The organism is Herbaspirillum sp. (assembly GCF_035644555.1).
Lineage (GTDB): Bacteria > Pseudomonadota > Gammaproteobacteria > Burkholderiales > Burkholderiaceae_D > Herbaspirillum.
Genome location: NZ_DASQOH010000012.1, coordinates 1 through 56259, shown reverse-complemented (window position 1 = coordinate 56259; position 56259 = coordinate 1). Strand labels below are relative to the sequence as shown.

At 62.0% G+C, this 56259-nt stretch carries 60 protein-coding genes and 1 tRNA gene (1 of these 61 only partly in view); 16 read left to right on the top strand and 45 right to left on the bottom strand.

The window, feature by feature from the left end:
• From VE092_RS04165 to VE092_RS04115, 11 genes are all read right to left on the bottom strand, one after another.
• Positions 1-10, bottom strand: the 5' end (the start) of a protein-coding gene (locus VE092_RS04165) for a PPK2 family polyphosphate kinase (protein ID WP_324874099.1). The gene continues 803 nt to the left of window position 1, outside the view; only the first 10 of its 813 coding nucleotides appear in the window; its start codon is at positions 8-10; its stop codon lies off the left edge, out of view.
• A gap of 58 nt (positions 11-68) precedes the next feature.
• Entirely contained in the window at positions 69-530 is a 462-nt protein-coding gene (locus VE092_RS04160; RefSeq protein ID WP_324874097.1) for a CoA-binding protein, read from the bottom strand.
• A gap of 302 nt (positions 531-832) precedes the next feature.
• The gene (locus VE092_RS04155) at positions 833-1255 is read right to left on the bottom strand and encodes a F0F1 ATP synthase subunit epsilon (protein WP_006461340.1); all 423 of its coding nucleotides are present in this window, start codon (positions 1253-1255) and stop codon (positions 833-835) included.
• A 116-nt stretch (positions 1256-1371) separates the two neighbouring features.
• Positions 1372-2772, bottom strand: a complete 1401-nt coding sequence (atpD, locus tag VE092_RS04150) for a F0F1 ATP synthase subunit beta (RefSeq protein ID WP_006461339.1) — start codon at positions 2770-2772, stop codon at positions 1372-1374.
• A 57-nt stretch (positions 2773-2829) separates the two neighbouring features.
• A complete protein-coding gene (gene atpG, locus VE092_RS04145; protein ID WP_006461338.1) occupies positions 2830-3702 on the bottom strand; it encodes a F0F1 ATP synthase subunit gamma in 873 nt (290 codons plus the stop codon).
• Positions 3703-3732: 30 nt separating this feature from the next.
• Positions 3733-5274, bottom strand: coding sequence for a F0F1 ATP synthase subunit alpha (atpA, locus tag VE092_RS04140; protein WP_006461337.1), 1542 nt, complete (start codon positions 5272-5274; stop codon positions 3733-3735).
• Positions 5275-5319: 45 nt separating this feature from the next.
• Positions 5320-5853, bottom strand: a complete 534-nt coding sequence (locus VE092_RS04135) for a F0F1 ATP synthase subunit delta (protein WP_324874093.1) — start codon at positions 5851-5853, stop codon at positions 5320-5322.
• Position 5854: 1 nt separating this feature from the next.
• Entirely contained in the window at positions 5855-6325 is a 471-nt protein-coding gene (locus VE092_RS04130; protein ID WP_006461335.1) for a F0F1 ATP synthase subunit B, read from the bottom strand.
• A 74-nt stretch (positions 6326-6399) separates the two neighbouring features.
• The gene (gene atpE, locus VE092_RS04125; protein WP_006461334.1) at positions 6400-6645 is read right to left on the bottom strand and encodes a F0F1 ATP synthase subunit C; all 246 of its coding nucleotides are present in this window, start codon (positions 6643-6645) and stop codon (positions 6400-6402) included.
• Positions 6646-6720: 75 nt separating this feature from the next.
• On the bottom strand, positions 6721-7542 hold the full coding sequence (atpB, locus tag VE092_RS04120; protein ID WP_324874090.1) for a F0F1 ATP synthase subunit A: 822 nt from the start codon (positions 7540-7542) through the stop codon (positions 6721-6723).
• Entirely contained in the window at positions 7539-7883 is a 345-nt protein-coding gene (locus VE092_RS04115) for an ATP synthase subunit I (protein WP_324874088.1), read from the bottom strand. Before VE092_RS04115 ends, atpB begins: the two co-directional genes overlap by 4 nt.
• Between VE092_RS04115 and VE092_RS04110 the strand changes: the two genes are divergently transcribed.
• Entirely contained in the window at positions 7870-8280 is a 411-nt protein-coding gene (locus VE092_RS04110) for a hypothetical protein (RefSeq protein ID WP_324874086.1), read from the top strand. The two genes, VE092_RS04115 and VE092_RS04110, sit on opposite strands and share 14 nt — an antisense overlap.
• Positions 8281-8473: 193 nt before the next feature.
• Here the strand turns inward: VE092_RS04110 and VE092_RS04105 are convergent, their stop codons facing one another.
• On the bottom strand, positions 8474-9982 hold the full coding sequence (locus tag VE092_RS04105; protein ID WP_324874084.1) for an HD domain-containing phosphohydrolase: 1509 nt from the start codon (positions 9980-9982) through the stop codon (positions 8474-8476).
• Positions 9983-10178: 196 nt separating this feature from the next.
• Here VE092_RS04105 and VE092_RS04100 point away from each other — a divergent pair, with 196 nt between their 5' ends.
• The 5 genes from VE092_RS04100 to rfbD all read left to right on the top strand — a co-directional run bounded on the left by VE092_RS04100 (position 10179) and on the right by rfbD (position 14621).
• Complete coding sequence (locus tag VE092_RS04100; protein WP_324874081.1) at positions 10179-10961, top strand: alpha/beta hydrolase; 783 nt, start codon at positions 10179-10181, stop codon at positions 10959-10961.
• 209 nt (positions 10962-11170) lie between these two features.
• Complete coding sequence (gene rfbB / locus VE092_RS04095; RefSeq protein ID WP_324874475.1) at positions 11171-12250, top strand: dTDP-glucose 4,6-dehydratase; 1080 nt, start codon at positions 11171-11173, stop codon at positions 12248-12250.
• Positions 12247-13149, top strand: a complete 903-nt coding sequence (gene rfbA / locus VE092_RS04090) for a glucose-1-phosphate thymidylyltransferase RfbA (protein ID WP_324874079.1) — start codon at positions 12247-12249, stop codon at positions 13147-13149. The genes rfbB and rfbA overlap by 4 nt, the downstream gene beginning before the upstream one ends.
• Before the next feature lie 18 nt (positions 13150-13167).
• Positions 13168-13713, top strand: coding sequence for a dTDP-4-dehydrorhamnose 3,5-epimerase (gene rfbC / locus VE092_RS04085; RefSeq protein WP_324874077.1), 546 nt, complete (start codon positions 13168-13170; stop codon positions 13711-13713).
• Complete coding sequence (gene rfbD / locus VE092_RS04080; protein WP_324874075.1) at positions 13710-14621, top strand: dTDP-4-dehydrorhamnose reductase; 912 nt, start codon at positions 13710-13712, stop codon at positions 14619-14621. Before rfbC ends, rfbD begins: the two co-directional genes overlap by 4 nt.
• Before the next feature lie 243 nt (positions 14622-14864).
• Here rfbD and VE092_RS04075 read toward each other — a convergent pair.
• Positions 14865-14940 (bottom strand) — tRNA-Arg (locus tag VE092_RS04075).
• Positions 14941-15173: 233 nt separating this feature from the next.
• On the opposite strand from VE092_RS04075, the gene VE092_RS04070 reads away from it, so the two are divergent.
• Positions 15174-15734 (top strand): c-type cytochrome, encoded by a 561-nt coding sequence (locus tag VE092_RS04070; protein WP_324874073.1) that lies wholly within the window; start codon positions 15174-15176, stop codon positions 15732-15734.
• Positions 15735-15889: 155 nt separating this feature from the next.
• Here VE092_RS04070 and VE092_RS04065 read toward each other — a convergent pair whose 3' ends face one another.
• From VE092_RS04065 to VE092_RS04045, 5 genes are all read right to left on the bottom strand, one after another.
• Positions 15890-16615: an OmpA family protein gene (locus VE092_RS04065; protein ID WP_324874071.1), complete on the bottom strand. Its 726-nt coding sequence runs from the start codon at positions 16613-16615 to the stop codon at positions 15890-15892.
• A gap of 163 nt (positions 16616-16778) precedes the next feature.
• Positions 16779-17216: a hypothetical protein gene (locus tag VE092_RS04060; RefSeq protein WP_324874069.1), complete on the bottom strand. Its 438-nt coding sequence runs from the start codon at positions 17214-17216 to the stop codon at positions 16779-16781.
• A gap of 36 nt (positions 17217-17252) precedes the next feature.
• Positions 17253-17663, bottom strand: coding sequence for a phage holin family protein (locus VE092_RS04055; RefSeq protein ID WP_324874067.1), 411 nt, complete (start codon positions 17661-17663; stop codon positions 17253-17255).
• Positions 17664-17674: 11 nt separating this feature from the next.
• Positions 17675-17983 carry a DUF883 family protein gene (locus VE092_RS04050; protein ID WP_077236255.1) on the bottom strand — a complete coding sequence of 103 codons (309 nt, stop codon included), beginning with the start codon at positions 17981-17983 and terminating at the stop codon, positions 17675-17677.
• 279 nt (positions 17984-18262) lie between these two features.
• Entirely contained in the window at positions 18263-19399 is a 1137-nt protein-coding gene (locus tag VE092_RS04045; protein WP_324874064.1) for a type 1 glutamine amidotransferase, read from the bottom strand.
• Between the two features lie 309 nt (positions 19400-19708).
• Here VE092_RS04045 and VE092_RS04040 point away from each other — a divergent pair, with 309 nt between their 5' ends.
• Both VE092_RS04040 and kefC read left to right on the top strand, forming a co-directional pair.
• Positions 19709-20230, top strand: coding sequence for an NAD(P)H-dependent oxidoreductase (locus tag VE092_RS04040; RefSeq protein ID WP_324874062.1), 522 nt, complete (start codon positions 19709-19711; stop codon positions 20228-20230).
• A gap of 54 nt (positions 20231-20284) precedes the next feature.
• Entirely contained in the window at positions 20285-22114 is a 1830-nt protein-coding gene (gene kefC, locus VE092_RS04035) for a glutathione-regulated potassium-efflux system protein KefC (RefSeq protein WP_324874060.1), read from the top strand.
• Between the two features lie 138 nt (positions 22115-22252).
• Here kefC and VE092_RS04030 read toward each other — a convergent pair whose 3' ends face one another.
• The 5 genes from VE092_RS04030 to VE092_RS04010 form a co-directional block, all read right to left on the bottom strand.
• Positions 22253-23737 (bottom strand): DegQ family serine endoprotease, encoded by a 1485-nt coding sequence (locus VE092_RS04030; RefSeq protein ID WP_324874058.1) that lies wholly within the window; start codon positions 23735-23737, stop codon positions 22253-22255.
• A gap of 171 nt (positions 23738-23908) precedes the next feature.
• A complete protein-coding gene (locus tag VE092_RS04025; protein ID WP_324874056.1) occupies positions 23909-25243 on the bottom strand; it encodes an ATP-binding protein in 1335 nt (444 codons plus the stop codon).
• The gene (locus VE092_RS04020) at positions 25240-25896 is read right to left on the bottom strand and encodes a response regulator (protein ID WP_324874054.1); all 657 of its coding nucleotides are present in this window, start codon (positions 25894-25896) and stop codon (positions 25240-25242) included. The genes VE092_RS04025 and VE092_RS04020 overlap by 4 nt, the downstream gene beginning before the upstream one ends.
• A gap of 15 nt (positions 25897-25911) precedes the next feature.
• On the bottom strand, positions 25912-26106 hold the full coding sequence (locus tag VE092_RS04015; RefSeq protein ID WP_034332265.1) for a DUF2905 domain-containing protein: 195 nt from the start codon (positions 26104-26106) through the stop codon (positions 25912-25914).
• 10 nt (positions 26107-26116) lie between these two features.
• Positions 26117-27277, bottom strand: coding sequence for a class I SAM-dependent methyltransferase (locus tag VE092_RS04010; RefSeq protein WP_324874049.1), 1161 nt, complete (start codon positions 27275-27277; stop codon positions 26117-26119).
• Positions 27278-27321: 44 nt separating this feature from the next.
• Between VE092_RS04010 and VE092_RS04005 the strand changes: the two genes are divergently transcribed.
• A complete protein-coding gene (locus VE092_RS04005) occupies positions 27322-28089 on the top strand; it encodes an SDR family oxidoreductase (protein ID WP_180668591.1) in 768 nt (255 codons plus the stop codon).
• Positions 28090-28106: 17 nt separating this feature from the next.
• A complete protein-coding gene (locus VE092_RS04000) occupies positions 28107-28502 on the top strand; it encodes a dihydroneopterin aldolase (protein WP_324874045.1) in 396 nt (131 codons plus the stop codon).
• A gap of 69 nt (positions 28503-28571) precedes the next feature.
• Here the strand turns inward: VE092_RS04000 and VE092_RS03995 are convergent, their stop codons facing one another.
• Both VE092_RS03995 and VE092_RS03990 read right to left on the bottom strand, forming a co-directional pair.
• Positions 28572-29204: a YitT family protein gene (locus VE092_RS03995; protein ID WP_324874043.1), complete on the bottom strand. Its 633-nt coding sequence runs from the start codon at positions 29202-29204 to the stop codon at positions 28572-28574.
• Positions 29197-30387, bottom strand: coding sequence for an aromatic amino acid transaminase (locus VE092_RS03990; RefSeq protein ID WP_039873775.1), 1191 nt, complete (start codon positions 30385-30387; stop codon positions 29197-29199). Before VE092_RS03990 ends, VE092_RS03995 begins: the two co-directional genes overlap by 8 nt.
• Before the next feature lie 339 nt (positions 30388-30726).
• On the opposite strand from VE092_RS03990, the gene ttcA reads away from it, so the two are divergent.
• The 3 genes from ttcA to galE all read left to right on the top strand — a co-directional run bounded on the left by ttcA (position 30727) and on the right by galE (position 34261).
• Positions 30727-31692 carry a tRNA 2-thiocytidine(32) synthetase TtcA gene (ttcA, locus tag VE092_RS03985; RefSeq protein ID WP_414653411.1) on the top strand — a complete coding sequence of 322 codons (966 nt, stop codon included), beginning with the start codon at positions 30727-30729 and terminating at the stop codon, positions 31690-31692.
• 450 nt (positions 31693-32142) lie between these two features.
• Positions 32143-33216: a CDP-glucose 4,6-dehydratase gene (gene rfbG / locus VE092_RS03980; RefSeq protein WP_324874040.1), complete on the top strand. Its 1074-nt coding sequence runs from the start codon at positions 32143-32145 to the stop codon at positions 33214-33216.
• A gap of 34 nt (positions 33217-33250) precedes the next feature.
• The gene (gene galE, locus VE092_RS03975) at positions 33251-34261 is read left to right on the top strand and encodes a UDP-glucose 4-epimerase GalE (RefSeq protein ID WP_324874038.1); all 1011 of its coding nucleotides are present in this window, start codon (positions 33251-33253) and stop codon (positions 34259-34261) included.
• Positions 34262-34423: 162 nt separating this feature from the next.
• On the opposite strand, the gene VE092_RS03970 is transcribed toward galE, so the two are convergent.
• The 19 genes from VE092_RS03970 to VE092_RS03880 form a co-directional block, all read right to left on the bottom strand.
• A complete protein-coding gene (locus tag VE092_RS03970) occupies positions 34424-35575 on the bottom strand; it encodes a class I SAM-dependent methyltransferase (protein WP_324874036.1) in 1152 nt (383 codons plus the stop codon).
• A gap of 15 nt (positions 35576-35590) precedes the next feature.
• The gene (locus tag VE092_RS03965) at positions 35591-36658 is read right to left on the bottom strand and encodes a ketoacyl-ACP synthase III (protein WP_324874034.1); all 1068 of its coding nucleotides are present in this window, start codon (positions 36656-36658) and stop codon (positions 35591-35593) included.
• Positions 36651-37415, bottom strand: coding sequence for an SDR family NAD(P)-dependent oxidoreductase (locus tag VE092_RS03960; protein ID WP_324874032.1), 765 nt, complete (start codon positions 37413-37415; stop codon positions 36651-36653). Before VE092_RS03960 ends, VE092_RS03965 begins: the two co-directional genes overlap by 8 nt.
• Entirely contained in the window at positions 37402-38667 is a 1266-nt protein-coding gene (locus VE092_RS03955) for a fatty acid--CoA ligase family protein (RefSeq protein WP_324874030.1), read from the bottom strand. Before VE092_RS03955 ends, VE092_RS03960 begins: the two co-directional genes overlap by 14 nt.
• A gap of 11 nt (positions 38668-38678) precedes the next feature.
• Complete coding sequence (locus tag VE092_RS03950; RefSeq protein ID WP_324874028.1) at positions 38679-38933, bottom strand: acyl carrier protein; 255 nt, start codon at positions 38931-38933, stop codon at positions 38679-38681.
• Entirely contained in the window at positions 38921-39499 is a 579-nt protein-coding gene (locus VE092_RS03945) for a GNAT family protein (RefSeq protein ID WP_324874026.1), read from the bottom strand. The genes VE092_RS03950 and VE092_RS03945 overlap by 13 nt, the downstream gene beginning before the upstream one ends.
• The gene (locus tag VE092_RS03940) at positions 39496-40299 is read right to left on the bottom strand and encodes an alpha/beta fold hydrolase (protein WP_324874024.1); all 804 of its coding nucleotides are present in this window, start codon (positions 40297-40299) and stop codon (positions 39496-39498) included. Before VE092_RS03940 ends, VE092_RS03945 begins: the two co-directional genes overlap by 4 nt.
• Positions 40300-40305: 6 nt before the next feature.
• A complete protein-coding gene (locus tag VE092_RS03935) occupies positions 40306-41064 on the bottom strand; it encodes an SDR family NAD(P)-dependent oxidoreductase (RefSeq protein ID WP_324874022.1) in 759 nt (252 codons plus the stop codon).
• 24 nt (positions 41065-41088) lie between these two features.
• On the bottom strand, positions 41089-41316 hold the full coding sequence (locus VE092_RS03930; RefSeq protein ID WP_324874020.1) for an acyl carrier protein: 228 nt from the start codon (positions 41314-41316) through the stop codon (positions 41089-41091).
• Positions 41317-41436: 120 nt separating this feature from the next.
• The gene (locus tag VE092_RS03925) at positions 41437-42195 is read right to left on the bottom strand and encodes an SDR family NAD(P)-dependent oxidoreductase (protein WP_414653409.1); all 759 of its coding nucleotides are present in this window, start codon (positions 42193-42195) and stop codon (positions 41437-41439) included.
• Positions 42196-42197: 2 nt separating this feature from the next.
• Positions 42198-43289: a ketoacyl-ACP synthase III gene (locus VE092_RS03920; protein ID WP_324874016.1), complete on the bottom strand. Its 1092-nt coding sequence runs from the start codon at positions 43287-43289 to the stop codon at positions 42198-42200.
• 27 nt (positions 43290-43316) lie between these two features.
• The gene (locus VE092_RS03915) at positions 43317-44483 is read right to left on the bottom strand and encodes a class I SAM-dependent methyltransferase (protein ID WP_324874014.1); all 1167 of its coding nucleotides are present in this window, start codon (positions 44481-44483) and stop codon (positions 43317-43319) included.
• Complete coding sequence (locus VE092_RS03910) at positions 44480-45247, bottom strand: glycosyltransferase family protein (protein WP_324874011.1); 768 nt, start codon at positions 45245-45247, stop codon at positions 44480-44482. Before VE092_RS03910 ends, VE092_RS03915 begins: the two co-directional genes overlap by 4 nt.
• The gene (pseI, locus tag VE092_RS03905) at positions 45247-46308 is read right to left on the bottom strand and encodes a pseudaminic acid synthase (protein WP_324874009.1); all 1062 of its coding nucleotides are present in this window, start codon (positions 46306-46308) and stop codon (positions 45247-45249) included. Before pseI ends, VE092_RS03910 begins: the two co-directional genes overlap by 1 nt.
• Entirely contained in the window at positions 46305-47354 is a 1050-nt protein-coding gene (gene pseG, locus VE092_RS03900) for a UDP-2,4-diacetamido-2,4,6-trideoxy-beta-L-altropyranose hydrolase (protein WP_324874007.1), read from the bottom strand. Before pseG ends, pseI begins: the two co-directional genes overlap by 4 nt.
• An 11-nt stretch (positions 47355-47365) precedes the next feature.
• Positions 47366-48679, bottom strand: coding sequence for an aromatic ring-hydroxylating dioxygenase subunit alpha (locus VE092_RS03895; RefSeq protein WP_324874005.1), 1314 nt, complete (start codon positions 48677-48679; stop codon positions 47366-47368).
• A 58-nt stretch (positions 48680-48737) separates the two neighbouring features.
• Complete coding sequence (gene pseC / locus VE092_RS03890; protein ID WP_324874003.1) at positions 48738-49901, bottom strand: UDP-4-amino-4,6-dideoxy-N-acetyl-beta-L-altrosamine transaminase; 1164 nt, start codon at positions 49899-49901, stop codon at positions 48738-48740.
• Complete coding sequence (gene pseB / locus VE092_RS03885; protein WP_324874001.1) at positions 49901-50902, bottom strand: UDP-N-acetylglucosamine 4,6-dehydratase (inverting); 1002 nt, start codon at positions 50900-50902, stop codon at positions 49901-49903. Before pseB ends, pseC begins: the two co-directional genes overlap by 1 nt.
• A 61-nt stretch (positions 50903-50963) precedes the next feature.
• Positions 50964-51989 carry a hypothetical protein gene (locus VE092_RS03880; RefSeq protein ID WP_324873999.1) on the bottom strand — a complete coding sequence of 342 codons (1026 nt, stop codon included), beginning with the start codon at positions 51987-51989 and terminating at the stop codon, positions 50964-50966.
• Positions 51990-52288: 299 nt separating this feature from the next.
• Between VE092_RS03880 and glmU the strand changes: the two genes are divergently transcribed.
• Positions 52289-53647 (top strand): bifunctional UDP-N-acetylglucosamine diphosphorylase/glucosamine-1-phosphate N-acetyltransferase GlmU, encoded by a 1359-nt coding sequence (gene glmU / locus VE092_RS03875; protein WP_324873997.1) that lies wholly within the window; start codon positions 52289-52291, stop codon positions 53645-53647.
• Positions 53648-53741: 94 nt separating this feature from the next.
• On the opposite strand, the gene VE092_RS03870 is transcribed toward glmU, so the two are convergent.
• Positions 53742-54212, bottom strand: coding sequence for an Lrp/AsnC family transcriptional regulator (locus VE092_RS03870; protein ID WP_324873995.1), 471 nt, complete (start codon positions 54210-54212; stop codon positions 53742-53744).
• A 206-nt stretch (positions 54213-54418) separates the two neighbouring features.
• Here VE092_RS03870 and glmS point away from each other — a divergent pair, with 206 nt between their 5' ends.
• Positions 54419-56236 (top strand): glutamine--fructose-6-phosphate transaminase (isomerizing), encoded by a 1818-nt coding sequence (glmS, locus tag VE092_RS03865; protein WP_324873993.1) that lies wholly within the window; start codon positions 54419-54421, stop codon positions 56234-56236.
• Positions 56237-56259: the final 23 nt, after the last annotated feature.

The following is a 56259-nucleotide window of genomic DNA, read 5'->3' as shown; positions in this document are numbered from 1 at the left end:
TCTTTGCCATGCTGTCTCGCTATGTCGTTATTGATCTAAATGATTTCCGGAATGATCCGGTGCGACCTCTACAGCACGCCGTGCGACTGGCCCATGGCGTGCTCGATCTTGATGCACTTGTCCATGACAACCTTGAGACCGGCGGCGCGCGCCCGGGTTGCGGCCTCTTCATGGACGATGTCGAGCTGCATCCAGACGCATTCTGCGCCAATGGCGATGGCATCTTCCACTACCGGCGGGATATCGGCCGACTTGCGGAAGCAGTCAACAATCGAGATCCGCAAACCTTCCTTCGCCAGTGCCGCGCTGGCGTCCTGAAGAGTGGGGTGGCAGTGCTCGCTGAGGATGGTCTGCCCGCTGTACATGGGATTGACGGCGACGATACGGTATCCCGCTGACTGCATGTAAGCGGCCACATCGAAACTGGCCCGCTCGGGACGGTTGGACAGGCCGACCACGGCGATGATGGGCTTGCCGTCGACCCGGGACGACAAGGTCGCGGCGGCGGAGGGGGAAACGACTGAAGACATGTCTGCTCCTGCTGGTGATGAGCCAAGGCTCAAGAAGGCAATTCATCTAAATGATTTACGCCGACGCGATTGGTTCGCCACGACGCACCGAAGGGCACACTTTACCTGATGACGGAAACGGTGGCTGGCACGCCGAGGGCAGGCTTGATGCAGATTAAACCGGCAAGCGACTCAGCGCTTGAATAGCCGAAGATGGCTAAGAATGGCCGCGAAGGCCTCAGGACGACCATGAAAAAAAGGCAGCCGAGGCTGCCTTTCGATTTACTGCATTCGTCCCCGCTGTGCGAGGACACGCCGAACGATCAGCGCTTCTGACGCAACTTCTGGATCGCAGCCAACTGTGCCACGGCGGCGGCCAGTTCGGCCTGGGCTGCGGCGTGGTCGATCTTGGAGTCACGGTTGACCAGCGCTTCCTCGGCCAGACGCTTGGCTTCGGCGGCCTTGGCTTCGTCCAGGTCGGCACCACGGATCGCGGTGTCGGCCAGCACGGTCACGGCGTCCGGCTGCACTTCCAGCAGGCCGCCGGCCACGAACACGAATTCCTCGTGCGCCTGACCCGACACCTTGATACGGACAGCACCTGGCTTGATGCGCGTGATCAGCGGGGTGTGACGTGGGTAGATACCCAGCTCACCCGCTTCGCCCGGCAACGCGACGAATTCCGCCTCGCCGGAGAAGATTTCCTCTTCCGCCGAGACCACGTCCACGTGAATAGTATGTGCCATGTCGTTTCCTAGTCGATGGACCGCCACCCTGAAGGATGGCGGCGCCGAAAATCAAAAAATGCTTCCCTGTCCTGCCTGCCCCGCCAAACAGCGGAACCAGCCGGAGCCGGTCAGTCTTAGTTGATCTTCTTGGCTTTTTCGATTGCTTCTTCGATGGTACCGACCATGTAGAACGCTTGTTCCGGCAGGTGGTCCAGTTCACCGCTGGCGATCATCTTGAAGCCCTTGATCGTGTCCTTCAGCGAAACGTACTTGCCCGGGGAACCGGTGAACACTTCGGCGACGTGGAAGGGTTGCGACAGGAAACGTTGCATCTTACGTGCACGTGCCACCAGCAGCTTGTCTTCCGGAGCCAGTTCGTCCATGCCCAGAATCGCGATGATGTCACGCAGTTCCTTGTAGCGCTGCAGGGTACCCTGGACCGCGCGGGCGGTCTCGTAGTGTTCCTGGCCGACCACTTGCGGATCCAGCTGGCGCGAGGTCGAATCCAGCGGATCGACGGCGGGGTAGATACCCAGCGAGGCGATGTCACGGGACAGAACGACGGTCGAGTCCAAGTGGGCGAAGGTGGTTGCCGGCGACGGGTCGGTCAAGTCATCCGCAGGGACGTAGACGGCCTGGATCGAGGTGATCGAACCGGTCTTGGTCGAGGTGATGCGCTCTTGCAGACGGCCCATTTCTTCGGCCAGCGTCGGCTGGTAGCCCACGGCGGACGGCATACGACCCAGCAGCGCGGACACTTCGGTACCGGCCAGGGTGTAACGGTAGATGTTGTCGACGAAGAACAGAACGTCCTTGCCTTCATCGCGGAAGCCTTCGGCGATGGTCAGGCCGGTCAGCGCCACGCGCAGACGGTTGCCCGGCGGTTCGTTCATCTGACCGTAGACCATGGCCACCTTGGAGTTGGCCGGGTTTTCCAGGTCCACCACCTTGGCTTCTGCCATTTCGTGATAGAAGTCGTTACCTTCACGGGTACGCTCACCAACACCGGCGAACACGGACAGACCGCTGTGCGCCTTGGCGATGTTGTTGATCAGTTCCATCATGTTCACGGTCTTGCCCACACCGGCGCCACCGAACAGACCGACCTTACCACCCTTGGCGAACGGGCAGACCAGGTCAATGACCTTGATGCCGGTTTCCAGCAGCTCTTGCGAGGGCGACAGTTCGTCGTATGCAGGAGCCTTGCGGTGGATCGAAGCGGTTTGCTCGTGCGAGACAGGACCGCATTCATCGATCGGATTGCCCAGCACGTCCATGATGCGGCCCAGGGTCGCAGTGCCGACCGGCACCGTGATTGCCTTGCCGGTGTTCGAGATGGTCAGGCCGCGGCGCAGACCGTCCGACGAACCGAGCGCAATGGTACGAACCACGCCGTCACCCAGCTGCTGCTGGACTTCCAGGGTCAGATCCGAACCTTCCAATTTCAAGGCATCGTAAACCTTGGGCATCGCATCGCGGGGAAACTCCACGTCCACCACAGCGCCGATACACTGAACGATTTTGCCATCAGCCATTTTCGTTCCTTCAATAGATAAAATTTAAATTCTGTTTCGCTGCGCTACGTTAGCTGATCAGCCAACTGCGGCCGCACCGGCGACGATTTCCGACAGTTCCTTGGTAATCGCGGCCTGACGAGTCTTGTTGTAGACCAACTTCAACTCGCCGATCACGCTACCGGCGTTGTCGCTCGCTGCCTTCATCGCCACCATGCGCGCCGATTGCTCGGACGCCATGTTCTCGGCGACGGCCTGATAGATCAGTGCTTCGACGTAACGCACCAGCAGCTCGTCCACCACGGACTGCACATCGGGCTCATAGATGTAGTCCCAGGAGTGCGCACCCTCGTCAGCCTTGAGCTTGTCGCTGGTCAGCGGCAGCAGCTGCTGCAGGGTGGCTTCCTGCTTCATCGTGTTGATGAACTTGGTGTACACCAGGTACACCGCGTCCAGCTTGCCTTCCTGGTAGGCGTCGAGCAGCACCTTGACGGGGCCGATCAGCTTTTCCAGGTGAGGCGTATCGCCCAGTTGCGTCACGTTGGCGGCCACGCGGGCGCCGATACGATTCAGAAAACCCAGACCCTTGTTGCCAATGGCGACGGTCTCGATGGACTTGCCTTGGCCTTCCAGTTCACGGAACTTGGTGGTCAAAAGACGCAGCGAGTTGGTGTTCATGCCGCCGCACAGACCCTTGTCGGTCGTGACGACGATGAAACCAACGCGCTTGGCCGACTCCTGCTGAACCATGAACGGGTGCACGTACTCCGGATTGGCCTGCGACAGGTTGGCCGCAATGTTGCGGATCTTGTCGCTGTACGGGCGGGCTGCGTGCATCCGATCCTGCGCCTTGCGCATTTTGGATGCCGCGACCATTTCCATCGCCTTGGTGATCTTCTTCGTATTTTCTACGCTCTTGATCTTGCCACGTATCTCTTTACCTGTAGCCATGAGTAAGACTCCTTATAGCTTCAGTAAAAATTAGTACGCGCCGGATTTCTTGAAGTCAGCGATGGCGGCCGCCAGGGCTGCTTCAGCATCCTTATCCAGTTGCTTGGTGTCTTCGATCTTCTTGAGCAGGTCAGCGTGGCTGGTCTTCATGAAGTTGTGCAGACCGGCTTCGAAGGCCAGGATCTTCTTCACTTCGACGTCGTCCATGTAGCCCTTGTTGACGGCGAACAGGGTCACGGCCATGATCGAGATCGACTGCGGGGTGTACTGAGCCTGCTTCAGCAGTTCGGTCACGCGTGCACCGCGGTCCAGCTGCTTGCGGGTGGCTTCGTCCAGGTCGGAAGCGAACTGCGCGAAGGCAGCCAGTTCACGGTACTGTGCCAGGTCGGTACGGATACCGCCGGACAGATTCTTGATGACCTTGGTCTGGGCAGCACCACCGACGCGCGACACCGAGATACCGGCGTTGATCGCAGGACGGATACCGGCGTTGAACAGCGAGGTTTCCAGGAAGATCTGGCCGTCGGTGATCGAGATCACGTTGGTCGGAACGAAGGCCGACACGTCACCCGCCTGGGTTTCGATGATCGGCAGTGCGGTCAGGGAACCGGTCTGGCCCTTGACTTCACCGTTGGTGAACTTCTCGACGTAGTCGGCGTTCACGCGGGCAGCACGTTCCAGCAGGCGGCTGTGCAGGTAGAACACGTCGCCAGGATAGGCTTCACGGCCCGGCGGACGGCGCAGCAGCAGCGACACCTGACGGTAGGCCACGGCTTGCTTGGACAGGTCGTCATAGACGATCAGGGCATCTTGACCGCGGTCGCGGAAGTATTCGCCCATGGCGCAACCCGAGTAGGCCGACACGTATTGCATCGCAGCCGATTCGGAGGCGGTAGCGGCCACGACGATGGTGTATTCCATCGCGCCGTGTGCTTCCAGTGCGCGCACCACGTTCTTGACCGACGAAGCCTTCTGGCCGATCGCGACGTAGATGCAGGTCATGTTCTGACCCTTTTGATTGATGATGGCGTCGATCGCGACAGCGGTCTTGCCGGTCTGGCGGTCGCCAATGATCAGCTCGCGCTGGCCACGGCCGACGGGCACCATGGAGTCGATCGACTTCAGGCCGGTCTGCATCGGTTGCGACACGGACTGACGCGCGATCACGCCCGGAGCGATCTTTTCGATCGGGGCGGTCAGCTTGGCGTTGATCGGACCCTTGCCGTCGATCGGCTGGCCCAGTGCGTTGACCACGCGGCCCTTCAGTTCAGGACCGATAGGCACTTCCAGGATGCGGCCGGTGCACTTGACAACGTCGCCTTCGGAAATGTGTTCGTATTCGCCCAGGATAACGGCGCCCACCGAGTCACGCTCCAGGTTCAGCGCCAGGCCGAAGGTGTTGCCCGGGAATTCCAGCATCTCACCTTGCATCACGTCGGACAGACCATGGATACGGCAGATACCGTCGGACACGGAAATGACCGTGCCCTGATTGCGAATCTCAGCGGTATCGCCAAGGCCTTGGATCCGGCTCTTGATCAGCTCGCTGATTTCAGATGCGTTGAGTTGCATACTAACTCCTAAAAATTGTTCTTTCGCTTAGCCAGCCAGAGGCACTTACGCGGCCAGAGCAGCTTGCAGCTGCTGCAGCTTCGCGCGCACGGAGGTATCGAACACTTGGTCGCCGACCACGACGCGCACACCGCCGATGAGGCTGCTGTCGACCGTCACCGAAGGGTTCAGCTTGCGGCCGAACTTCTTCTCCAGTGCCGAGACCACATCCTTGACCTGGGCGTCGCTGAGCTCGAAGGCGCTGACGATGTTGGCATCGGCCGAACCTTCCGATGCGTTCTTGAGCGCATGGAATTGTTGGGCGATTTCCGGCAGCAGCACCAGACGGCCGTTCTCGACCAACGTCTTCACGAAGTTCTGCGCCTCGATGGACAGCGGGGTCTTCACGGCGGCGGCAAACACTTCTGCCAGCTTGTCATGCGATACGGAAGGGTTCTGCGCCAGGGCCTGCACCTCAGGATGCGCTGCCACCTGGGCCATCTCATCGACGAGATCGGACCAGGCTGCCAGGCTGCCTGCCTTGGCCACACGGAACAAGGCTTCAGCGTAAGGACGAGCGATCGTTGCGAGTTCGGCCATATTACAGCTCTGTCTTCAGTTGATTCAGCAAGTCGGCGTGGGCCGCCGCATTCACTTCGCGCTTGAGGATGTGTTCCGCGCCCTTGACGGCGAGCGTTGCGACCTGGCCGCGCAGTTCTTCACGCGCCTGGTTCACTTGCTGCTGGGCGTCGGCACGGGCAGCGGCGACGATGCGGGCAGCTTCTTCAGCAGCCGTCTTCTTCGCTTCTTCGATGATCAGCTGAGCACGCTTTTCGGCTTCGCCGATACGCTTCTGGCCTTCATCACGCGCCGATGCCAGTTCGCCCTGGATGCGCTTTTCGGCGGCGGCCAGATCGGCCTTGCCACGGTCGGCGGCTGCCAGCCCGTCCGCAATCTTCTTGGCGCGTTCGTCGAGCGCCTTGATCAACGGCGGCCACACGAATTTCATCGTGAAGCCGGCGAGGATGAAGAAGACCACGAACTGTGCAATCAATGTTGCATTTAAGTTCACGGTAATTTCCTTCTCAGAATAACGAGTGCCGGAACCAATCGTCCGGCAGATGAGAATCGGCTATGAAGCGCGAATTACTTGGCGATGAACGGATTTGCGAATGCGAACAGCATGGCGATACCAACGCCGATCAGGAAGGCGGCGTCGATCAGGCCGGCCAGCAGGAACATCTTGGTTTGCAGGGTGTTCATCAGTTCAGGCTGACGTGCGGATGCTTCGAGGTACTTACCGCCCATGATCGCGATACCGATACAAGCGCCGATAGCACCCAGGCCAATGATCAAACCGCAAGCCAGAGCAACGAAAGAGACATCAGTCATGACAATTCCTTAAGAAAAGTTAATTAAATACAAAACCAAAAAACAAACTGAAAAACAGGTACTGCAAGCCTTGTGTTAGTGCGCTTCGTGCGCCTGGCCCAGGTAAACCAGTGTCAACATCATGAAGATGAATGCTTGGAGCAACACGATCAGGATGTGGAAAATTGCCCAGATAGAACCGGCGATCACATGGCCGATGAAGCCGAATGCGGTCGCGGTCGATCCCAGCAATGCGATCAGCAGGAACAACAGTTCGCCTGCATACATGTTGCCGAACAGTCGCATGCCCAGGGACACGGTCTTGGCGGCGAATTCGATGATGTTCAGCAGCAGGTTGAACGGCGCCAGCCAGATGCCGAAGGGTGCTGCGAACAGTTCGTGGATGAAGCCACCGGCGCCCTTGATCTTGACGCTGTAATACAGCATCAGGGCCAGCACGCCCAGAGCGATGCCCAGGGTGCCGTTGAGGTCGGCGGTCGGAACGATGCGGTGATGCATTTCACCCAGGCCGAACAGGCCCAGGATGCTGGAAGCCAGATCCACCGGCAGGAAGTCCAGCGAGTTCATCAGGGCGACCCAGACGAACACGGTCAGTGCCACCGGAGCGATGAAGGTACGATCGCCGTGGACGATGGCCTTGGACTGGTCTTCGACCATTTCCACCACCATTTCGACGAAGGCCTGGAAACGACCCGGCACGCCCGAGGTCGCCTTGCGGGCGGCCAGGAACATGAAGAAGCAGGCCACCACGCCGCAGAACACGGACCAGAAGATGGTATCCACGTTCAGGATCGAGAAATCGACGATCTTGGTCTGGTGGTGGGTGGAGAGATGTCCGAGGTGGTGGACAATATATTCAGAGGCTGTCGGCGCGTGCTCAGCGGCTTCTACGGTCATGGTCGGTGTCTAAACAGTAAAATGAAATAACTCTTAAGCACCACGATGAAGCTCAGCAAAAATGCGAGCCAATTGACACCGTGGTACAACCAAACGGTCGCGCCCATGAGCGCAAACGTCGTAGCAATCTTGATAAATTCCCCGAAGAAAAAGGCCATCGGGTTGGTACCACCGGGTTTCTGTGCACTGACATAGAGTCGCAGGGCAAACAGGGCGTTGGGGACGACACAGCACACCCCGCCCAGCAATGCGGACCAAAGCGCCGAAAGTCCGCCCAGCATGCCTGCCACCAGAGCAGCGACGACCGTGGTTACGAGCTGCAAGAGAATGATGCGCAGCATATCTATTCAATATCGTGCATGCGCCGCACTCTTTACGAGCAGACGGCAGCTTAAAAGCCCGGCGATTATAAAGGTTCGTTTTCCGGTAAGTCAAACCTTTTGCGGCCAGATCGGGGGCTTATCTGGGGCACTTCGCGGCGAGTTGTGGCAAATAGGCAGCCACTTCGATTTTTTGCAGCGCAACAAAAACCATTCCGGGAGAATGGTCGCAGGCTGCCCGCTTTTTCACCGGCCCGGGATTTCCCTTACTGTCCCTTTGTTCAGGTTTGCACAAGCCGCACTGAAAATGCAGGCAAGCGTGCACAAAAGCCCGAAAATGACGCCGGTTTTGCAAACAGCGCTCAATTTAATCAAAATCTACGCCGGACGCCAGGAAAATCTCCCACAAATTCAATGATTTACGGAAATCAGGCAGACGCTCGCAATCCACGGGGGATATCACTGACATTTTGTCAGGAAGGGGGAAGTTGTCAGACGACCAAGCTCGCTTTCAGGCCCCCATGCTGCAGCACAGCGAAAGCCAGGCAAAAGTGAGTCGCAAAAGCCGGCCGCGAGGAGCTACCGCCGCTCATGCAGTAGAAATACGGTCTTCAGATCAGTCCCAGATTGAGGCCCTTGAGTGTGGCGGCAGCCCGCGTGGAACACTGCAGTTTGCGGAAGATGCTCTCCACATGGGTACGTACGGTGGAGGGACTGATCTGCATGACCCGCGCCGCCTCCTTGTTGCTTTCGCCCAGGCTGATGCGCCGCAACACCTCGACTTCGCGCTCGGAAAGCAGGCCCTTGCGCACCGGCAATGGCGCCCCCTCGCCGGCCGCTGCGGCGACCACCCAGCGCACGGCGTCGCCATCGAACAGCCCGGCCGCGGCCTGCTGTGCGAGCAGTGCGGTGGCTTCGGCGGCCGTCAGGGCCTCGCGCCAGGGCCGCCTGGCGCACAAGGCGGCATAGGCGGCCGCCGCTGCCAGCAAGCGCGCCGGATGGCCCAGGGTTTCCCGGTCCAGGCCGCGAAAATAGCCGCTACCGTCCAGACGTTCATATAGTTGCGAGGCCAATCCCGCCTCTGCGCGCAGGGCGGGAATCAGGGCGCCGGCGCGGGCCGTCCAGTACGGCGCCAGACGGATACGCTCCCAATCGGCGGCATCGGGTCGGGTGGCGCGCTCCCAGACGGAGTTGGAGACCGAGACCCGGCCGATGCCATGGATCAGGGCAGCGCGCACCAACTGGTCCCGTTGTGCGGCGGGCAGCCCAGCGAGGGCTGCGGCGCGTGCTGCCAGTTCGCTGACGCGACGCGAATAACCGGTCAGCCAGGGTAGTTTCAGTTCGATCAGGTCGGCCACGATGCTCAAGGGCACCTCATGGGCCGGCAAGGCCAAGGCGGAGCCGGACAGGTCTGGCCACTCCTCCTGCCGCTCCAGCTCGGCCAGCCATGCGCCGGCTTGCCCGACCACCCGCTCGGCCAGCGGTGCCGGATACTTGCTGCCACCGAAGCCGCGTACCATGCGCAGGGCGCCAGGGACATCGTGCGTGCGGGACAGGATGTCCAGGTCACCCGCCAGAGTGGTGTAATACACCACCGCCGGGACCTGCTCGCCACGCAACTGCTGCGGCGCGCCGCCACCGTCGTAGTGCTCCCAGACATGCCGCAAGCCGGCCTCCACCTCCGCCGGCAGGCCGAGCATACCCGCCACATCGCCGGCCACTTCGCAGTGGATGCGCGCCAGCGGCTCGATATTGGAGAAGGTGAGCGGATGATCAGGCGGCAAGGCCTGACGCAACATGGCTTCGCGCCCGCCGACGTCGTCGCCCAACAGATGGGCGAAACCGGCGGCGTTGGCGGTGCAGCCGGACCAGCGCAGCAAGGCCACCAGCCGGGCATGCAGGATACCCTGGGGCCCGGCCCCGTCCAGCCGGGCCACCTGGGCAGCGAGACAGGCGGCCCGTTGCGACTGGGCGGGCGGCTGGCCCATACTGAGGTCACCCACGAGGGCCAGCACGTGGACCGCCACGGCGGCCGAAACCATGGGAACGGTGGAAGGCAGTGAATCGCTGGCGGCGGTCGCAGGTGCGGCGCCGCCGGAGGAAAGGGTGTCGGGAAGCATCCCGACACTGTAGCGGCAAGGTCCGGGCCGAGGCAATCAGCTCTTCGGTTAATGGGAGCAAGGCAGAGGCAGCCCCCTTCGCGGTCCATCGTCGGCGCCGACGGGGGTCGGTCAATTGACCGATACCGGCGCCGGGGGTGCATTCCTATACTGGCCTCACTGCATTACACACCCCCACCTTCCCAAGGAGAACATCATGAAAGCATCCCCCCTCTTCAGCCTCAAGACCGGCCTCGGCATACTTGCCGTCGCTGCCGCCTTCACCGGCAGCAGCGCCATGGCTGCCGAACCCGCCGAAAAACCATCGGTGGTGATCGTCCACGGCGCATTTGCCGACGGTTCCGACTGGGCCAAGGTGATTCCGCTGCTGCAGGCCAAGGGTATCAAGGTCACCGCCGTCCAAAACCCCCTGACCTCGCTGGCCGACGACGTGGCGGCAGCCAAGCGCGCCATCGACAACCAGCCGGGCAAGGTGGTGCTGGTCGGCCATTCCTGGGGTGGCACCGTGATCACCGAAGCGGGCAACCATGACAAGGTCGCCAGCCTGGTCTATGTGGCGGCCTTCGCCCCGGACGCCGGCCAGGCCACTGGTGACCTGGGCAAGGACCTGCCGGTGCCGCCGGGCATTGCCAAGCTGTCGGTGGACAAGGCCGGCTTCGCCAGCCTGCCGCCGGCCGCCCTGGCCGCCGACTTCGCCCAGGACGTACCGGCCAAACAGGCCGCCGTGATGGCCGCCACCCAGGGCGCGATCGCCATGAAGGCCTTCGGTGACAAGGTCGAGACGGCCGCCTGGAAGACCCGTCCGAGCTGGTACATCGTCAGCAAGAACGACCACATGATCCAGCCGGCGCTGGAACGCAGCTTCGCCAAGCAGATCAACGCCAAGACCATCGAACTGCCGACCAGCCACGTACCGCAGCAATCGCGCCCGGCCGATGTGGCCAAGGTGATCCTGAAGGCGGTGGCTGCGACCAAGTAAGCCCCTCAGCTCCGGCCACTCCAGGCCGGAGCGATGTTTCCAGACGGCGCCGTGGCAGGGATGATGCGTGCAAATACTGCGGTGCCGGCGGTGACTCTGACATAATCGTGCTATCCCGTATCAACAAACAGGAACAGCATGAATACCCTCGTCAGCCGGCAGCTTGATGAGCCGCAATGGTCGTCAATCCTGCTGCCTCGGACCTCGCCATGATTTTCGTCACCGGCGGCGCCGGTTTCATCGGCAGCAACTTCATCCTCGACTGGTTGGCGCAAGCAGCTGCCGAACCCGTGCTCAACATCGATAAGCTGACCTACGCCGGCAATCCCTACAACCTGGAGGCCGTCGCGGGCGACGCGCGCTATGCATTCGTGCAGGCCGATATCTGCGATGAAACTGCGATAGCCACCTTGCTGTCACGCTACCGGCCGCGCGCGATCGTGCATCTCGCGGCGGAAAGCCATGTCGACCGCTCCATCCATAGCCCGGACGAATTCATCCGCACCAACGTCAACGGTACATTCAACCTGCTCAACCGGGCGTTGCACTACTGGTCGACCCTACCCGGACCGGAACAGGCAGACTTTCGTTTCCTCCACGTTTCCACGGACGAGGTCTATGGCAGTCTGGAGCCGCAAAGCCCCCCGTTTTCCGAAGACGCGCCCTACACGCCCAACAGTCTATATTCAGCCTCCAAGGCAGCGTCGGACCATCTGGTGCGCGCCTATCACCAAACCTATGGGCTGCCCACACTGACCACCAACTGCTCCAACAACTACGGTCCCTATCATTTCCCGGAAAAGCTCATTCCGCTGGTCATCGCCAACGCCTTGGCCGGCAATCCGCTGCCCATCTATGGCGACGGGATGCAGATCAGGGACTGGTTATACGTCACAGATCACTGCACGGCCCTGCGCACCATCCTCGCACACGGTGCGACCGGAGAGACCTACAATATCGGTGGCGGAAACGAGCAGACCAACCTGCACGTGGTGCATACACTCTGCGACATCCTCGACGAACTGGCCGCGCGCGCCCAGGGCAGCTATCGCGACCTGATCACCTTCGTGAAGGACCGGCCTGGGCATGACCGCCGCTATGCCATCGATTCCGGCAAGCTTGAACGCACTCTGGGATGGCAGCCTGCGGAATCCTTCCAGAGTGGCATCCGCAAGACGGTGCAGTGGTATCTGGCCAATGGAGAATGGGTGCGCCAGGTGCGTTCGGGCGCCTATCTTAACTGGTTGCGCCAGCAATACGGTGATCATCCCCCAGGAGCATTGATATGAGCGACGCGACTCCCCTACTGCGCCGCAAAGGCATCATCCTCGCCGGCGGCTCCGGCACGCGGCTGTATCCGGCCACGCAGGTCGCCTCCAAGCAGCTCATGCCGATCTATGACAAGCCGATGGTGTACTACCCTTTGTCGAGCCTGATGCTGGCGGGGATCCGCGATATTCTGGTGATTTCCACACCGAGGGACACGCCGCGCTTTGTCGAACTGTTGGGCGACGGTCAGCAATGGGGCTTGCACATCAGCTACGCCGTGCAGCCGTCTCCGGACGGACTGGCACAGGCTTTCCTGATCGGCCGGGATTTCATCGGCAAGGATCCCTGCGCGCTCATCCTTGGGGACAACATATTCTACGGACGCGACCTCGAACCGCCGATGCGTCAGGCCAATGCCCGGCACGATGGCGCCACAGTCTTCGCCTACCATGTGCAGGATCCCGAACGCTATGGCGTCATCGAGTTCGACCGGGAAAGGCGTGCCATTGGAATCGAAGAGAAACCGGCGCAACCCAGGTCAAATTTCGCCGTGACCGGACTGTATTTCTACGATAACCGGGTGATCGACATTGCGCGCAGCATCCGGCCCTCGGCGCGCGGCGAACTGGAAATCACCGATATCAATCGCAGCTACCTAGAGTCGGGACAACTGCATGTCGAAGTGATGGGGCGCGGCATTGCGTGGCTCGATACCGGTACCCATGAGTCGCTGTTGGATGCGGGGCAGTTCATTGCCACCATCGAGAAACGCCAGGGCCTGAAGATTGCCTGCCCGGAAGAGATCGCTTATCGCCGCGGCTATATCGACGCCCTGCAGCTGGAAAGACTGGCCGCGCCGTTGCAGAACAACGCCTATGGTCGATACCTGCTGCAGCTGTTGACCGAAATGAGTTATTGACAGAAATTCCTGCACCCCATGCTGGTCATCCCGACACCCCTTCCTGGCGCGATGCTGATCGAACCACGCCTCTTCAGCGACCATCGCGGCTTTTTCTACGAAAGCTTCAATGCGCGCGACTTCGAGGCCCAGACCGGGATCGATGTCCGTTTCGTGCAGGATAACCACTCTCTCTCGGCGCGAGGCGTCTTGCGCGGCCTGCATTACCAGCTTCCCCGCGCACAGGGCAAGCTGGTACGCGTGATCCGGGGTGCGGTGCTGGATGTGATCCTCGACATCCGCCGCAGCTCGCCTACCTTCGGTCAGTGGTTCAGCCAGGTACTGAGTGCCGACAACAGGCTGCAGCTGTGGCTTCCGCCGGGATTCGCGCATGGCATTTCGGTGCTGGAAGACGCGACCGAAGTTCTTTACAAGACCACCGATTACTGGATGCCGGAACACGAACGCACCATCCTCTGGAACGACCCGGCTCTGGGCATTGACTGGCAACTGCCGGGGGAACCCATCCTCTCCGACAAGGACCGGTGTGGCATCCCGCTGGCGCAGGCCGAGGTGTTCGGATGAGCCGACCGCGCGTCCTCCTCACCGGTGCAGCGGGACAGGTAGGACAGGCTTTGGCGCGACGCCTGGATGGCGTCGACCTGATCACACCCGCGCGCACCGAACTGGATCTCGGCGACCCTGCGGCTATCGTCCGCTACCTGCACCAGACCAGGCCGGACCTGATCATCAATCCGGCCGCTTATACCGACGTTGACAAGGCCGAGAGCCATTCCGAGGCGGCCATGGCGATCAATGCCCTCGCGCCGCGGGTATTAGCGCGTCTCGCGCAGGACCACGGCATCGGGCTGATCCATTTCTCGACCGACTATGTCTTCGATGGCGCCCGGCCCGAGCCCTATGTGGAGACCGATGCCACGGCGCCGCTCAACGTCTACGGGCGCAGCAAGCGGGACGGCGAGGTCGCCGTGCTGGAAGAGTGCGAGGCTGCGTGGATATTGCGGACCAGCTGGATCTATTCCGCGCATGGCAGCAATTTCCTGAAGACGGTGCTGCGGCTGGCCCAGCAGCGCAAGCAACTGAACATCGTCGCCGATCAATGGGGAGCGCCGACCTGGGCGCGAACGATCGCCGACGCGGTCGCGCACATGCTGGGGCATGCCCACGAGCGCACTGCATTGACCTCCCGCATCCGGCAAACCCGCGGGCTCTATCATCTCACTGCCGGCGGCGCCACCAACTGGCATGACTATGCCTGCCACATCGTCCGGGCCATGCCTGCAATGGGTCTGCAGACACCGCTGACTGCGGCCGATGTCCTGCCCATCCCGGCTGCGGCCTATCCGACGGCGGCAGCCCGACCACGCAATTCGCGTCTGTGCACGGACAAGCTCACGCGCACCTTCGGCATCAGCTTGCCCACATGGGAGCAAGCCTTGCAGGAATGCCTCGGGGATTTCGACCAAGCTTAACAACCAGGCCGGGAAGGTATTGATATCGCGCAAAGTATTTATCCCGTAAGCAAAGGATAATCTTTCCCAGCAGAATACGTTGCTGTTTTGATAATTTGTATCGGACCGGCTTGTCTTGCTGGAAGAGTCGAAGGCGTTTTTCCACGGCGCAGCCGGGGGAAACTAGGCTGCCGGATCTCACCGGGCGGCAGAATGAAATCTGCTCACTTCGGTGAAAGAAATTCTGTCGGCGAGAGGGGGAAGTGGCGCGGCTGGCGGGGATCGAACCCACGACCCTTGGCTTCGGAGGCCAATACTCTATCCACTGAGCTACAGCCGCGCTGACGGGGCGAACCCCGGAAAGGCCTGAAGGATACCGCCTTTCCAGCAGGACGTCCATGGCACCGGCGGTTTTTCCGTGTCAAACGGAAAGCATTGTGACTATAATCAAGAGTTCGGCGAGAGAGCGCAATGAAAGCCCTGCCTGATCCTAGTTCCACGCAAAGCCAGGCGATACAAAGGGAACCGACGTTTTCCGCCCCAATTTCGAGGAAACATTACGGAGGGACGCCAATGAGCTCAGCTCAGCATGAACACGAGTCGGCAATCAAGACTCCCAAGCAATTGATCGCAGCGGTAGTCGCAGGTTTTATGGTTCCCATCGTGTGCATCGTGCTGCTGGTGCAGTACGTCACCAATGGCCAGAAGACCGGTGCCGGCTCCGACGGTCAGACGCCCGAGATGATCGCCGCGCGCATCAAGCCGGTCTCCGACGATGGCTTCACCTTCCGCGATGCCAACGGCCCCAAGCAACTGCTTTCCGGTGAAGAGGTCTACAAGACCACCTGCGCCGCCTGTCACGCTGCCGGTGTGGCCGGCGCGCCCAAGGTAGGCGATGCCGCCTCCTGGCAGGCCCGCATCGCTCAAGGCTATGACACCCTGGTCACGCATGCGATCAACGGCCTGCGCGCCATGCCCGCCAAGGGCGGCAATCCCGATCTGGACGATGTGGAGATCCAGCGCACCGTGGCCTACATGGCCAATCAGTCCGGCGCCAAGTTCAAGGAACCTGAAGCGAAGGCACCGGCTGCCGCGGACGCTGCGGCCCCGGCGGCTGAAACAGCGACCAAGTAAGGACATCCTCCTGCCGGAAACGGCGTGGCGGCGAAAAAAAATCCCCGAATCGGCTTCGGGGATTTTTTTTGCGGGGCGCTTCGACTCTTCTCGCCCCGTACGGGCTGGCCGACAGTGCACACGACACCGCTCAGCCGCGACTCACCCGATGATGCTCAATAACGCGGTGGCGGAGGCGGCGGATAGCCACCCGGAGCGTAACCCGCCGGGGCTTGCTGCACCGGGGCCGCAGCCTGCTGCTCGGCCACGAAGATTTCCACCCGGCGGTTCTTGGCGCGGTTGGCGTCGGAGTTGTTGGGTACCAGCGGTTCATGCGAACCGCGTCCCATGATCACGAAACGATTGGCCGCCACGCCGCGCGAGCTGAGATAGTCGCGGGTACGGGCTGCGCGCTGTTGCGACAGGGGGTCGTTGATCGCATCGCTACCGGTATTGTCGGTATGGCCGACGATGGTGACCGTGGTGGCCGGATTCTCAACCAAGGTGGCCGCGAAACGATCCAGCACCGGACGCATTTCCGGCTTGATGTCGGCACGACCGGTGTCGAAGGAGATATCGCTGGGGATTTCCAGCTTCAGGCGATTATCGGCCGTCTGTGTGACCTGCACGCCGGTACCCTGGGTCGCCTGTTCCATGGCGCGTTTCTGGTTTTCCATGCGGTTGGACCAGATGTTGCCGGCCACCGCGCCGATGGCGCCACCAATGGCTGCACCACCCAGGGCGCGTCCGCCACCGCCACCACCGGTGGCCGCGCCGATGATACCGCCCAGACCGGCGCCGATGCCGGCACCGGTTGCCGTACCGCGTTGCGTCGGGCTCATGTCGGCACAACCGGAGAGCGCCAGCACACCGGCGAACGCCGCAATCGAGAGTTTCTTCATGTCATGTCCTTTCTTGTCTTTTGGTCTTGTTTTCCGGGCTCGCGGCCGGTGTTCTTCAGAGCCTCGGGCGACCGATATGTTCCTGGCGCGACGACCGGAGCGCCAAATGAGAAAGGCATCCGGAAGATCGGATGCCTTTGTCTGGGCGATGCTGCATGCATGCTCAGTCCGGCCGTGACGGTCCCTCCAGCTCCACCATCTGTTCGGCCTGCGCGTCCGCCGGTGCAGCACGCTGGCTGAAATAATAGGCCAGCCCGCCGACCGCGGCGATCACGCCTCCCATCAGCAACGGCTTGCGCAGCCATCGGCGCGAGAGCAGCGAAGCGCCCGTCATCAGCAGCGGCGTCACCGTCTGCAAATTCAGATTGCCCAGGCCGCCGCTGCTGAGCGACTTGATCGATTGCACCGCCTTGCCGCCACCGAACAACGACGCGGCAAAATGGCCCACCCGGCTCAACGCGCCCTTGGCCAGGGATTCAGCACTGAGGTTTTCGCGCACCACCTCGCGCGCTTCCATCACGCCCAGCCGGTACAGCGCACCCTGCGCCAATACCTTGCGCTTGCGCTCTTCATGGGTCATGCCGTGATCCTGGTCCGTCATGCTGTCCTCACTCATCACTCGGTGGAAAAAGCGCATTCACAACAGCGCATCGCGGTCCTTGCGCAACTCGGCCATGGTCTGCGGCAGGGATAGCTTGCCTTGCAGCAGCACCGAGCGGGCATACCACACCAGTCCCACGGTCAGCGCGGTGAAGAAGAAACCCAGCAAGGCCAGGATCTTCCAACCCCAGGCGTCCCAGGCCAACATCACGATCAGCACCGACCAGAAGGCGATGGCAAACCACAAGCCCACGGCCGCCAGCACGAAGATCACGGCAAAGCGTAACAGGTTGGCCCCGATCTCGGACATTTCCAGCGAGGCCAGTTCGATGCGGCTGATGATCAGCCCGAGCAAGTTCTTGGCCAGGCCCAACAGGCCGGCCGTCAGACCCGGGTGGGCCGCCTGCGCCGCGGGGGCGGCCGGGCTTTCCTTGGGGGACTTCGCCATGGACGCGGCGCTTACTTGCTGCGACCGATGACCAGACCGACCAGCAGGCCCAGGCCGGCCGAGATGGCCACGGCACGCCACGGATTCTCGTGGACGTAGTCGTCGGTCTTGGCGGCCACTTCCTTGCCCTTCTCGATGGCAGCGGCTTGCGCACCCTGGGCCGCCTCGGCAGCGGCTTCCAGCAGGGTCAGGCCCTTGGCGCGCAGTTCGTCGGCCTTTTCACCGGTGGCGGCAGCGGCTTCGGCGAACAATGCCTGGGCGTCCTTGACCAGGGTCTTCATGTCATTGCGGACGGTCTTCAGTGCGGGGGATTGAGGCATTTAAATTCTCCTTTTTTGCCGGTTATGGAAAAGACAAACAGGTCGTCGCTCCCTGTACGCCCTGGGCCGGGCCGGCTTGCTGCATTGCGACGACACTTTGATTCTACAGAGTCCGCTTCCCGACGGGTAGCGTATTGCGGCCCTGCTGCACATGCTCCGCAGCCGGCTTGCGCCAGCGCAAAAACGGTTCGATGACGCTGCCGCCGTTAGGTTCCGACGGATTATCCCGGCTGCAGGCAGGCCGGGAGCGCGATCCGCAGCGACGCGCATCGACCCGCCTCAGAAGCGGGTTTCGCGCGCCGCTCTCAGGAAACTGTCGAGGATGGGGGTGCAGTCGAGCAGCTCGGCCCCGCCCGCGCGGTGGAATTCCGGATGCCATTGCAGACCCATCACGAATGGTGCCTTGCGATAGCGGATGGCCTCCACGATCTGGTCCGGCCCCGACACCGCTTCCACCGACAGGTCTCGGCCCAGATCGCGCACTGCCTGATGGTGGATGGAGTTGACCACGGCGTTCTCGGTCTTGACCATGCCGGCCAGCGAGGAGCCCTGCGGGAAATGCAGCGCGTGGTAGTTGCTGTCGTACTGGTCGTTGACGTGCGGAATGGCGGTGGGCACATCGGTGGCGATGTCCTGATACAGCGTGCCACCGAAGGCCACGTTGATCAGCTGGCAGCCGCGGCAGATCCCCAGCACCGGCTTGCCGGCCTCGATGAATTCGTGCAGCAGTTCCAGCTCGTACATGTCGCGCACGCGGTCACCGCTCCACTCCGGGCGGGTAGCGGCCTGGGCATAGCTCTGCGGCGAGACGTCGGCACCGCCCTGCAGTACCAGGCCGTCGAGATGCTTGGCATAGTCGCGCAAGCGGATATTGCTGGGGTGGACCAGGCCATTGGTATTGACGGTGGGGATCATGAACACCAGCACATCGCGCGACATCACCCATTGCGCAATCGATTCCTCCAGATACTGCAAGGTCTTGCTGCGCAGCCCCTTGGCCCCGCTCTCGGGGTGGAAGATGCGGGCCGACACGCCGATCTTCAGGGTGCGCTGCATGACGCGGCGACCGGCCTTGTCCGACAGCTGGCGCAGGCGCGCGGTGAGGAAGCGCCAGGTCTGCGCCCACGGCGCATCGCCGGCATGATGCGGCGGCGGGGGCAGCGAGGAATACGGGCTTTGCTGCGGGTTCTGCTGTGCCTGGGCCTGCGTCGCCTCGGCGGCGGGCTGGGCCCCGGGGCCGGGCTGCACCGGGGCGCTAGTCGCGCTGGTCGTCACTACCGGCACCGGCTGTGCCGCCGCAGGATGCTGGGAGGCGGCCGCCGCGCCGGAAGCGTCGGCAGACACGGGCTTGGCCGGGACCGCACCCGGAGTGCGGTCGGGAGGCAGGTTGGCTTCGGAATCTTGGATGTCGGACATGGCTGCAATAAATGATCAGGATGAATGAACTGCGGCAGGCGTCGCGGGCTGCACCTGACGGCGATGATGCTGCAGAGGACCCGGGGAGTGGCTGAGTATAAGCGCATTGCCTGCCTTTGGACACCCGCTGCCCGGTGTGCCGGCCGGGTGGCCGCGCTGGCGGCAAGCAGTTTCGTACAAGCCGCCCGCCCTGCTTTCGTGGCACACTCCTTCCCCTCGTACTGGCAGACAACGCAAACGCCGTGCATGTTCCGATCAATTTCGCCGGAACGGCCCGATCCGCCAGACCAACCCTCCCCTCGTGCCATCATGCCCAAGGTCCTGATCCTCTACGCCCATCCCGCCGCCGAGCTCTCGCGCACCAACCGCCTCATGCTGGAAGCCGCCGCCCGGCTGCCCGAGGTACAGGTGCACGATCTCTACGAGCAGTATCCGGATTTCCACATTGACGTCGACCGCGAACAGCAACTGCTGAGCAGCGCCGAGCTGATCGTGATGCAGCATCCCATCCATTGGTACAGCATGCCGGCGCTGCAGAAGGAATGGCTGGATCGCGTGCTGGCGCGCGGCTGGGCCTTCGGTCACGACGGGCTTGCCCTGCAGGGCAAGCGTTTCTGGCTGGTCGCCACCACCGGTGGCGAGGCCGCCTCCTACAGCAGCGGCGGCCGTCACGGTCACCGCTTCGCGGACTTCCTGCCGCCCTATCAGCAGACCGCCCGCCTGTGCGGCATGCAATGGATGGAGCCCCTGATCCTGCACGGCGCCCACCATATCCCTCCGCTGGAATTCCAGCATCATGTGGAACGCTACCTGCAAGGCCTGCAGGCATGATGCGCGCCGGCCGCTGGCCCCTCCCGACCCTATTCTTCAAGACTGGACGCCCCCATGGATGAACAACTGCTCATCGCCCTGGTTTACCTGCTCGCTGCGGTGGCCGCCGTCCCCATCGCCAAGCGCCTGGGCCTGGGCGCCGTGCTGGGCTACCTGCTGGCCGGCATTGTCATCGGTCCGTGGGGGCTGGGACTGATCACCGAGGTCAAGCACATCCTCGAATTCTCGGAGTTCGGGGTGGTCCTGCTACTGTTCCTGATCGGACTGGAACTCGATCCCAAACGCCTGTGGGCGCTGCGCCGCTCCATCTTCGGCTGGGGCAGTGTGCAGGTCGCCAGTGTCTCGCTGGCGCTGTTCGCCGCAGCCCTGGCCGCCGGCGTACCCTGGCGCATCGGCCTGATCGCCGCGCTGGGGATGTCGCTCTCTTCCACCGCCATCGCCCTGGCCACGCTGGGCGAACGCAAGCTCACCGCCACCCCTGCCGGCGCGGCGGGCTTTTCCATTCTGCTGTTCCAGGATATCGCCGCCATCCCGATGATGGCCGCAGTTCCGCTACTGGGCGTGGCCGCCAGCCAGGGCAGCGGCCAGGGCTGGTTGCACGCAGGTCAGGTGGCTCTGGTGATCGCCCTGCTGATCTTCGGCGGGCGGGTACTGATCCGTCCCATCCTGCGCATCATCGCCAAGACCGACATGCGCGAGATCTTCACCGCCTTCGCCCTGTTGCTGGTGATCGCCACCTGTCTGCTGATGCAGTCGGTAGGCATGTCGATGGCCCTCGGGACCTTCCTGGCCGGTGTGCTGCTGGCCGACTCCGAATATCGCCACGCCCTGGAAAGCGACCTGGAGCCCTTCAAGGGCCTGTTGCTGGGCCTGTTCTTCATCGCTGTGGGCATGTCGGTGGACTTCGGCGTGTTCCTGGCGCAGCCGTGGCGCATCATCGGTCTGGTGCTGGGCTTCCTGACCATCAAGACCGGCGTGATGTGGATCCTCGGACGCTGCTTCGGGATCCCGCGTGGCCAGCAATTGTTCTTTGCCTTCCTGCTCTCACAGGGCGGGGAATTTGCCTTCATCGTCTTTGGCGCGGCCGTCACCGCCAAGGTACTCACCCCCGAGATCTCTTCCATGCTGGTGGTGGTAGTGGCCTTGTCGATGCTGGTCACGCCGCTGCTGTTGCTGGTGCATGACCGCCTGTTGGTGCGCTGGCTGGAAGGCGGCAAGCGCCGACCGGAAGACAAGATCGATCCGCAGGACCATCAGGTCATCATCGCCGGCTTCGGCCGCTTCGGCCAGATCGTCGGCCGCCTGCTGGCGGCCAATGGCATCGGTGCCACGGTGCTGGACCACGACCCCGATCAGATCGACTTCCTGCGCAAGTTCGGCTTCAAGGTGTTCTATGGCGACGCCACCCGCATCGACCTGTTGCGCACCGCCGGCGCCGACAAGGCGCGGGTGCTGGTGATCGCCATCGACGATGCACAAGCCGCGCTGGAGATGGTGGACAAGGTGCGCGAGGAATTCCCGCACCTGCAGATCGCGGCCCGCGCGCGCAACGTCACGCACCTGTACGACCTGATGGACCGCGGCGTCACCGTCCTGGAACGCGAGACCTTCGAAAGCGCCCTGCACATGGGCCGGCAGGTCCTGCAGCAACTGGACTTCGGCGCCTACCGCGCGCGCGAGGCAGCCATGAAATTCCGCGCCCACAATCTCAAGACGCTGGAAGCGCTCTATCCGCACTACAAGAACCAGGCGCAGATGGTCTCGATGGCCGTGCAGGCCCGCGAAGAGCTGCAGGCCATGTTTGCCGGCGACCGCGAGGCCCTGGAGCGCGACCACTCCCACGACCAGTGGCGCCAGGAACCGCCAGCGCCGCCGGCCTCATAAAAAAAAGGCCGGACACGCTTGCGCACATCCGGCCAAATCCCTCACTGCTTACTGCTTACCACTTACTACAAGACTACCTACTACTCACTGCTTACTGCTCACCGGTACTACCCACTGCAAAAACGTCAATCGTTCAGATCAGTTCAGCGCCAGCGGCACGAAGATCTTTTCGTCACCGCGCTCCACCAGCAGTGCCACATTCTTGCCGGCCTCGGTGGCCAGCTTGCGCAGCTGGGCCACGCTCGACACCGGGGTGCCGTTGAGTGCCAGGATCACGTCACCGCTCTGGATGCCGGCCACGGCCGCCGGGCCGCTGGCATCTTCCACCAGCAAGCCCTTCTGCCCGCCCAACTGGGCCTGCTCATCCTTGTCCAGCGGACGCACCGCCAGTCCCAGCCGGCCCTGGTCGTCGGACTTGCCGGGCTTGGCATCGCTCTTGGCCTGCTTCACCTCGCCCACCGTCACGTTGACGGTGCGCACCTTGCCGGCCCGCATCACTTCCATCGGCTTGCTGCTGCCCGGCGCGGTATCGGCCACCAGGGTCGGCAGGTCTACCGAATGATCGATGGCGTGACCATCGAAGCTCAGGATCACGTCGCCCGGCTGCAGTCCCGCCTTGTCGGCCGGACTACCCTTTTCCACCGAACTGATCAGCGCGCCCTCGGCCTTCTTCAGTCCGAAGGAATCGGACAGCGCCTGGTTCAGATCCTGTACCGACACGCCGAGACGACCACGCGTCACCTTGCCGTGCGTGACCAGCTGCTGCTCCACCTTCATGGCCACGTCGATCGGAATGGAGAACGACAATCCCTGGAAGCCGCCGGTCTGGCTGTAGATCTGCGAATTGATGCCGATCACCTGGCCGTTCAGATCGAACAGCGGACCACCCGAGTTACCCGGATTGACGGCCACGTCGGTCTGGATGAAGGGCACGTAATTGTCGTCCGGCAGGCTACGCGACTTGGCGCTGACGATGCCTGCCGTCGCCGTATTGTCGAAGCCGTAGGGAGAACCAATGGCCAGTACCGGCTGGCCGACCTTGACCCGTGAGGGGTCGCCGATCTGGACCGTGGGGAGATTCTTGGCATCGATACGGATGACGGCGATGTCGCTCTGCTTGTCGATGCCCAGCACCTTGGCCTTGAATTCGCGACGGTCGGTCAGCTTCACCACCACTTCCTGGGCACCGTCGACCACGTGGGCGTTGGTGAGGATCAGACCATCCGGCGAGATGATGAAACCGGAGCCCAGGCCATGCATGATGCGCGGCTGCTGGGGCATCTGCAGTTGCGGGCCGAAACGCTTGAAGAATTCGGAGAAGGGATCGTTGGGGTCCACGCCGTTGTCGTCGTCATCGGCCACCTTGCGCGCCTTGCCGGTGACGCTGATGTTGACCACCGCCGGACCGTAGCGCTGCACGATGCCCGAGAAATCGGTTGCCGCCGCCACCACCGGTCCGGCCGGTGCCGTGGGCGCGGTATTGGAAGCCACCAGCGGGGCGCTGAGCGCGGCCGCGTGCGCCGACGGCAGGTCGGCACCCCGAAAATAGACGTAGCTGCCGCCGACCACTGCGGCAATCATGACGGCCAAAGTGTTACGAACAAAAACGATGCGACGGCTCATCTTCTTCTCCTTGATCGAACGGGATATCGGTGGTCGGGGCCGCCCTGCCGCACTTGCGCGGCTTGCTGGCCTCAACCGTTGGAGTGAAGATTAAGCAGTGAAAATTAAGACAAACTTAAGGCAGAAAAAAGAAGCATTGCAGGGCGTTTAATCCCGACCGGCGCGCGCGGACTAGGCCGGCAGCAGCACGAACTCGACACGCGCCTGCAAACCCTTGCCGGTATTGTGCAGGCTCACCGGCACCCGGTGCAGGTCGGCGATCTGGCGCACGATGGCCAGCCCAAGACCGCTACCGAAGGCGGCGCGCGCGCCGCCGCCCTCCTGCGCGCGCTGGGCGCGATAGAAGCGATCGAACACGCGCGGCAACTCGCTCTCGGCGATCCCCGGCCCGCTGTCCTGGATCACCACCGTGCAACGACCGGCAGCGGCCAGATCGAATCCGACATCCACCACCCCGCCCGCCGGCGTATAGCGCAGCGCATTGTCGACCAGGTTGTTGAAGAGAATGCGCAAGGCATCGGCATTGCCCTGTACCCGCAGCGGCCGGCCATCGTCACCGGTCTCGGAAAGACCCAGGTCGATGCCGCCATGCTCGGCCACCGAGGACAGGTCACCCACCACGCTGCCCAGCAGCGCGCGCAGATCCACCGGCGTGAAGCTCATGGCATCGGGTTCCTGCCGCGCCAGCGTGAGCAACTGGTGGACCAGGTGAGTGGTGCGCTCCAGCCCGCTCTTGAGGTCGGTGAAAGCGGCGCGCCGATCTTCCTCGTCGCCGGCGCGCTCGGCCAGTTGTGCCTGCAGGCGCAAGGCCGTCAGCGGCGTGCGCAATTCATGCGCGGCATCGGCGACGAAGGCGCGCTGGGTTTCGGTGGAATGCTTCAGACGCGCCAGCAGGTCATTCAAGGCATGCGTAAGCGGCTGGATCTCCTGCGGCATGCCCACGTCCGACAGCGGCTGCAGCGAATTCATGTCGCGTGCCGCCACTTCGGCGGCCGCCTTGCGTACCGGCGCCAGCCCACGGCTGACCGCCACCCACGACAGTACCCCGATCAGCGGGAACAGCAGCAGCAGCGGCACCACCGTCTTGACCGCCATCTGCGCGGCGATCTCGTCGCGCGCACTCTGCGGCTGTGCCACCTGCACCACGGTACTGCCGATCTGGGCGCTGTAGACCCGCCACATGCCATTGGGCCCGCGCACATTGGCAAAGCCCAGTTCGGCCTGGCGCGGCATGGCGCCGCGTGCGTGCGAGTGATAGATGACCGCGCCGCGGCTGTCCCAGATCTGCATCATGATCTCGTCTTCCAGCTCGGGGAACTGCTGGCCCGGCGAGATCGGCGAGAATGCCTGACGCGGCAGCGAGGCCGCGATCTGGCGCATCTGGTAATCGAAGATCTGGTTGGCCTCCCCGCGCGCCTGGAAGTACAGCGCCACCCCGGCCAGCACGATGATGGAGAACAGCCCCAGACCCAGCCACAGCAGCAGCTTGTTGCGGATCGATTTCATGCCGGCACCAGGTAACCCACGCCGCGCACGTTCTTGATGAAATCGCTGCCGACCTTCTTGCGCAGCGCATGAATGTGGACCTCGACGGCATTGCTCTCGATGCTGTCGTCCCAGCCATAGAGTTTTTCTTCCAGCTGGGCGCGTGAGAGCACCACGCCGGGGCGGTCCATGAAGGCCTGCAGGAGCGCGAACTCACGCGCCGACAGGTTGACCGGCTTGCCCCCCACCGTGACCTCGTGGGTGGCCGGATTCAACACCACCTCGCGCACCTGCACCAGGCTCTCGGCGCGCCCGGCCTGGCGCCGCGACAGCGCCCGCATACGCGCCGACAGTTCTTCCAGATCGAAGGGCTTGATCAGGTAATCATCGGCACCGGCATCCAGGCCGGCTACGCGGTCGGCCACTGCATCGCGGGCTGTCGTGATCAATACCGGAATGGCGCTGCCGCGCTCGCGCAGGGTGCGCAACACCGCCAGCCCGTCCTTTTGCGGCAGGCCCAGGTCCAGCAGCAGCATGGCGTAATCCTCGGCCCGCAGGGCCACGTCGGCAGACTTGCCGTCCTGTACCCAGTCGATGGTGAAGCCATCCTGGCGCAAACCCTTGCGCACCGCTTCGCCCACCATGGGATCGTCTTCCACCAGCAATACGCGCATAAAGGTGACTCCTCGTCAGAGTATCTTCGCCAGCAGGAAAACCACCACCGAGATCAGGATGGTCGAGGCGAAGGGTAGCGAAAAGATGCGGCCGAACAGGCGGAAACGCAAGTCCCCCGGCAGGCGGCCGATACCCAGCTTTTCCAGCCAGGGCAACAGGGTCGAGAACACGATGACCGAGAGGAAGATGACGACGATCCAGCGTATCAAGCGGTTCTCCTCAAAGTCGGTGGGTGCGGTCGTGACGCAGCATGCGGGCCGGCCATTCGACATTCTTGCCGATGGCCAGTACCTTGAACAGCTCGCCCATCTCGGCCGGGGAAATCAGCTTCTGCATGCCATTGGCCAGCGGCAGGTAGCGCAGGCTGTCCTCCGGCGAGGTGCGCAACAGCAGTTCGCCGATGCCGGCATTGAGCAGGAAGGCGCCCTGGCTGGTATAGGCCAGCACTTCGGCGCCCTCTTCCACCGCGGCCACCGCCATCGCGGTGAAATCGACGTGGGCCGTGATGTCCTGCAGGCCTGGCCAGTAGAACGGATCAGGGTGGGCATGATGGCGGTAGTGGCACATCAGCGTGCCCTGGTCACGGTCGTGCAGATAATATTCGGCGGCGGGAAAACCGTAGTCGGGGAGGATCGCCAGGGCGCCCGGCCCGCTGGCCAGCATGCGGCCCAAGGTATGCATGAAGCCGATGGCCACCGGCGCCAGCTCGGTCAGGTAACCTGGCGGCAATTGTTCCGCATCGGGGATCTGCGCCACCGGCAGCCCCGATACCGCCCGGTCTTCGAACTGCAGACGCCCGGCCGCGTCCAGTGCCACGCCGCGCTCCAGCCAGCCATCGTCGGCCTTCACGGCCAGCCGCACCGGCATGGCATCCAGCACTTCGTTACCGACCACCACGCCGGAAAAGGTTTCCGGCAGGGCATCGAGCCACTCCACCCGAGGGGCGAAGGCGGCCAGCGCCTCCTGCTGGCGTGCCCGCAACTGGGCGGAAATTTCCACGATGAAATATTTCTGCGGCAAGGCCTGGCGCGACTGCAGTTCGGTGAGGATATCGCGCGCCAGCTTGCCGGTGCCGGCGCCGAACTCCAGCAACACATTGTCCACGGCCGGACTGGCGGCGATCACCTCGGCGGCCAGGTGGGCCAGGGTCGCGCCATACAGGGGCGAGATTTCCGGCGCGGTTGTAAAATCGCCTTCTTTGCCCAGCTTGGACGAACCACCGCTGTAGTAGCCCACCTGCGGCGCATACAGGGCCAGATCCATGTAACGTTCGAAGGAAATCCAGCCACCGGCGGCGGCGATCTCGCCGGCGATCAGTTGCTGGAGGGTGTGCGATGCCAACTGTGCGTCGGCGTCTGGTTCGGGTAGTTGCGCTTGCATGGGCCGTATTGTATTGGAGTATCGGACTATTGGAGACCTGGAGCATGAGCTCATCCACTTCGGCCGGCGTCGCGCTGGTCACTGGCGCGGCGCGGCGCATCGGCAGGCATATCGCCCTGGCACTGGCGCGGGCCGGCTGGGACGTGGCCGTCCACTACAACCGTTCGCGCGAAGAGGCCGACACCCTGGTGCGCGAGATCGAAGCCCTCGGGCGCCGGGCGCTGGCCGTGCATGCCGAGCTGGGCGACCAGGCCCAGGTGAGCAGCCTGCTGGCCCAGGCCGCACCGCTGGGACGTGTGCGCTGTGTGGTCAACAACGCCTCGCTGTTCGATTTCGATGACGCCGCCAGCTTCGGCAACGAACGCCTGCTGCGCCACATGAGTGCCAATGTCGGCGCCCCGGTGTTGCTGGCGCAGGCCTTGTACGCGGCCACGCCGGAGGGCGAACAAGCCGTCGTGGTCAACCTGCTGGACCAGAAACTGTACAATCCCAATCCCGACTTCCTGTCCTACACCTTGTCCAAGGCTGCCCTGCACAGCGCCACCACCCTGCTGGCGCAGGCACTGGCGCCCAAGGTCCGGGTGGTGGGCGTGGCGCCCGGCCTGACCATGGTCTCGGGCGACCAGACCGAGCAACAGTTCGACCGGGCGCACACCGTCACGCCCCTTGGCCGTGGCAGCACCCCCGAGGACATCGCCGCTGCCGTCTGCTACGTGGCCTCGGCGCGGGCCGTGACGGGTACCACCCTGCTGGTCGATGGCGGCCAGCATTTGCTTCCCCTTTCGCGCGACGTCATGTTCGTGGCGAAATAACCTTTACATTTCTGATCATGCTCTTCCTGTCCCATCCTTCCCTGCAAGATTGCCGCCGCGTGTTCCTGCGCAACTACGAGGTGTTCATCAACATCGGCGTGCACGAGTTCGAAAAGAAGGGTGAGCAGCGCATCCTGATCAACGTCGATCTCTACGTACCGCTGGCCGATACCACCCCCACCGCCGACCATCTCGACGAAGTGGTCGACTATGACTTCATCCGCTCCACCATCGCCCAGCGCATGGCACGCGGCCACATCCACCTGCAGGAAACCCTGTGCGACGACGTGATGACGGCCATGCTGGCCCATCCCAAGGTGCGTGCGGTCCGCGTCTCCACCGAAAAGCCTGACGTCTATCCGGATTGCGATTCGGTGGGCGTGGAGACATTCCGCATCAAGACCCCGAGCTGATTCTGGCTTTCAGAAACAAAAACAGGCGTCCCCGCCAAGGGACGCCTGTCTGTTTCATGCGGCGCAACACTACATCCCCATATACCTGCCCGCCCGGTGATTCAAGGCAATCACCAGATTGGCAGTGACCGCACCCAGGATGGACGCCAGCAAGACCTGCGGCGTCACCACCAACAGCGAACACAGCACGATCACCACGTCCACGCCCATCTGCAGCTTGCCGGCACGCAGGCCGTAACGGTCCTGCAGGAACAGCGTAACCACGTTGATTCCGCCAAGGCTGGCGCCATGGCGGAACAGCATCACGAATCCCACCCCCATCAACAGGCCACCCAGCACCGCGCTGTAGAACAGGTCCAGCTTGCCGTAGCTGATGAAGTGCGGATGCATCAACGAAAAACCGGAGACCAGCGCCACCGCACAGAAGGTCTTGCCGGTGAAGCGCCGGCCCATCCGACGAAACGCGAAGTAGTAGAACGGGATGTTGATGACGAAGAACACCACGCCAAACGGCAGGCCCGTCAGGTAATGCGTCAGGAAGGCCAGGCCGGCGGTGCTGCCGGTCAACAGGCCCACCTGGCTGTACATGTTTACCGCCAGCGAGACGAAGAGTGTGCCGGCCACCAGCGCCAGCACGTCTTCATAGCTCTTGTGACGGATGTCGGCCGCAACCAATGCGGCCTTGCCTGTCACTTCAGCCACGCAGCACCTCGGCCATGGTCTCGGCCACGCGTGCAACGTTGCTGTCGTTGAGGCCGGCCACGCAGATGCGGCCCGTGCCGACAGCGTAGACACCGAACTCTTCGCGCAGACGGTCCACCTGGGCGGACGTCAGGCCGGTGTAACCGAACATGCCGTTCTGGCGCAGCAGGAAGGAAAAGTCCTGGTCCGGGACCGCGCTCTTGAGTTGCGATGCCAGCTTGACGCGCATGTCACGCACCCGTACCCGCATCTCCTCGACTTCGGCGCGCCATTGCGTGGCCAGCTTGTCGTCGCCCAGCACATGCGCCACCAGCAGCGCACCATTGCGCGCCGGGCTGGAATAGTTGCGACGCACGGTCAGCTTCAGTTGGCCCAGCACATTGGCGGCCTGCCCTGCCTGCGGGCAGAACACCGACAACGCACCGATGCGCTCGCTGTAGAGCGAGAAGATCTTGGAGAAGGAATTGGAGAGGAAGAACGGAATCTGGCGACGCACCGCCTCGCGCACCGGCCAGATGTCTTCGTCCAGGCTCTCGGCAAAGCCTTGGTAGGCCAGGTCGAAGAAGGGCAGCAGACCGCGCTTTTCGAGCACATCGACGATCTGTTCCCACTGCGCGCGGGTCGGATCGACGCCGGTAGGATTGTGGCAGCAGGGGTGCAGCAGCACCACCGCGCCCTTGGGCAGGGAATCCAGCTTGGCCAGCATGCCCTCGAAGTTCAGGCCCTTGGTCTGCGCATCGTAGTAGGGGTAACGCTCGGTCTTGAAGCCGGCGCCTTCGAAGATGCCGACGTGGTTGTCCCAGGTCGGGTCCGGCAGCCAGATGGTGGGCTGCGGGAAGAAACGCGCGATCAGGTCGGCACCCACCTTGAGCGCGCCCGAGCCGCCCAGGGTCTGCACGATGGCCAGATGTTCCGCCGAGGGCAGATCCGCACCGAAGAGCAGCTTGGCCACCGCCTGGCGATAGGCGGCATGGCCTTCCATGGGCAGATAGACATAGGGCGCGCCGGCTTCGGCCACAGCCGCGGCGGCGGTGCGCACCGAGGGCAGCACCGGCACCACGCCACGGCCATCGGTATAGATGCCGATGGAAAGGTTGACCTTGTTGCTGCGCTCGTCGCGCTGGAACTGTTCCATCAGGCTCAGGATGGGATCGCCGGCATACGGCGGGAGATGCGAAAACATGAGGACCTCGTCAGATTGAGAAACGCCGATGCCGGTGCAGCCGAGCTTCACCGGCAAAACCGCCATGGTAGCGCGGCGCGGGGAAAATTTCCCGCTTTGCGTTGGCGTGATCGCCGGTTCACAGGACTTTCTTCAGGCACGGGGAGCAGAAGATGCGGCCTGAATGCCACGTTTTGCGCAAGGCGCACTGCCCGAACGCGCCCCGCCCATGGCACGAACCGGCGCTGCATGAGAAAATGCCGGTCCTCCGCCCGTGCCCAGCCATCTTGCCTTTTTGTCAATCGGCAGGCTTGTCGTTGGCGCGGCAGCAACAGCCTACCGATTGAAGGAAATTCCCCCATGAACGACATTGCCGCCGCAGTGCAACTGTCCGACCTGACCCAGCTTCCGGGACTGGAAGACACGGCCGCGCCAGCCGCCGGCGCGCAAGCGGAAGTGACCGCGCGCGGCTCGCGCCGCTTCGAGATCCTGGAAAAGGGCATCCGCCGTATGACCGGTCGCGCCATCGCCGACTTCGACATGATCCGCGACGGCGACGTCATCATGGCCTGCATGTCCGGCGGCGCCGACAGCTACACCATGCTGGAGACCCTGCGTTACCTGCAGACGGTGGCGCCGGTGAAGTTCGAGATCATCGCGGTCAACCTGGACCAGAAGCAGCCGGGCTTTCCCGAACACATCCTGCCGGAATACTTCGAGCGCATCGGCGTGCGCTACCGCATCGTCGAAGAAGACACCTACAGCATCGTCAAGGACAAGATCGCCCCCGGCAAGACCACCTGCTCCCTGTGTTCTCGCCTGCGCCGCGGCATCCTGTACCGGGTGGCCAAGGAACTGGGCGCCACCAAGATCGCGCTGGGCCATCACCGCGACGATATCCTGCATACCTTCATGCTCAACATGTTCTACGGTGGCAAGATCAAGACCATGCCGCCCAAGCTGATCGCCGACGATGGCGAGAACGTGGTGATCCGTCCGCTGGCCTATGTGCGCGAGCCGGATATCAAGAAATATGCCGCCGCCATGGGATTCCCCATCATCCCCTGCAACCTGTGCGGATCGCAGCCCAACCTGCAACGCCAGGCCATGCGCGAAATGCTCAATGATTGGGAAAAGACCAATCCCTTGTGGATCAAGAGCATGTTCACCGCCATGGCCAACATCACGCCATCGCATATGCTGGACCGTAGCCTGTTCGACTTCGGCAGCTTCCAGCCTGGGACCGGCAAGCAGGCCGCAGGCGATACCCTGTTCGATCGCGACGACCAGCTCGACCAGGGGCAATCGGTGGTCAGCCTGCTCTGATTCCCGGCCCGACCGGCGTCGTTCTCACGCTTGTCACACCCGCTGCAAGACTTAGGATGACGAGACACCGCGTATCACCTCATTGCCCGGAAGCCCGCCTGCAAAGCGGCTTCCGCGGCCAGTCCGGGGGCCAGCCCGGCGCAAAAAAGTAAATTTTTGTTGTCATCCGGCTATAGTCGGGGATTGGACGACAAATACCCTCCTCTTCCACGCTTGAAGGCAAAAAACCGCATGTTCTAATCTGACCCATCGTAGTGAGCTGCCGCGAGGGCTCGCTGCAAGGGAAGAAGAACATAACCATGCAGTCGTGGTTTCGCAGGGAAACGTGATCCCGACACGGAAAATACTGGGAGGCTGACGCGGCACTGACATGCCGGCCATCCGCGTGAACATCGCATCCACGCCTCTGCACCCGAACGACTCTCCGCCCTACGTGTAAGAGGCTGCCTGATGGCTCATTTTTGGCGCGACAAGCGCGTTTTCATCACCGGTCACACCGGCTTCAAGGGAAGCTGGCTGACTCTTTGGCTGCACCTGATGGGCGCCAGGGTGAGCGGTTATTCGCTGCCGGCACCGACCAATCCCAGCCTGTTCCACCTGGCGCGCCTGCACAATTGCGTGCAGACCACCATCGGCGATGTGCGCGATCCACGCCACCTGGCCGATACATTGGCCGCAGTGCAACCAGACATCGTATTTCACCTCGCCGGCCAACCTCAGATCAGCCAGGCATTGGTCAATCCGCTGGATACCTTTGCCACCAACATGATGGGCACGGCGCACCTGCTGGAAGCTGTGCGCCATACACCCAGCGTGCGCGCTGTTGTCGTGGCGACCAGCAACAAGTGTTACGAGAACCGCGAATGGCTGTGGGGCTACCGCGAAGACGATCCCATGGGTGGCCACGATCCGTTCAGCAGCAGCAAGGGCGCGGCAGAGCTGGTAACGGCGGCCTATCGGCGCTCCTATTTTTCGCCAGAAAAAGGCAGTCAGGTCGGCGTGGCCTCGGCCCGTACCGGCAACGTGATCGGCGGCGGCGATTTTTCGCCGGAGCGTCTCCTGCCCGATTTCATCCGTGCGCTGGAAAAGGAAGAGCCAGTCATCATCCGCCAGCCGGCGGCGGTCCGCCCTTGGCAATATGTGCTGGAGCCGCTCTCCGGCTATCTGCAGATCGCCCAGTCGCTCTACGAGCAGGGCAGCGCCTTTGCCGAAGCCTGGAATTTCGGCCCGGCCGATACCGACCTTCAAACCGTCGCCCAGTTGTGTGCCACCTTCAACCACTCCCTCCAGAAAAACGACGTCGAACCAATCGAGGTACACCTGGAGCCGGAACCTGAGAACCAGCATCACGCCGTGCTGCGACTGGATATTTCCAAGGCGCGCCAACGCCTGGACTGGATTCCACGCATGGAACTCTATACCGCCCTGGAGCTGACCGCGCAGTGGTACGCAGGCTACCTGAACAATGAAGACTTGCGCGCCCTGAGCGAGAATCAGATCGCCTTCTACCAGAGTCTGACATAATCTCCAGGTTACGCACCCGGAGAACTGTCAGCTCATGAACATCCTCGTCACCGGCGGCGCCGGTTATATCGGCTCGCACACCTGTGTGGAACTGCTCAAGGCAGGCCACGAAGTCATCGTCTTCGACAACTTCTGCAATAGCAGCCCCGAATCGGTCAGGCGGGTACAGCAGATCAGCGGCAGGCAGCTATCGCTGGTCAAGGGCGACATCCGCAACCGCGACCAGCTCGAGAGCGTGCTGCGCGAATTCAAGTGCGACGCGGTCATCCACTTCGCTGGCCTGAAAGCCGTCGGCGAATCGGTGGAAAAGCCGCTGATGTACTACGACAACAACGTGGTCGGCACAGTGCGCCTGCTGGAAGCGATGGAAGCGACCGGCGTGAAGACGATCGTGTTTTCCTCTTCGGCCACGGTGTACGGTGACCCGCAATACCTGCCGCTGGATGAAGCCCATGCGCTATCGGCCAGCAACCCCTACGGCCGTAGCAAGATCGTCATCGAAGACATGCTGCGCGACTATCATCGCGCCCATCCCGACTGGAAGATCGCTCTGTTGCGTTACTTCAACCCGGTCGGCGCGCATGAGAGCGGCCTGATCGGTGAAGACCCCAACGGAATTCCCAACAACCTGATGCCCTTCGTGGCGCAGGTGGCCATCGGCCGCCGCGATAAGCTCAACATCTGGGGTGGGGACTATTCCACGCCCGATGGCACGGGCGTACGCGACTTCATCCATGTCGTGGACCTGGCCCACGGCCACGTCGCAGCGCTGCAGACATTGACGACACCGCAGTGCTTCGCGGTCAATCTCGGTACCGGCATCGGCTATAGCGTGCTGGACGTGGTCAAGGCCTATGAAAAGGCCTGCGGAAAGACCTTGCCTTATACCATCGCTGATCGCCGCCCTGGCGATATCGCCTCCTGCTATGCCGATCCGGCGCAAGCGCGGGAAAAGCTCGGCTGGGAAGCCAAGCGTGGACTGGATGCCATGTGTGCGGATTCGTGGCGCTGGCAGCAGATGAATCCGAATGGGTTTCAGGGGTAGGACCTGACAACGGTTGCGGGCGCGGCGAGACAATGGTCAAGGTCCATCTGTACGCCTGCGACCGTAGCCAAGTCGAGGGAAATCCCTGACAGGAGAATTGCTCCGCAGACACGCAGTGAACAAACGGGATAGCCGAGAACGTCCGCCCTCTTCGTCCGTCAGCTAGCCAAGGTCGTTGGCACGATATGGATCAATGACCCGCTCGGCAAATCCCCATTTCTCCGCCAGCTTCATCATATTGAGACGACTGATGGCAGGCCTGGGAGTCACGATGACGGGCCCTGAAGTGGACCTGAGAAATTCGGAACCCAGAATCAATGCGCCCGCCAGCCGTTGTCCGGCACGTTCGCGGTCATATGCAACGATGCGCCCCTCTTGCACGCGTGAGGCTAGCTCCGGATCCCGCTCGACGGCAAGAATCAGATCCGTGCCTGCTCCCCACGCAGCCACGACCTCACGTTCACTGGACCGCAATAGCGCCTGGACAAGCCTGACATTGAGGTTTTCCTTGAATTCCAGAAAGCGCCGGGTTGGGCCAATGGCATCCCTGCCGCCATCGCGCTGCAGTAGCAGGCGGGCCCTGGGCACGAATCCGAACAACGATACCTCCTCGCGAATCACCGACCAGCCGCAGGAACGTGCCAGTGCCCCCATACGCTCCACCGTGAAGTAATGCAGATGCTGCGGACATATCTGATTGCTCATATTCAGCACTTCGTCCGTGAGCAGACCATGATCGGGCGTCTCGACATAAAGATAGGCGCCGGGGCGTGCGAGCTTGTGCAAGCCTCTGAGCAAACGACGTGGATCCACGATGTGTTCCAGCACATGGCTGCAGAAGGCCAGGTCGAATCGCGCATCAAGCTCCGTATTTTCATCCAGCGTATCCAGCCGCAATACCTGAGTAGAAATGCCATCAAGGGGTGCCGGCACAAAATCATATCCGACCAGTTGTTCGGCCGGAACCTTGAAACGGTTGCGCAAGGCTCTCAAGACCTCGCCGCCGCCGTAGCCAAAGTCGGCGATGCGAGGCAAGGCCTGTGCTGAACGCGCCTGATCCAGCGCAACACCTGCGAAAGTCACCATCTCTTCGTAGGGAGAGCTGCCATCCTCGGACCATACCTGCTCATCCAGGGGCTGGGCGTACAGTTCGGCAATCATGGCTTCGTCGATACGCTGGAGATCGACCATCACATGACCACAGGTCTGACAGCCCATGAGCTCGTGTTCACACATGCGGCCTGACAACATGAAAGGAATACGGCCGATGGAATGAAAGGCGTTACCGACGCAAATCGGGCATTGCAGTGGCATAGTTGCTCCGAATGATTAGGGTTGGGCGGCTACCGGATCGACAAGCAAGACTTGGCAATACTGCAAAGGCTCAGTTCGCCAGACGGCCGAAGCCCATCGCCAGCCCACGCCGAATCCGCTCATGAGCAGGTTCAGCGGCGCCCTTGCCTCGACGGCCGGGCCGGCCAGGGCAGAAGCGATGGCCAGCGGAATCGAGGCTGAACTTGTATTGCCGAAGTCTCCCAGCGCCAGCACCATCTGCTGGTCGCTGAAGCCGGACTTGGTGGCAAGATGCCGCATCATGGTCTCATTGGCCTGGTGCAGCAGCAGATAGTCCACATCCTCGTTCTTCCAGCCGGCCAGTTGCATGGCAGCAGCAATGTTTTTCGGCACCTGGCGCAGTGTGAAGGCAAATACCTGCGGGCCGTCCATGAACAGGTGACCAAAACATGCGTCTGCCACAGGGTGACGCGCCGCGCCGTCACGCACCGTGAGGTAAGGCGCGCCACTACCGTCCACGCCCGGCACAACCCCCAGGAAAGTCTCATCTTCGCTGCCGCGTTCCAAGGCGATGGCGCACACCGCATCGCCAAACAAAGGACGGGTATTGTGATCCTGCGGCGGGACGAATTGCGACGTGGTATCGCCAACTACCAGCAATGCGCGGCGGCCGTTGCTGCTGGCAAGAAGACTGGCGGTCACCCACAGGCCATCGACAAATCCCGAACAGCCGCTGGTGACATCCAGTGTGCCGCAACCATGGCGCAGGCCCAGGCGGTGCTGCAGCAGTGGCGCGTTGCCGGGCAAGGGATAATCGGGCGTCTGGGTCACGACCACCAACAAATCGACACTGTCGGCCGTCCATTGCAGGCCCTCCAGCAACTTGGCGGCCGCAGCTTGACCAAGATCACAGGCGGTCATACCCGCAGGAGCCAAATGGCGTGTCTGGATACCGGTGGCTGCCGCAACCTTGTGAGCATTGTCATAGCCCCACTTCTCGGTCAGTACATCGGCATCTTCCGTCTGCGCCGGTACGGCCGCTACCAGCCCCCGGAGATTGATGCCGGTGAGGCGGCTGTGCAGTGCGGGCGCGATGTCAGGCATTGATGCCACCATCAATGGTGATGACCTGCCCCGTGATGAACGCCGCCTCCGGCGACAGCAGGAAGCGCACCATCGGCACCACGTCGTCGACACGGCCCAGGCGCCCCAGTGGAGTTCTACGCACGATCTGCTCGCGCCGCTCCGGCTGCAGCGAAGAAGACATCTCCGTTTCCATATAGCCAGGCGCGACAGAATTGACCGTGATACCGCGACGGCCGACTTCCCTGGCCAGCGAACGGGTAAATCCATCCAGACCGGCCTTGGTGGCCGAATAGGGACCGAGACCGTTGTAGCCATGGCTACCGATGATGGAACTGATATTGATGATGCGTCCGGCACCACCGTGACGCAGCATCAGCTGTACCGTGGCGCGCGTCATCTCGATGGCACCTACCAGGTTGATGTCGATCATCTTGCGGATCTCGACGCTGGGCAGCGTGGCCAGCACACCGTCACGCGCCACGCCAGCGTTGTTGATCAGCGCGTATGGGCTCTTGACTCCATGCGTGGCGCAGGCCTGACGGACGAAGACCGGCACGGCGTCGGCATCGGCGACGTCCAGACGGCTATAGCTCAGGCGTTCGCCGTAGCGCAATGCCAGGGCATCAAGGCCCGGTCCGCGTTCCTCACTGCGGGCACAGGTCGCCACCGCGTAACCGGCCTGCAGGAGTGCCTCGGCAAACGCCAGGCCGAGGCCTTTGCTGGCGCCCGTGACCAGTACCAGCGGGAGGCCGCTCGGATGCTCATTGGGAGACATGTTTTCTACCTTTCTTTCCCGACTCCAATACCACACTGTCCACAAATCGATAGCGCGCCGGCCTTGCCACCGGTGGCAAGAGATCTATCGCGCGCGCCTTGAGCGCAGCTTCGACGGCGACCGGATCTGCACCGCTACGGCAGCATACCTGAGCAATGAGGATATGCCCCAGGATAGGGTTGGGATGCGCTTGAACCGAGATATCGGCAACCCCCTCCACCCCCTCCAGCAGGGCTTCTATCTTTTCCGGCACGACCTTGGTACCACCGATGTTGACCACCGAATCGCGTCGCCCCAGGAACAGGACCCGATCATTGCGCAACTCGACCAAGTCCCCGGTACGCAACCATCCGGAGGCGACCGGAGCATCTGCCTGCGCATAACCCAGCATGCCACGCGCACTACGGATCTCAAGTTCATCTTCACGCATGCGCAATTGCACGCCCTCTACCGGATGATCCAGCCATTGTGCCGGGAATCCGGCCTTGCCATCAGCTACCGTGAAGCCGACGCCGGCTTCGGTCGAGGCGTAGATATGACGGATCAGGGCAAGCGGAAAACGCTGTGCCAGAATATCGAGCAGTGCCTGGGACGAGGCTTCCCCTCCCAGCGTGATGACCTTGAGCGGGAGATTCAGATCGGCCGGCACTGCGGCCAGCAAGGCACGCCAGAACGACGGCGTGGCACTGACGTGCGTGGTGCCGCCGCGCAAGGCGTCGGCCAGGGCATGGATGCTGCGTTCCGGCGCAAGCAGACGGGCACCATTGATGGCGGCGGTCAACAAGACCTGGATACCGGCAAAGGACGCAGGCTCATAGGTCAACAGCCAGACCGCATCCTCACCGCGAGGATGCTGCCGCACTCCTGAGAGCAGACGCTGTAGCGAATAGAGCGCCGACTTGGCGCGTCCGGTCGTGCCGGAAGTAAACAGACGCAACCCGGCCTGCTCGGCCATCGAATCGGTATCCGGCCAGGCCCTCACGCCCGGGGCCAGTTCGATGCTGGGCGATACCGCCAGTTCGTCGGTCGCGCCCTCGCGCGCCAGCGCGATATCGAGCGGTGCCAGTTGCGCCATCACCAGACCGATCAGCACCGTACGCGCGTCGCGTGCATCCAGCGTCAGGCGCGAGACACGTCCCAAGGCTTGCACCGCCTGCTGCGCCAGATCGGATATCTGTTGGGCAGGAAGGCGCGATCCGGCAGCATCCTGAAGGACGAATCCGGGCGACAGGGCCAGTCCGGTCGGCTCCACCGTGGGCCTCACTACGCCGAATAGATGGCGGCGAGATCTGCCACCGTGACGAATGCGCGGAATCCGTCGCGGAACGGATCGTGTCCGATCTTCTCTTCCAGCACCAGTAGGAACACCGCCAGGTCGAGTGAATCGATCGGTAGTTCGCCGTGCAAGAAGACGGTATCAGGCCCCAGTGAGGCAGGCACCGGAAAATTCTTCTGGGCCAGCAATTCACGCAGGCTCTCAAGAATGACGTTCAGGATATCGGGATTTACGGCTGACACTTCTTCTCCTCCATGCCGAATGCTCTGAGGCTATCAGCGATACTTTGAGTATTCCAACGGCGTCCCTCCCACTCCTGACGAAGCAATTCGAAGACGTAAACGTCCCGTGGTACGCCGTGCTTGATGACATGTTCTTTGAGTACGCCGACTTCCCGCATGCCAAGCAAGCGCTGCAGCTTGAGCACCCGTTGGTTGGCGTCGATGATCTGGATCACGTTCTTGCGCATGCCGAGCACATAGAACAGATAGTCCATGAAATAGGCATGTACATGGCCACCGAACTTGCGGGCCCCTTCCACGGTTCCGAAATAGGAACCGCAACTGCAGCAGCCGTTGATGCGATCGATGTCCGCATAGGAAAGGAAACCGACCGGTTCACCATCACCGAGAATGATGAAGTGCTCGTAATCGGTCCGTCCCTCGCAGCGTTGCAGCCAGGCGCGCTGCTGCTCGATCTGGTGCGGCAGCACGTCCGAGAACATCATGTCATTGATGCGTGGCTGGGAACGCCAGCCCAGTATGAGTTCAGCATCCTCCAGCGTTGGTCGGCGGAAGGTAATGGTCATGCGGTCTGCCTTTGCAAGGAATCGAGAAAGTCCGACACGCCCGCCGTCAGCCAGGTCGGCACCAGAATGTGCGGAACATGTCCGCCTTCATCGTTGAGCATCAGGTCCGGCTGAGCGGGCAATGCCAGCCTATCCGGCATGGGTACGATCCTGTCGTTGCGGCTCCAGAAGAATCGGACCGGCACCGTCAGCCGGTCCCAGTCCAATCGTGACGGCGCCTGGGAGGCCACGGCCGCAATCATGTCCTCCAGCATCGACAACAACATGCTTCTGCGAGGCGCATCGGCCAGCTGTTCGAGATGATGACGCGCCAGGCGCGGCACGCTATCACAGGAGCGGCCCGCCAGCATCTGGGCATAGCGCAGCGCTGCCGCAGGCTCATCGACCTGCAGGGCGTCGCGCAGCAGGGGAAAATTGAAATGCCGATCAAGCCCGGCGCACGCCACCAGGGACAGCGAGGCAATCCGGTCGGAAAAGCGCAATGCCGCTTGCAGTGCGATCCATGCACCAAAGGAATGGGCAAGGATATGGCACCGCGACAATTGCAGCGCGTCCAACGCGTCCTCCAGCCAGTCTGTCAGGCCATCCAGGCCACCGGACCAGGCTTGTGCGCACTGTCCATGTGCTGGCAGATCCAGCGCCACGACACGTCCCTGACGTGACAGCGGAACGACGCAATACTGCCAGGAAAACATGTCGCCCAGAAAACCATGCAGCATCAACACCGGCGGCGACTCGCCTCGCCCGTGCGTCATGACGCGATGCTGGAAGCGCCGGCCGGAGATGGTCGAGACCTGCATGGAGGGCTAGCCGACCATATGACCGCCATCGACGGTCAGATTGGTGCCGGTGATCCATTTGCTGGCATCGGAGAGCAGGAAGGCGATGGGTGCGGCGACATCATCGGGTTGCCCCATCCCCATGGGATGGCGCTTGAGGATCGCATCAACCTGCCCCTCGTTCATTTCCGCGAATGCCTTGCGCGACATCGCGGTATCGATCATGGCCGGAGCCACCGAATTGACCCGGATGCCATCACGTAGAAGCTCCATGGAGAGCCCTCGCGCAGCCGACATCAGACCGGCCTTGCTGGCGCCATACACCACATTGCCGGGCTGCCCGAGAAAGCCGCCGATGGAGGACACCAGAACCATGGAAGTACCCGGCCGGCTGCAGCCGCGCTGGCGCAAGCCGCGAGCGAGCGCCAAGGCAGAACCGAGGTTGGTATGCATGATCCTGTCGAAATGCGCAGCACTGAAGCTGCGCACCGGCAGCGTCTGCTGCATGCCTACGCAATAGGCCAAGCCATCCAGCGGCCCATGCACGCAGACTTCATTCTTGAGCCAGGCAGGCAGCGCATCCAGCTGGCTGACATCGAAGGCAGCGACCTGATGTCCTTGCCCTGGAAGTTGCGGCAGCAACGCTTCGAGACGGGCCGAATCGCGACCGTTGAGAACGACGCTGGCGCCCAGACTTGCAACCAGTTTGGCGGTCGCCAGACCGATACCGGCGGAAGCGCCGGCCACCAGAATGCGACGACCCGAGAGATCAAAGGGAGACGTCATGATCCACCCGGGAAAACAGCGAACTCAGGCACCAGCCTTGACCAGTGCAACCAGATCGCCAATGGTCTTGGCCTTTTGCAGATCGTCACCTGCCAGGACGTGCCCGGTCTTCTCGTCGACCAGGGCGATGAAGCTGATGGTGGCCAGGGAATCCCAGGTATCAAGGGTATCGAGCGCGGTCGAAGACGAGATTTCGCTCGCGTCCACTTCCAGGATTTCTGCCAGTGCGTTGATGATGTCTTGGTCGTTCACGATGGGCCTCTGTGCGCAATTTAGTCAGTTTGCATGGTAGCAGCCGGTGCCGATTTCATACAAATGAGAAACGCAACTTTTCCGGGCCAATTCTGCGGGGTCCAGGCGACCAGGAAAAGCTCAGCCAGCCAGATATCCACCGTCCACCGGCAGCGTGGCGCCGGTGATCCAGGCACTGTCGGAGCCGAGCAGAAAGGTCGCCGCCTTGGCGATATCGACGGGGCGCACCAGCCCCAGAGGATGCGCCTGGAGCAAGGCCTGACGCTGGGCCTCGGCCAGCAGCTGGAATTGTTCGTCGGCCTTGGGGCCTTGCACCACTGCCGGGGCCAGGCAGTTGACCCGGATCGACTTGTCGGCCAGCTCCAGGGCCAGCGACTGGGTCAGCGAAACCAGCGCGGCCTTGGAGGCGGCATAGAGACTGCGTGCCTTTTGCCCTCGCAAGCCTGCCACCGAGCCGATCAGCACGATGCTGCCCCCCTCTTCGCAGACGCCCTTCTGGCGCAAACCCTTGGCCAGCATCAATGGCGCGGCCACATTGACGTGGAAATAGCGATCAAACTGTTCGGCATTGATGCGACTCAACGGCGAATAGCCCTGGAACGAGGCCGAATGGACCATCCCATGCAAGACGCCCGCGGCGGCAATGGCTTTCATCCGTGTCGCAATGGCATCCAGATCGGCCAGGTCCATCACCTCCACGGTGTGACGCTCGGGGCCTGCAATATCGGCGCGCGTCTGCTCCAGTGGCTCCTGCCGGCGCCCCATCAGTACCAGGGACGCCCCCTCCTGCGCCAATTCCCGGCAAATCCCCAGACCGATCGCCGAATCAGCCGAAGCGCCTGTCACCAGGATACGCCGCCCCTGCAAACGACCTGCCACGCTCATCGCCCACCAAGCTGCAAGGGGGGAAAGTCGTCGGGAACCTCGATGACGGCCGGAGCCGGAATCGGTCCGACTTCAGCGATCAGGGACGCCCAGGACCAGCCCACGCCAAATCCCGCCAGCATGAGCTTGTGGCGACCGGAGGTGAGCTTGTCGGAGAGACTGCTGCAGATGGCCAGCGGGATCGATGCCGAACTGGTATTGCCGTAGTCGTGCAGATCGACGATGAAGCGCTCGGCATCCACGGCGATCTTGCGGCGGATCTGGTCCAGCATCAGCTTGTTGGCCTGATGCAGCACAAAGTAATCGATCTGCTCGCTGCTCAGGCCAGCCAGTTCAAGATTGGCCTTGACCAGAGGTGGGACTGCACGCAGCGAGAAGGAAAACACTTCAGGCCCGTTCAGGCTCAGTCGTGCATCCCGATAGGCGGTCTCGTGCTGCTCGGCCGTCATCGGCTGCTCGCCGGGAATCAGCGGATTGCGGCGGCCACCGGCGCGCACCACGATATGCGGAGCACCCCGGCCATCGGTACCCATGACGACATGCATGGGCCCGCTACCGGGACGCTTCTCGAGCGCAACGGCGGCACCGGCATCACCGAACAGCGGACGTGTCGAGCGGTCCTCGGGCATCAGGTGCCTGGTGCTGGTATCGCCACAAAGCACCAGCGCGCGCTTGCCGCTGGCGCCAGCCAGCATGGTCGAGGCGATCCAGGTTGCGTAGATGAAGCCCGAACATCCCAGATTGATGTCAAGCGCGGCACAACTGGTGGGCAGCCCCAGTCGATTCTGAATCAGGCAGGCCGTGGCCGGCAGGTTGTAGTCGCTGTCCTGGGACACGAAGATCAGGACCTCGACCGTGGAGGGGTCCCATTCCAGCGACTTGAGCAGGTCAGTGGCGGCAGCCACGCACATGTCGGATGCGCACAGATGGGGAGGCAAGACCCGGCGCTCGTAGATCCCGGTGCTCTGCTCAAGCTTCTCCGCTTCAGCGGCGGTGAAGATGCCAGGCTCGCGCACATAGGAATGACGATGCACGGGGACGGCGGCACGGAAGCCGGCGAAGGCGATATCTTGGACGGTGGCTTGCATGGGCTATCCTGATGGTGTCTGAGGGCGTTACTGAGCGTAGAGATCGACCAGTCTAGCGTCGAATCCTTCGGCCAGGGCAAAATTGATCATGCTGCGGCGTGTACCCGAATAAGCCGGCATCACCCATACCGGTCCCGCCCAGTGGCGGATATCGGATGAGGACTGTATCGACTGACCGTACATGACGGCCCCCGCCAGGGCGCGATCGGCGATGCGTACTGTGCCAGCGGCAAGCAGCGGCTCAAGTTCAGGGTGCTCCTGCAGGAGTCGCCACAGATCTCCGCCCGCGCCCCATAGCAGGCCAGGTCCACCGGACAGCAAGGCCCTGGCAATCCGGCTCCTGGTGTCGAAACCTGCGTCAAGACTGGCTTGCAACTGCGCGGCTGGCGCACTGACACCCGCAGGATGAGCACACATCCGCAGACGTGGAATACCCCCGGTGACATGCGTATCGACATGATCGACGACCAGACCGACCGAACGCATCAGGTTGCCCAGTGAATCTGCCGTGAAATAGTTGATGTGCTGTGGATGAAGAAGATTGCAGACATCCGGCCGGCTCACATCGATGGCAGAGAAATCGGGGGTCTCGATGTAGATCACGCCACCCGAACGTTGCACCAGCTTTTTCAGTTGCCGCAGGAAGCGGCGCGGATCAAGCACATGTTCGATGACGTGCGATGACATCACTGCATCGATGCGCATCTCATCGCCCACCAGCTCCATCAGATCGGAACTATTGAGGTCGGCTTGCACGAAGCTGAACCGATCCGGCAGCATCCGATTGAAATCGATCCCCAGCAGGCGCTGCACCGGAATATCAAAGCGCTCCGCCAATGCCGCCAGCAAAGGGCCGTTGCCACAACCGACGTCAACGATGCGTCCGGCCGAATGCTTCAATCCCGCCCCACCGACGATCTCGATCATTTCCACGTAAGGCAGCAATACATCGGCACTGCCTGTTTCGCCCCAGGAGACGGGTTGCTGGCTGTCCTGGGCATACAACATGGAAAAGACGGAAACGTCATAATCCACCAGCGTGCGGACATGCCCGCAATTGCGACAGGACCCTAACGGAAACTCGCGCTCGACACGCTGCAAAACCTGTCCTTCGAGGCGGGTCTGACCGGCGTAGACGGCACCGATCCGGTCCCACTCGTCACCGTCGCAGATGACACGGCCAATGCGACTCATGCTTGAACTCCCTTTTGCCGAACATGCTGATTCAATTGCGCCCATTGCGGATGCTGCCGCATGAGCGCATCACAGTCGCGCCAGGTAAAGGTCGGGCATTCTGGCAGCAAGGCTTCCAGGAGCCGGCTCACCAGCGCAAAATCGGCAGGCTCGTCCACGCACCAGCGCCAGGGCGGGGGCGTCGATGCCTCAGAGGTGGCATCCATGCCGGCGGCGATGGCCCGTAACCGGTAACGCTCAGGACGACGATAAATGTAGGGCGTAACATGCTCCCGCTCGAAGGCCGTGGTTGCCGGGTCCTGATCGGCCTGATCCAGCAACGGCCGGCGAAAGACTTCCACGTCCAGTCCCCGCGGGAACAGATTCATGTCCAGATGCGCGTAGTCCACCTGTTCATCGTCAAGCAGGGCAGTGACGACCTGATCGATGAGCTCGGGGTCGATGAGCGGGCAATCGGAGGTCACACGCACGATCACATCCGCCTCACTGAGACGGGCCGCAAGCACGAAACGGCTCAACACATCGTCTTCCGACCCGCGCGCCACCCGCACCCCAAGGGCCTGGCCGAGGGCTGCGACCTCATCGTCGCTGGCATTGATGGTGGTGGCCAGCACCACCTCGTCAACCTTGGCACTGCGGCGCAAGCGCTCCAGATGATGAGCAAGCAAGGACTTGCCCGCCACTTCCAGCAAGACCTTGCGCGGCAGCCGTGTCGATGTGGTGCGGGCCTGCGTGATACAGACGACTTTGGGCCGGGCGTTCATCAGCGCTGCTCTGGCAGCCTCACCAGCGGCCAGGCCAGTGGCTCGCCACGCTTGATGGCACGGCTGGCGACGGCACCCAGGACGGTATCCAGATGCTTGGGCGGCAATCCCAGGCCTGGGCGAATCGAACGGACATTGTCGGCAGTGAAGACGCCACCGGCGGGGATGTCCTGCACCGCATACAGCGAGCGCCGATAGTCGCGCCCCTTGCCTTCGCCAGGAGTGGGGCCGTAGGTGACCTGACCCAGGCAATCGAAGGCAGTACGTGCGGCCACCACCAGCTCCCGCAATTCATGCGGTTCCAGCGAGAAGGCCGAATCGACACCGCCATCGGCACGCGCCAGGCAAAGATGCTTCTCGATCACGCTCGCGCCCAGCGCCACGGCCGCCGTTGGTACGGCTGTGCCGTGCGTATGATCCGACAGGCCAGCCGGGGTACCAAAGGCTTGCGACAGATGCGGAATGGTACGCAGGTTGCTTTCGCGCGGATCACTGGGATAGGCGCTCACGCAATGCAGGAGGATGATGCCGGCGGCACCCGCCTGGCGCGCGGTCTCGACCGCTTCCTCGATTTCGGCCAGATTGGCCAGACCGGTCGACATGATCAGCGGCTTGCCGAAGCTGGCAGCGTAACGGATCAGGGGCAGGTCATTAAGTTCGAACGAGGCGATCTTGAAAGCCGGGGCACCCAGCTCATCCAGCATCTTCACCGCAAAGCGATCGAATGGACTACTGAAGAGCGCAATGCCGCGCTTGCGGGCATGCTCGAACAATGCCGGATGCCATTCGTAGGGGGTCGCGGCCTCCTGGTAGAGGTCATACAGGCTACGTCCCGCCCATAATCCCCCCTCGATGACGAAACCCGGTGCCGTCGAATCGATGGTCATGCTGTCAGCCGTATAGGTCTGCATCTTGACAGCGTCGGCCCCGGCGTCGGCGGCAGCATCGATCAGGGCAATCGCACGGGCGATCTCGCCATTATGGTTGCCCGACATCTCCGCGATGATATATGGAGGATTACCCGGTCCGATCACACGATCGGCGATCTTGACATTCATCATGACGGAAGTCTTTCCCTAAAATGTGTTGTAAGAAGGGCGCTGGCAACCCGTACCGCCCCTTCCCCATCTACTACTCCGCGCAGGGTCTGCACCATGCGCTCGCGCCCGGGCAGATCTTGCCACATCGCTGCCGCCTGGGCGGCAATACGCTGCTCAGCTCCGGGCACGCGACCGTCGATACACGGATATGGCCCGTCCACACTGGCGGCAGCCTGGTTCTGTGCCACCACGACAGAGAGTGCCGGCAAACCCAATGCCACCAGTTCGCCAATGGTACCGCCTGCGGCCGAGATCACCAGGCCGGCACGGCAGAACAACGGGGCCACGGACGGGGGATTGACGACAACCTGCACAGGTGGAACTACTTTATCGGCCAATTCTCGCAGATCTTGATGATGAGGATAGGCGGCGCCCGCCAATACCGTGATGTCTACGCTGGCCGGGAGGCGCTGGCGCAATACCGGGAGCAGCGCCATCGAGAGATTGAGCGGATCCGACCCTCCAAAACTGACCAACACCTGTTGCCGCTGCGACAACGGCAACTGCACCTGACGGGCGGCCTCCCGTATATCGCGGCGGATCAGGGCGTAACGCGGGCCCAACAGCATCAAGGCCTGTGCCGAGATCTCTGCATAGGCGGTGGCGCTGGCATTGGGCGAGGCATCGATGATCACGTCGGCGCATACATCCTGGCGATCGGCGGCATCCCACAGTGCAGCCAGCGGCCCCTCCTCGGCCACGCGTCGCCAATACGCATCATCCAGATGATAGCCATCGACCACCGTGATGCAGGGGTGCAGGCTACGCATCAATCCCAGCAGCTCCTGCAGATCGGGCTGACTGCCTGCCGGCCCGGGCAACGACAACAATCGGGCCGGGACGCCGTCCATCATCGCCTGCGCCGCCGGCAATGGATCCACCATCGCAAACACCACCGTGCCGCCCTGCTCGGCCACCGCCTCGGCAATGGCGCGGCAACGCATGAGGTGCCCCATCCCCATCGCTGCCGTGGCGTCTACGCGAAACAGTACGGTGGAACCGGACACGCTCTCTCCCTTCAGTCGGATGACCCGGGCGCGCCGGCTCCAACGTCCATCCAGCGATGCCAGTCCTGGTGAAACTTGCGGATACGTGCCTCGTTGGAGCCGTGTATGGGGGACATCTGCATCTGACTGTTGCCCTTCTGCACCTGCTCCATGATGTGTTGATCTTCGCCCAGGATGACACGATTGAAACTGGTCACGTTGTCCACCACAGCCTTGCGCACGGCCGTCTGCTGGTCCGGCCCCAGTCCGCTGCCGGCCATGAAAATACGGTAGTGCAGCTCATTGGTCTGCGGCGTGAGCGGGGTGTAGGTCTGCACACTCATGAGACAGCCGTGGGAAAGACCGATGGCCAGATTGGGAAAGATGAAAAAGTGATCGTAGTTGGGGAAGCGCTGGCTCTGATGCAGCTTGAGTCGTTTGCGAACACCCTCCCACCACTTGGCGCTGTTTTCGGAGAGATAGGCGATACCATTGTTGAACACATCGGCAACCTCGATCTCCCATCGGGCCTGCACAAAATTCTTGAAGCTTTCCGGATGGACCATGCCGACGTGATAGACCTCCAGCACACTTTCCACGCCCAGCTTCCAGTTGGCTTGCCACAGCTTGCGCTGATCATCGACCTGGTCGGTAAAGGTGTCCGACAGGTGCTGCAGAACGTCGGCATAAGCGCCCAGATACTGGGCCAGGCTCGGGCCCTGATCGGCCAGTCGTACAAACAGGAAACGTCCGCATTGGTCGATTGAAAATCGACGTAGCGCGCGCGCCTTGCGCCCCTCATCGTCGAGCTGGAAATACTTGCCATTGCCGGGGATGAACGGCGTTCCTTCCTTGTCGTAGGTCCAGCCGTGATAGGGGCAGGTCAGGGAACGCTTGCCACATTTTTCTTCCTGGATCTTGGCGAAGCGGTGCGTGCACACGTTATGCAGGGCGCGCAATTCCCCCTGGAAATTCTGGACCACCACCGAAGTCCCGCCGATTTCCACCGTGAGGAACTGACCGTGCTCGGCGACTTGCTCGGCAAAACCGACGAAATTCCAGCAGCGCGAAAAAATGAGCTCGCGCTCCCGAGCCTGGACGTCGTCTTCAAAATAATAGCCGGGCCGCATCGACAATGATTGCTCCGGTGCAGACGAAGAAGGGGACGAAGAAGGGGACGAAGATGGCGGCGAAGAAGTCTTTGAAGTTTCCATGAGCAAATCAAGTTGACTAGTTGAACCCGGCGCAACCATCGCCGGCGCCGGCATCTGCACGCCCGTCATGCTGGATTGGGCGCAACTGGCAGGCATTGTCGCTGCCGCTGCCGCCTGGTCGCCATCCATCATGTCGCACTGGTTTGCAGTATCTCAAGTGACGTGAAAATAGGCAGGTTCCAGCAGCAGTCTAGGTCAGGTAGGACCTTAATCTTTCGCAGATGAAATCCTGCTGCTCATGCGTCAATTGCGGATACATCGGCAATGAGATCGCGCGCGCATAGTAATTTTCCGCGTGCGGAAAGTCGGCTGGCCGGAAAGTAAAGCGCTGCCGATAATAAGGATGGCGATAGACCGGGATGTAGTGCACGTTGACCAGGATGCCATCGCTGCGCAAGCCATCGAAGACCTCCTTGCGCCCCCTCGCCGCTTTTTCATCCACCAGTACGACATAGAGATGCAAGCCCGAATAGGTGTCCGGTAATTGCCAGGAAAGCTGCAAGGGGAGGTCAGCCAGCAAACTGTCGTAGCGCTGGGCCAACTGGTGCCGCCGGGCGACCACCTGTTCCAGATGCTGCGCCTGACTCAGTCCAAGGGCTGCCTGGATATCGGTCATACGGTAATTGAAGCCGAGATCGATCTGTTCGTAGTACCAGGCGCCATCGGGCGGGTTGTCCATCTGGCTGGCCTCACGCGTGATGCCGTGGCTGCGCAGCAAGCGCAACCTGTCCGCCAGGACGTCGTCCTGCGTGAGCGCCGCACCTCCTTCGCCGGTGGTGATGATCTTCACCGGATGGAAACTGAAGACGGTGATATCGCTATAGCGGCAATTCCCGATCGGCTCACCCAGATAGCGGCCACCGATGGCATGGGAAGCGTCTTCGATCACCTTGAAACCATATTCCCGGGATAACGCGCCGATGGCACGCATGTCACAGGGCTGGCCGCATAGATGCACCACAACGACCACCTTGGGCAGGCGCCCGATGTCGCGTGCCTGCTCCAGCTTGCTGGCCAATGCCAGGGGATCCATGTTCCAGGTGCGCGGGTCGATATCGACGAAATCCACGTCGGCACCGCAATACAGCGCACAATTGGCGCTGGCCACGAAGGTAATCGGCGACGTCCAGACCAGATCCCCAGCCCCCACTTGCAGGGCACGACATGCGAGATGCAGTGCAGCGGTGGCATTGGAGACCGCTACTGCATGCTTGGCCTGGCAATGCTCGGCCAAGGCCTGCTCGAACGCTGGAACCACCGGTCCCTGAGTGAGGAAATCGGAGCGCAATACCGCGGAAACGGCGTCGATATCGTCCTGGGTAATGTGCTGACGGCCGTAGGGGATGGTGGACATCAAAGCTTCCCGACGACGCTGCGGTTGTCCTGGATCCAGGCAGCCAGCTCTTGCGAAGTCATCCATTCCTTGTTGTTGTCGGAGGAATAGACGAAATCAGGCGCAACCTTGCGACCATCGCGAATGCGGGCCGGATCTTCGCTCCACTTGTGAATGGCCGGCAGGATCTTGAAGTGCTCCGGATATTCGTAGGTGTAGGGCGCATCTTCAATACCGATCATCTGCTCGTGCAGTTTCTCGCCCGGTCGCACTCCGACGATGTCGAACTCGGCATCCTGCTTGACGGCGCGGGCGATATCCGGAAGGTGCATGGAGGGAATCTTCTTGACATAGATTTCTCCTCCGACCATATCCTCAAACGCATGCCAGACCAGCTCCACCCCCTGCTCCAGGGTAATCATGAAGCGTGTCATGCGTTCGTCGGTGATGGGGAGCTTCCCCCCCTTCTCCAGCAGGGACAGGAAAAAGGGAATCACAGACCCGCGTGAGCCCATCACATTCCCGTAGCGCACTACCGAGAAGCGCGTTTCGTTACCGCCCGAATAGGAATTGCCGGCCACAAACAACTTGTCCGACGCCAGCTTGGTAGCGCCGTAAAGATTGGCAGGACTGCTGGCCTTGTCGGTGGACAGGGCCACCACGCGCTTGACCCCATGATCGATGCAGGCATCGATCAGGTTCATCGCCCCCATCACGTTGGTCTTGACGCACTCGAAGGGGTTGTATTCCGCCGTTGGAACGATCTTGGTCGCTGCCGCATGCACCACATAGTCGATCCCCGACAGCGCGCGGCCCAGGCGATCCTTGTCTCGCACGTCACCGATGAAAAACCGTACACGGCTATCGTCCGCGTACAGCTTTGCCATCTCCCACTGCTTCATTTCGTCCCTGGAGAAAATCACCAACCGGCGCGGATTATATTTGGCCAAGGTCATCGGAACGAAGGTATGGCCAAACGATCCGGTGCCGCCGGTGACGAGAATGGACTGGTTGGTAAACATGATGTGCTGTCGCGATAGGTGAAATTGCTATGGTGCCGGCAGATTGTCCGCCGCCCGAAATTCAGTCCAGCTTGACCGGAACAACGCTTTCCTGCCCACGGAACTGGCGGATGTAAAGCAGGGCCGATGAATCGTTGACGACAATGAACTTGGTAAAGTTGTACAGCGCCGGCTCATAGCCCAAAGGGAAATCGTTCATTTCGAAGAAATCCCGATAGCCCGTACCCAGTGCATAGAAGTGGTCCTTGAAATCGGCCTCGAAATACGCGTCATCGGCCGGGTGGAACTTGATGACCAACGCGCCGCCGAGATTGCGCACCATCGCAGCCTGCATGCGAACCATCATCAGCAGGCCGTAAAGGAATTTGTCCAACAACGGCTTGTCGTTTTCGTGCTCTGCCACGAAGTTGATCAGACAAGGCAGCATGCAGAGCCAGATGGTCTCGGTCGCCGGGATGATTTCCATGGTCGACATCGGCAATATGGTGACATTGCTCAGCGTGGGGAAGGCGCGTTCCGACACGCAGAAGGCCCCCGAGAAACCAGGCTGGCGCGCATTGAAGAACCAGGACTCGATACTGTTGAGTTGCGCCAGTCGCTCGCGGTCGATCTTGAGCACATCCAGCACGCCGCGTCGCTCGAGTTCACGGGTCAGCAGACCGATATCGACCTGCCGGCTGGCCCAGGGCTGCAGAGCATTGTTCAAATCATAAGCCGCAGAGCCTTCCTCGATGTAGTACACCTTGCGCACCACGCCGGAAATACTGAAGAGCTTGCCCACCAGGAAGCCGCTATGCGGCACGTACAGATTCAGGCCTACCTCGGGATGCGCCCTCAGAACGCCACACACCTTCTCCAGGTAATCGCAGGTGCGCGCAATCGACCACACGCCATCGTTTTCCACGCTCAGGTGGGGACCGTTCCACTGGGTGTTGCGTCCGCAAACGACGAGCAACTCATTGCTCAGGTAGCCGTTTTCGACAAGATGCCGTCCGATCGAATAGGTAATCGGGCTATGCATGTAGAGCAGGTCAAAAAGTTTTTCAGTTGCCATGTATGGTGGCGCCTTATGTGCGCGAGTGGGCATATACCGCCCATCTGCGCCACGGTCAGACGTGATCGGACGAAAGTGGCGATGAGTGCGTCTGCCATGACAGCGTGAGCGCACCGACTAGATACTCACTAATTTAATCATGCGCGGCTGCAACTACATCAGGAGATTAATGTGCCTTTTAACGTTTATTCCTGATTTAGAAAGTTTCCATAAAGAAATATTGCGCGGAGACTGAGCCACTGTCCCGATCAGTTCTGAGACGATCGGCACATGGTAGACTCCCTGCTCGTTTCTATCCTGGCCTTGCTTCCGCAATCGGCTTTAAAGCTTCCATGAACATCGTCATCCTCGCCGCCGGCATGGGCAAACGCATGCAATCCGCCCTGCCCAAGGTCTTGCATCCCCTGGCCGGCAAACCCCTGCTAGGCCATGTGGTCGACCTGGGCCGCTCGCTGGCCTCCTCACAACTGTGTGTCATCTACGGCCACGGCGGCGACGCCGTACCCAAGGCATTTGCCGACCAGGGCCTGTCGTTCGCCCTGCAGGAACCCCAGCTCGGCACCGGCCACGCCGTCATGCAGGCCTTGCCCCATCTGGACGACAACGCCCCCACCCTGGTGCTGTACGGCGACGTCCCCCTGACCAGCACCGCGACGCTGCAGCGCCTGCTGCAAGCTGCCGGCCAGGACAAGCTGGGGGTGCTGACCGTGGAGCTGGACAACCCCACCGGTTACGGGCGCATCGTGCGCGAAGGCGGCAAGATCACCCGCATCGTCGAACAGAAGGATGCCAGCGCGGCCGAACTCGCCATCAAGGAAGTCAATACCGGCATCATCGTCGCGCCCACCGCGCGTCTGCGTGACTGGCTGTCCAGGCTGTCCAACAAGAACGCACAGGGCGAGTACTACCTCACCGACGTGATCGCCGCAGCCGTAGCCGATGGCGTCGAGGTGGTCTCGGCCCAGCCCGACGATGTGGCCGAAACCCTGGGGGTGAACAGCAAGGTGCAACTGGCGGAACTGGAACGGGTACACCAACTGCGCATCGCCCGTGCCCTGCTGGAGTCCGGCGTGACACTGGCCGACCCGGCGCGCATCGACGTACGCGGTGTGCTCAACTGCGCGCGCGACGTCAGCATCGACGTCAACTGCGTCTTCGAAGGCGAGGTCAGCATCGGCGAAGGCGCCACCATCGGCGCCCACTGCGTCATCCGCAACGCCCGTATCGCTGCCGGTGCGAACATCAAGCCCTTCACCCACATCGAAGACGCGGTGGTCGGCGCCAAGGCCCAGATCGGCCCCTATGCCCGCCTGCGCCCCGGTACCGAACTGGCGGCCGACGTACATATCGGCAACTTCGTCGAAGTCAAGAACAGCATCGTCGGCCTCGGCAGCAAGGCCAATCACCTGGCCTACGTGGGTGACGCCGACATCGGCAGCGGAGTCAACGTCGGCGCCGGTGTCATCACCTGCAATTACGACGGTGCCAACAAATTCCGTACCATCATCGAGGACGACGCCTTCATTGGCAGCGATACCCAGCTGGTCGCGCCGGTGCGGGTCGGCAAGGGCGCCACCATCGGCGCCGGCACCACGCTGACCAAGGATGCACCGGCCAGCCAGCTGACCCTCTCGCGCACCAAGCAGCTGTCGCTGGCGGGATGGCAGCGACCGGTAAAGTTAAAGAAGTGAGTGCCCAGGCGCGAACCTGACTTATCCACAGCAAAAAAAGCGGCCGGCCACTTTGTGCGCCGGCCAATTACTTTTCAGCACCGCTCACACGGCATCAAGTCTCGATAGGCACTGCCGTTTCGAACTTGCTGCGATGGATGGAGAAATAGCTGCGCACATTACGCACATTGCGCTGCGAAGCGAACAGGCGATGCGCCAGCGCGTGATAGGCCGGCATGTCCCGCACCAGCACCACCATCACGAAATCCGGCCCCGGCGAAACGCGATAGCACTGCTGCACTGCCGGCTCGGTCGCCACCAGCGCCTCGAAGGCCTGCTGCTCTTCCTCGCCCTGCCGGTCCAGCGTGATCTCGACCACCGCAGTCAGCGTCGACGACAGGCGCACCGGATCCAGCAAGGCCACCTGACGCGCAATCACCCCAGCCTCGACCAGGCGCTTGACCCGCCGCAGACAGGTGGGCGGAGAGGCATGCACCTGGGCAGCCAGCTCCTGGTTGGTCTGGCTGGCATCGGTCTGCAAAGCCTGCAGAATCCGGCGGTCAAGGTCGTCCAGGTCGAGTTTCATCAGCGTTGAATCATGGGCCAGTCGTGGATCGGAAAAGATTGGAAACGCGCATATTGGAATTTAATTTCATTAATTTGAATTTAATTTCCAAATATTTCTACATGCCGTAATCAGGCAATATTAATTCATTTAGTGCTAATTTTAGAAATCATATTTCAAATTGCCTGCCCTACCATGCATGCACATCTTTTCCCAAGAGGCATTCCATGTGCGGCATCGTCGGCGCAGTAGCGCAACAAAACGTCACTCCCATCCTGCTTGAAGGCCTGAAGCGCCTCGAATATCGCGGCTACGACTCCTGCGGGGTGGCGTTGCATGTGGATGGCAAGCTGCAGCGTTCACGCAGCACCTCGCGCGTAGCCGACCTGCAACAGCAAATCGCCCAGACCGGCCTGGCCGGCTTCACCGGCATTGCCCACACGCGCTGGGCCACCCACGGCGCCCCCGCTACGCACAATGCCCACCCGCACTTCTCGCGCGAGCGCATCGCACTGGTCCACAACGGCATCATCGAAAACCACGACGAACTGCGTGCCGAACTGCAAGCGGCCGGCTATACCTTCGAAAGCCAGACCGACACCGAAGTGATCGCCCACCTGATCGACCACATGTATGACGGCGATCTCTTTCATACCGTGCAGCAGGCCGTGCGCCGGCTCAGCGGTGCCTATGCGATCGCCGTCTTCTGCGCCGACGAACCGCACCGCGTGGTCGCCGCGCGCCAGGGCTCGCCGCTGATCGTCGGCGTGGGCGAGGGGCAGAACTTCGTTGCTTCGGACGCCATGGCCCTGGCCGGCACCACCGACCAGATCATCTACCTGGAAGAAGGCGACGTCGTCGACCTGCAATTGCAGAAGGTGTGGATCGTCGACGGCAGCGGCAGGCCGGTGGAGCGCGAAGTGCGTACCGTCCAGGCTTACACCAGCGCGGTGGAACTGGGCCCCTACCAGCACTACATGCAGAAGGAAATCTTCGAGCAGCCACGCGCCATCGCCGACACCCTGGAAGGCGTGGTGCGCATCATGCCCGAGTTGTTTGGCGACAAGGCCTACCGGATCTTCAAGGAAATCGACTCGATCCTGATCCTGGCCTGCGGTACTAGCTACTATGCTGGCCTGACCGCCAAGTACTGGCTGGAGTCGATCGCGCGCATCCCGGTCAACGTCGAGATCGCCAGCGAATACCGTTATCGCGACAGCGTACCCAATCCCAAATCGCTGGTGGTCACCATCTCGCAGAGCGGTGAGACCGCCGACACGCTGGCGGCATTGAAGCATGCGCGCAGCCTGGGCATGCCGCACACGCTGACCATCTGTAATGTCGCCACCAGCGCCATGGTGCGCGAATGCGAACTGGCCTATATCACGCGTGCCGGCGTGGAAGTCGGCGTAGCCTCGACCAAGGCCTTCACCACGCAGTTGGCCGCGTTGTTCCTCCTCACGCTGGCCCTGGCGCAGACCCGTGGTCTGCTGAGTGACGCGCAGGAGGAAGCCCATCTCAAGGCCATGCGACACCTGCCTGCCGCGCTGCAAAGTGTGCTGGCGCTGGAGCCCAGCATCGTGGCCTGGTCCGAAGCATTTGCCCGACGCGAGAACGCGCTGTTCCTGGGGCGCGGCCTGCACTATCCGATTGCGCTGGAAGGTGCGCTCAAGCTCAAGGAAATCACTTACATCCACGCCGAAGCCTACGCGGCCGGCGAACTCAAGCATGGACCGCTGGCCCTGGTCACCGACCAGATGCCGGTGGTCACGATCGCGCCCAACGATGCGCTGGTGGAAAAGCTCAAGTCCAACATGCAGGAAGTGCGCGCACGCGGTGGCCAGCTGTATGTGTTTGCCGATGGCGATTCACGCATCACCTCGGCCGAAGGCGTGCACGTGATCCGCATGCCGGAGCACTATGGTGTGCTCTCACCCATCCTGCACGTGGTGCCCTTGCAGCTCCTGTCATATCACACCGCCCTGGCGCGTGGGACCGATGTGGACAAGCCGCGTAATCTGGCTAAGTCGGTGACGGTGGAGTGAGCTGGGGTCCATAAGATTTGTGT

Bases quoted from the DNA above. Each gene is read 5' to 3' on its own strand.
- VE092_RS04160 (WP_324874097.1), bottom strand. From the start codon at position 530: ATGTCTTCAGTCGTTTCCCCCTCCGCCGCCGCGACCTTGTCGTCCCGG.
- VE092_RS04155 (WP_006461340.1), bottom strand. From the start codon at position 1,255: ATGGCACATACTATTCACGTGGACGTGGTCTCGGCGGAAGAGGAAATC.
- atpD (WP_006461339.1), bottom strand. From the start codon at position 2,772: ATGGCTGATGGCAAAATCGTTCAGTGTATCGGCGCTGTGGTGGACGTG.
- atpG (WP_006461338.1), bottom strand. From the start codon at position 3,702: ATGGCTACAGGTAAAGAGATACGTGGCAAGATCAAGAGCGTAGAAAAT.
- atpA (WP_006461337.1), bottom strand. From the start codon at position 5,274: ATGCAACTCAACGCATCTGAAATCAGCGAGCTGATCAAGAGCCGGATC.
- VE092_RS04135 (WP_324874093.1), bottom strand. From the start codon at position 5,853: ATGGCCGAACTCGCAACGATCGCTCGTCCTTACGCTGAAGCCTTGTTC.
- atpE (WP_006461334.1), bottom strand. From the start codon at position 6,645: ATGACTGATGTCTCTTTCGTTGCTCTGGCTTGCGGTTTGATCATTGGC.
- atpB (WP_324874090.1), bottom strand. From the start codon at position 7,542: ATGACCGTAGAAGCCGCTGAGCACGCGCCGACAGCCTCTGAATATATT.
- VE092_RS04110 (WP_324874086.1), top strand. From the start codon at position 7,870: ATGATGCGCAGCATATCTATTCAATATCGTGCATGCGCCGCACTCTTT.
- VE092_RS04115 (WP_324874088.1), bottom strand. From the start codon at position 7,883: ATGCTGCGCATCATTCTCTTGCAGCTCGTAACCACGGTCGTCGCTGCT.
- VE092_RS04105 (WP_324874084.1), bottom strand. From the start codon at position 9,982: ATGCTTCCCGACACCCTTTCCTCCGGCGGCGCCGCACCTGCGACCGCC.
- VE092_RS04100 (WP_324874081.1), top strand. From the start codon at position 10,179: ATGAAAGCATCCCCCCTCTTCAGCCTCAAGACCGGCCTCGGCATACTT.
- rfbB (WP_324874475.1), top strand. From the start codon at position 11,171: ATGATTTTCGTCACCGGCGGCGCCGGTTTCATCGGCAGCAACTTCATC.
- rfbA (WP_324874079.1), top strand. From the start codon at position 12,247: ATGAGCGACGCGACTCCCCTACTGCGCCGCAAAGGCATCATCCTCGCC.
- rfbC (WP_324874077.1), top strand. From the start codon at position 13,168: ATGCTGGTCATCCCGACACCCCTTCCTGGCGCGATGCTGATCGAACCA.
- rfbD (WP_324874075.1), top strand. From the start codon at position 13,710: ATGAGCCGACCGCGCGTCCTCCTCACCGGTGCAGCGGGACAGGTAGGA.
- VE092_RS04070 (WP_324874073.1), top strand. From the start codon at position 15,174: ATGAGCTCAGCTCAGCATGAACACGAGTCGGCAATCAAGACTCCCAAG.
- VE092_RS04065 (WP_324874071.1), bottom strand. From the start codon at position 16,615: ATGAAGAAACTCTCGATTGCGGCGTTCGCCGGTGTGCTGGCGCTCTCC.
- VE092_RS04060 (WP_324874069.1), bottom strand. From the start codon at position 17,216: ATGACGGACCAGGATCACGGCATGACCCATGAAGAGCGCAAGCGCAAG.
- VE092_RS04055 (WP_324874067.1), bottom strand. From the start codon at position 17,663: ATGGCGAAGTCCCCCAAGGAAAGCCCGGCCGCCCCCGCGGCGCAGGCG.
- VE092_RS04050 (WP_077236255.1), bottom strand. From the start codon at position 17,983: ATGCCTCAATCCCCCGCACTGAAGACCGTCCGCAATGACATGAAGACC.
- VE092_RS04045 (WP_324874064.1), bottom strand. From the start codon at position 19,399: ATGTCCGACATCCAAGATTCCGAAGCCAACCTGCCTCCCGACCGCACT.
- VE092_RS04040 (WP_324874062.1), top strand. From the start codon at position 19,709: ATGCCCAAGGTCCTGATCCTCTACGCCCATCCCGCCGCCGAGCTCTCG.
- kefC (WP_324874060.1), top strand. From the start codon at position 20,285: ATGGATGAACAACTGCTCATCGCCCTGGTTTACCTGCTCGCTGCGGTG.
- VE092_RS04030 (WP_324874058.1), bottom strand. From the start codon at position 23,737: ATGAGCCGTCGCATCGTTTTTGTTCGTAACACTTTGGCCGTCATGATT.
- VE092_RS04025 (WP_324874056.1), bottom strand. From the start codon at position 25,243: ATGAAATCGATCCGCAACAAGCTGCTGCTGTGGCTGGGTCTGGGGCTG.
- VE092_RS04020 (WP_324874054.1), bottom strand. From the start codon at position 25,896: ATGCGCGTATTGCTGGTGGAAGACGATCCCATGGTGGGCGAAGCGGTG.
- VE092_RS04010 (WP_324874049.1), bottom strand. From the start codon at position 27,277: ATGCAAGCGCAACTACCCGAACCAGACGCCGACGCACAGTTGGCATCG.
- VE092_RS04005 (WP_180668591.1), top strand. From the start codon at position 27,322: ATGAGCTCATCCACTTCGGCCGGCGTCGCGCTGGTCACTGGCGCGGCG.
- VE092_RS04000 (WP_324874045.1), top strand. From the start codon at position 28,107: ATGCTCTTCCTGTCCCATCCTTCCCTGCAAGATTGCCGCCGCGTGTTC.
- VE092_RS03990 (WP_039873775.1), bottom strand. From the start codon at position 30,387: ATGTTTTCGCATCTCCCGCCGTATGCCGGCGATCCCATCCTGAGCCTG.
- ttcA (WP_414653411.1), top strand. From the start codon at position 30,727: ATGAACGACATTGCCGCCGCAGTGCAACTGTCCGACCTGACCCAGCTT.
- rfbG (WP_324874040.1), top strand. From the start codon at position 32,143: ATGGCTCATTTTTGGCGCGACAAGCGCGTTTTCATCACCGGTCACACC.
- galE (WP_324874038.1), top strand. From the start codon at position 33,251: ATGAACATCCTCGTCACCGGCGGCGCCGGTTATATCGGCTCGCACACC.
- VE092_RS03970 (WP_324874036.1), bottom strand. From the start codon at position 35,575: ATGCCACTGCAATGCCCGATTTGCGTCGGTAACGCCTTTCATTCCATC.
- VE092_RS03965 (WP_324874034.1), bottom strand. From the start codon at position 36,658: ATGCCTGACATCGCGCCCGCACTGCACAGCCGCCTCACCGGCATCAAT.
- VE092_RS03960 (WP_324874032.1), bottom strand. From the start codon at position 37,415: ATGTCTCCCAATGAGCATCCGAGCGGCCTCCCGCTGGTACTGGTCACG.
- VE092_RS03945 (WP_324874026.1), bottom strand. From the start codon at position 39,499: ATGACCATTACCTTCCGCCGACCAACGCTGGAGGATGCTGAACTCATA.
- VE092_RS03940 (WP_324874024.1), bottom strand. From the start codon at position 40,299: ATGCAGGTCTCGACCATCTCCGGCCGGCGCTTCCAGCATCGCGTCATG.
- VE092_RS03935 (WP_324874022.1), bottom strand. From the start codon at position 41,064: ATGACGTCTCCCTTTGATCTCTCGGGTCGTCGCATTCTGGTGGCCGGC.
- VE092_RS03920 (WP_324874016.1), bottom strand. From the start codon at position 43,289: ATGCAAGCCACCGTCCAAGATATCGCCTTCGCCGGCTTCCGTGCCGCC.
- VE092_RS03915 (WP_324874014.1), bottom strand. From the start codon at position 44,483: ATGAGTCGCATTGGCCGTGTCATCTGCGACGGTGACGAGTGGGACCGG.
- VE092_RS03910 (WP_324874011.1), bottom strand. From the start codon at position 45,247: ATGAACGCCCGGCCCAAAGTCGTCTGTATCACGCAGGCCCGCACCACA.
- pseI (WP_324874009.1), bottom strand. From the start codon at position 46,308: ATGATGAATGTCAAGATCGCCGATCGTGTGATCGGACCGGGTAATCCT.
- VE092_RS03895 (WP_324874005.1), bottom strand. From the start codon at position 48,679: ATGATGGATGGCGACCAGGCGGCAGCGGCAGCGACAATGCCTGCCAGT.
- pseC (WP_324874003.1), bottom strand. From the start codon at position 49,901: ATGTCCACCATCCCCTACGGCCGTCAGCACATTACCCAGGACGATATC.
- pseB (WP_324874001.1), bottom strand. From the start codon at position 50,902: ATGTTTACCAACCAGTCCATTCTCGTCACCGGCGGCACCGGATCGTTT.
- VE092_RS03880 (WP_324873999.1), bottom strand. From the start codon at position 51,989: ATGCCCACTCGCGCACATAAGGCGCCACCATACATGGCAACTGAAAAA.
- glmU (WP_324873997.1), top strand. From the start codon at position 52,289: ATGAACATCGTCATCCTCGCCGCCGGCATGGGCAAACGCATGCAATCC.
- VE092_RS03870 (WP_324873995.1), bottom strand. From the start codon at position 54,212: ATGAAACTCGACCTGGACGACCTTGACCGCCGGATTCTGCAGGCTTTG.
- glmS (WP_324873993.1), top strand. From the start codon at position 54,419: ATGTGCGGCATCGTCGGCGCAGTAGCGCAACAAAACGTCACTCCCATC.